The organism is Streptomyces sp. NPDC058000, assembly GCF_042886435.1.
Lineage (GTDB): Bacteria > Actinomycetota > Actinomycetes > Streptomycetales > Streptomycetaceae > Streptomyces.
The window spans coordinates 1-46,139 of record NZ_JBHVQS010000066.1 but is presented as its reverse complement, the minus strand read 5'-3'; the positions used below and the strand labels follow the sequence as shown (position 1 = coordinate 46,139).

At 71.4% G+C, this 46,139-nt stretch carries 48 protein-coding genes; 19 read left to right on the top strand and 29 right to left on the bottom strand.

Annotated elements, in window-relative coordinates:
* Window positions 1-2: 2 nt before the first annotated feature.
* Complete coding sequence (locus ACFVT2_RS37355) at window positions 3-1,334, bottom strand: D-alanyl-D-alanine carboxypeptidase family protein (protein ID WP_390025484.1); 1,332 nt, start codon at window positions 1,332-1,334, stop codon at window positions 3-5.
* 599 nt (window positions 1,335-1,933) lie between these two features.
* On the opposite strand from ACFVT2_RS37355, the gene ACFVT2_RS37350 reads away from it, so the two are divergent.
* The 5 genes from ACFVT2_RS37350 (at window position 1,934) to ACFVT2_RS37330 (ending at window position 4,686) form a co-directional block, all read left to right on the top strand.
* Window positions 1,934-2,155: a DUF6879 family protein gene (locus ACFVT2_RS37350; protein ID WP_390025482.1), complete on the top strand. Its 222-nt coding sequence runs from the start codon at window positions 1,934-1,936 to the stop codon at window positions 2,153-2,155.
* A 134-nt stretch (window positions 2,156-2,289) separates the two neighbouring features.
* Complete coding sequence (locus tag ACFVT2_RS37345; RefSeq protein ID WP_390025481.1) at window positions 2,290-2,496, top strand: hypothetical protein; 207 nt, start codon at window positions 2,290-2,292, stop codon at window positions 2,494-2,496.
* Window positions 2,480-3,004, top strand: coding sequence for a DUF6879 family protein (locus ACFVT2_RS37340; protein ID WP_390025479.1), 525 nt, complete (start codon window positions 2,480-2,482; stop codon window positions 3,002-3,004). The genes ACFVT2_RS37345 and ACFVT2_RS37340 overlap by 17 nt, the downstream gene beginning before the upstream one ends.
* On the top strand, window positions 2,988-3,824 hold the full coding sequence (locus ACFVT2_RS37335; RefSeq protein ID WP_390025477.1) for a Scr1 family TA system antitoxin-like transcriptional regulator: 837 nt from the start codon (window positions 2,988-2,990) through the stop codon (window positions 3,822-3,824). Before ACFVT2_RS37340 ends, ACFVT2_RS37335 begins: the two co-directional genes overlap by 17 nt.
* A 667-nt stretch (window positions 3,825-4,491) precedes the next feature.
* Complete coding sequence (locus tag ACFVT2_RS37330; RefSeq protein WP_390025475.1) at window positions 4,492-4,686, top strand: hypothetical protein; 195 nt, start codon at window positions 4,492-4,494, stop codon at window positions 4,684-4,686.
* A 102-nt stretch (window positions 4,687-4,788) separates the two neighbouring features.
* Here the strand turns inward: ACFVT2_RS37330 and ACFVT2_RS37325 are convergent, their stop codons facing one another.
* From ACFVT2_RS37325 to ACFVT2_RS37285, 9 genes are all read right to left on the bottom strand, one after another.
* Window positions 4,789-5,052, bottom strand: coding sequence for an SCO4848 family membrane protein (locus ACFVT2_RS37325; protein ID WP_390025473.1), 264 nt, complete (start codon window positions 5,050-5,052; stop codon window positions 4,789-4,791).
* 123 nt (window positions 5,053-5,175) lie between these two features.
* Window positions 5,176-5,691, bottom strand: coding sequence for a hypothetical protein (locus ACFVT2_RS37320; RefSeq protein ID WP_390025472.1), 516 nt, complete (start codon window positions 5,689-5,691; stop codon window positions 5,176-5,178).
* A 102-nt stretch (window positions 5,692-5,793) separates the two neighbouring features.
* Window positions 5,794-6,018 (bottom strand): DUF397 domain-containing protein, encoded by a 225-nt coding sequence (locus tag ACFVT2_RS37315; protein WP_390025470.1) that lies wholly within the window; start codon window positions 6,016-6,018, stop codon window positions 5,794-5,796.
* Between the two features lie 142 nt (window positions 6,019-6,160).
* A complete protein-coding gene (locus tag ACFVT2_RS37310; RefSeq protein WP_390025468.1) occupies window positions 6,161-6,994 on the bottom strand; it encodes a Scr1 family TA system antitoxin-like transcriptional regulator in 834 nt (277 codons plus the stop codon).
* Window positions 6,984-7,505: a DUF6879 family protein gene (locus ACFVT2_RS37305; protein ID WP_390025466.1), complete on the bottom strand. Its 522-nt coding sequence runs from the start codon at window positions 7,503-7,505 to the stop codon at window positions 6,984-6,986. The genes ACFVT2_RS37310 and ACFVT2_RS37305 overlap by 11 nt, the downstream gene beginning before the upstream one ends.
* Window positions 7,489-7,695 carry a hypothetical protein gene (locus ACFVT2_RS37300; RefSeq protein WP_390025464.1) on the bottom strand — a complete coding sequence of 69 codons (207 nt, stop codon included), beginning with the start codon at window positions 7,693-7,695 and terminating at the stop codon, window positions 7,489-7,491. Before ACFVT2_RS37300 ends, ACFVT2_RS37305 begins: the two co-directional genes overlap by 17 nt.
* 107 nt (window positions 7,696-7,802) lie before the next feature.
* Entirely contained in the window at window positions 7,803-8,180 is a 378-nt protein-coding gene (locus ACFVT2_RS37295; RefSeq protein WP_390025462.1) for a hypothetical protein, read from the bottom strand.
* Window positions 8,181-8,230: 50 nt separating this feature from the next.
* Window positions 8,231-8,605, bottom strand: coding sequence for a hypothetical protein (locus ACFVT2_RS37290; RefSeq protein WP_390025460.1), 375 nt, complete (start codon window positions 8,603-8,605; stop codon window positions 8,231-8,233).
* Window positions 8,602-9,057, bottom strand: a complete 456-nt coding sequence (locus tag ACFVT2_RS37285) for an ATP-binding protein (RefSeq protein WP_390025458.1) — start codon at window positions 9,055-9,057, stop codon at window positions 8,602-8,604. The genes ACFVT2_RS37290 and ACFVT2_RS37285 overlap by 4 nt, the downstream gene beginning before the upstream one ends.
* A 210-nt stretch (window positions 9,058-9,267) precedes the next feature.
* On the opposite strand from ACFVT2_RS37285, the gene ACFVT2_RS37280 reads away from it, so the two are divergent.
* Entirely contained in the window at window positions 9,268-10,146 is an 879-nt protein-coding gene (locus ACFVT2_RS37280) for a helix-turn-helix domain-containing protein (RefSeq protein ID WP_390025456.1), read from the top strand.
* Window positions 10,143-10,340: a DUF397 domain-containing protein gene (locus ACFVT2_RS37275; protein WP_390025454.1), complete on the top strand. Its 198-nt coding sequence runs from the start codon at window positions 10,143-10,145 to the stop codon at window positions 10,338-10,340. The genes ACFVT2_RS37280 and ACFVT2_RS37275 overlap by 4 nt, the downstream gene beginning before the upstream one ends.
* Window positions 10,341-10,423: 83 nt before the next feature.
* On the opposite strand, the gene ACFVT2_RS37270 is transcribed toward ACFVT2_RS37275, so the two are convergent.
* Window positions 10,424-11,614 carry a trypsin-like serine peptidase gene (locus ACFVT2_RS37270; RefSeq protein WP_390025453.1) on the bottom strand — a complete coding sequence of 397 codons (1,191 nt, stop codon included), beginning with the start codon at window positions 11,612-11,614 and terminating at the stop codon, window positions 10,424-10,426.
* A 274-nt stretch (window positions 11,615-11,888) separates the two neighbouring features.
* Between ACFVT2_RS37270 and fabV the strand changes: the two genes are divergently transcribed.
* Window positions 11,889-13,142 carry an enoyl-[acyl-carrier-protein] reductase FabV gene (fabV, locus tag ACFVT2_RS37265; RefSeq protein ID WP_390025451.1) on the top strand — a complete coding sequence of 418 codons (1,254 nt, stop codon included), beginning with the start codon at window positions 11,889-11,891 and terminating at the stop codon, window positions 13,140-13,142.
* Between the two features lie 84 nt (window positions 13,143-13,226).
* Here the strand turns inward: fabV and ACFVT2_RS37260 are convergent, their stop codons facing one another.
* Window positions 13,227-13,439: a hypothetical protein gene (locus tag ACFVT2_RS37260; protein WP_390025449.1), complete on the bottom strand. Its 213-nt coding sequence runs from the start codon at window positions 13,437-13,439 to the stop codon at window positions 13,227-13,229.
* A 239-nt stretch (window positions 13,440-13,678) separates the two neighbouring features.
* On the opposite strand from ACFVT2_RS37260, the gene ACFVT2_RS37255 reads away from it, so the two are divergent.
* Together ACFVT2_RS37255 and ACFVT2_RS37250 are read left to right on the top strand one after the other, a co-directional pair.
* On the top strand, window positions 13,679-17,890 hold the full coding sequence (locus ACFVT2_RS37255; RefSeq protein ID WP_390025447.1) for a Pls/PosA family non-ribosomal peptide synthetase: 4,212 nt from the start codon (window positions 13,679-13,681) through the stop codon (window positions 17,888-17,890).
* 6 nt (window positions 17,891-17,896) lie between these two features.
* Window positions 17,897-18,646 carry a BPL-N domain-containing protein gene (locus tag ACFVT2_RS37250; protein WP_390025445.1) on the top strand — a complete coding sequence of 250 codons (750 nt, stop codon included), beginning with the start codon at window positions 17,897-17,899 and terminating at the stop codon, window positions 18,644-18,646.
* A 174-nt stretch (window positions 18,647-18,820) separates the two neighbouring features.
* On the opposite strand, the gene ACFVT2_RS37245 is transcribed toward ACFVT2_RS37250, so the two are convergent.
* Complete coding sequence (locus ACFVT2_RS37245; RefSeq protein ID WP_390025443.1) at window positions 18,821-19,180, bottom strand: hypothetical protein; 360 nt, start codon at window positions 19,178-19,180, stop codon at window positions 18,821-18,823.
* Between the two features lie 120 nt (window positions 19,181-19,300).
* Between ACFVT2_RS37245 and ACFVT2_RS37240 the strand changes: the two genes are divergently transcribed.
* Both ACFVT2_RS37240 and ACFVT2_RS37235 read left to right on the top strand, forming a co-directional pair.
* Entirely contained in the window at window positions 19,301-20,473 is a 1,173-nt protein-coding gene (locus ACFVT2_RS37240) for a hypothetical protein (RefSeq protein WP_390025441.1), read from the top strand.
* The gene (locus tag ACFVT2_RS37235; RefSeq protein WP_390025440.1) at window positions 20,416-21,087 is read left to right on the top strand and encodes a YdcF family protein; all 672 of its coding nucleotides are present in this window, start codon (window positions 20,416-20,418) and stop codon (window positions 21,085-21,087) included. The genes ACFVT2_RS37240 and ACFVT2_RS37235 overlap by 58 nt, the downstream gene beginning before the upstream one ends.
* A 92-nt stretch (window positions 21,088-21,179) precedes the next feature.
* Here ACFVT2_RS37235 and ACFVT2_RS37230 read toward each other — a convergent pair whose 3' ends face one another.
* From ACFVT2_RS37230 to ACFVT2_RS37205, 6 genes are all read right to left on the bottom strand, one after another.
* Window positions 21,180-22,193, bottom strand: a complete 1,014-nt coding sequence (locus ACFVT2_RS37230; protein ID WP_390025438.1) for an ABC transporter substrate-binding protein — start codon at window positions 22,191-22,193, stop codon at window positions 21,180-21,182.
* 2 nt (window positions 22,194-22,195) lie between these two features.
* The gene (locus tag ACFVT2_RS37225) at window positions 22,196-24,190 is read right to left on the bottom strand and encodes an ABC transporter permease (RefSeq protein WP_390025437.1); all 1,995 of its coding nucleotides are present in this window, start codon (window positions 24,188-24,190) and stop codon (window positions 22,196-22,198) included.
* Between the two features lie 73 nt (window positions 24,191-24,263).
* Window positions 24,264-24,434, bottom strand: a complete 171-nt coding sequence (locus tag ACFVT2_RS37220; protein WP_390025435.1) for a hypothetical protein — start codon at window positions 24,432-24,434, stop codon at window positions 24,264-24,266.
* Window positions 24,434-25,576 (bottom strand): glycine betaine/L-proline ABC transporter ATP-binding protein, encoded by a 1,143-nt coding sequence (locus tag ACFVT2_RS37215; RefSeq protein ID WP_390025433.1) that lies wholly within the window; start codon window positions 25,574-25,576, stop codon window positions 24,434-24,436. The genes ACFVT2_RS37220 and ACFVT2_RS37215 overlap by 1 nt, the downstream gene beginning before the upstream one ends.
* On the bottom strand, window positions 25,576-27,126 hold the full coding sequence (locus ACFVT2_RS37210; protein WP_390025431.1) for a GMC family oxidoreductase: 1,551 nt from the start codon (window positions 27,124-27,126) through the stop codon (window positions 25,576-25,578). The genes ACFVT2_RS37215 and ACFVT2_RS37210 overlap by 1 nt, the downstream gene beginning before the upstream one ends.
* 72 nt (window positions 27,127-27,198) lie before the next feature.
* Window positions 27,199-28,674 (bottom strand): aldehyde dehydrogenase family protein, encoded by a 1,476-nt coding sequence (locus ACFVT2_RS37205; RefSeq protein WP_390025486.1) that lies wholly within the window; start codon window positions 28,672-28,674, stop codon window positions 27,199-27,201.
* A gap of 333 nt (window positions 28,675-29,007) precedes the next feature.
* Between ACFVT2_RS37205 and ACFVT2_RS37200 the strand changes: the two genes are divergently transcribed.
* The 3 genes from ACFVT2_RS37200 to ACFVT2_RS37190 all read left to right on the top strand — a co-directional run bounded on the left by ACFVT2_RS37200 (window position 29,008) and on the right by ACFVT2_RS37190 (window position 30,744).
* The gene (locus tag ACFVT2_RS37200; protein WP_390025429.1) at window positions 29,008-29,790 is read left to right on the top strand and encodes a hypothetical protein; all 783 of its coding nucleotides are present in this window, start codon (window positions 29,008-29,010) and stop codon (window positions 29,788-29,790) included.
* Between the two features lie 93 nt (window positions 29,791-29,883).
* Entirely contained in the window at window positions 29,884-30,477 is a 594-nt protein-coding gene (locus tag ACFVT2_RS37195) for a Uma2 family endonuclease (protein WP_390025427.1), read from the top strand.
* Between the two features lie 57 nt (window positions 30,478-30,534).
* On the top strand, window positions 30,535-30,744 hold the full coding sequence (locus ACFVT2_RS37190) for a DUF5988 family protein (RefSeq protein WP_390025425.1): 210 nt from the start codon (window positions 30,535-30,537) through the stop codon (window positions 30,742-30,744).
* Window positions 30,745-30,777: 33 nt separating this feature from the next.
* Here the strand turns inward: ACFVT2_RS37190 and ACFVT2_RS37185 are convergent, their stop codons facing one another.
* From ACFVT2_RS37185 to ACFVT2_RS37155, 7 genes are all read right to left on the bottom strand, one after another.
* Window positions 30,778-31,662 carry a hypothetical protein gene (locus tag ACFVT2_RS37185; protein ID WP_390025423.1) on the bottom strand — a complete coding sequence of 295 codons (885 nt, stop codon included), beginning with the start codon at window positions 31,660-31,662 and terminating at the stop codon, window positions 30,778-30,780.
* Between the two features lie 6 nt (window positions 31,663-31,668).
* Entirely contained in the window at window positions 31,669-32,052 is a 384-nt protein-coding gene (locus ACFVT2_RS37180; protein WP_390025421.1) for a hypothetical protein, read from the bottom strand.
* 1 nt (window position 32,053) lies between these two features.
* Window positions 32,054-33,865 (bottom strand): hypothetical protein, encoded by a 1,812-nt coding sequence (locus ACFVT2_RS37175; RefSeq protein WP_390025419.1) that lies wholly within the window; start codon window positions 33,863-33,865, stop codon window positions 32,054-32,056.
* Between the two features lie 235 nt (window positions 33,866-34,100).
* Window positions 34,101-35,090: a malate dehydrogenase gene (locus ACFVT2_RS37170; RefSeq protein ID WP_390025417.1), complete on the bottom strand. Its 990-nt coding sequence runs from the start codon at window positions 35,088-35,090 to the stop codon at window positions 34,101-34,103.
* Between the two features lie 415 nt (window positions 35,091-35,505).
* On the bottom strand, window positions 35,506-36,726 hold the full coding sequence (locus ACFVT2_RS37165) for an NADP-dependent isocitrate dehydrogenase (protein ID WP_390025415.1): 1,221 nt from the start codon (window positions 36,724-36,726) through the stop codon (window positions 35,506-35,508).
* Between the two features lie 150 nt (window positions 36,727-36,876).
* Window positions 36,877-37,305: a DUF3017 domain-containing protein gene (locus ACFVT2_RS37160; RefSeq protein WP_390025413.1), complete on the bottom strand. Its 429-nt coding sequence runs from the start codon at window positions 37,303-37,305 to the stop codon at window positions 36,877-36,879.
* A gap of 140 nt (window positions 37,306-37,445) precedes the next feature.
* Window positions 37,446-38,303, bottom strand: coding sequence for a bifunctional methylenetetrahydrofolate dehydrogenase/methenyltetrahydrofolate cyclohydrolase (locus tag ACFVT2_RS37155; RefSeq protein WP_390025411.1), 858 nt, complete (start codon window positions 38,301-38,303; stop codon window positions 37,446-37,448).
* A 245-nt stretch (window positions 38,304-38,548) separates the two neighbouring features.
* On the opposite strand from ACFVT2_RS37155, the gene ACFVT2_RS37150 reads away from it, so the two are divergent.
* Entirely contained in the window at window positions 38,549-39,307 is a 759-nt protein-coding gene (locus ACFVT2_RS37150) for an RDD family protein (protein WP_390025409.1), read from the top strand.
* Window positions 39,308-39,426: 119 nt separating this feature from the next.
* Entirely contained in the window at window positions 39,427-39,996 is a 570-nt protein-coding gene (locus ACFVT2_RS37145) for a hypothetical protein (protein ID WP_390025407.1), read from the top strand.
* 75 nt (window positions 39,997-40,071) lie between these two features.
* Here the strand turns inward: ACFVT2_RS37145 and purH are convergent, their stop codons facing one another.
* Entirely contained in the window at window positions 40,072-41,643 is a 1,572-nt protein-coding gene (purH, locus tag ACFVT2_RS37140; protein ID WP_390025405.1) for a bifunctional phosphoribosylaminoimidazolecarboxamide formyltransferase/IMP cyclohydrolase, read from the bottom strand.
* Window positions 41,640-42,284, bottom strand: coding sequence for a phosphoribosylglycinamide formyltransferase (gene purN, locus ACFVT2_RS37135; protein ID WP_390025403.1), 645 nt, complete (start codon window positions 42,282-42,284; stop codon window positions 41,640-41,642). The genes purH and purN overlap by 4 nt, the downstream gene beginning before the upstream one ends.
* A gap of 267 nt (window positions 42,285-42,551) precedes the next feature.
* Between purN and ACFVT2_RS37130 the strand changes: the two genes are divergently transcribed.
* Window positions 42,552-43,460: a hypothetical protein gene (locus ACFVT2_RS37130; RefSeq protein WP_390025402.1), complete on the top strand. Its 909-nt coding sequence runs from the start codon at window positions 42,552-42,554 to the stop codon at window positions 43,458-43,460.
* A 77-nt stretch (window positions 43,461-43,537) separates the two neighbouring features.
* Here the strand turns inward: ACFVT2_RS37130 and ACFVT2_RS37125 are convergent, their stop codons facing one another.
* Window positions 43,538-44,974 (bottom strand): DUF6350 family protein, encoded by a 1,437-nt coding sequence (locus tag ACFVT2_RS37125; RefSeq protein ID WP_390025400.1) that lies wholly within the window; start codon window positions 44,972-44,974, stop codon window positions 43,538-43,540.
* Between the two features lie 224 nt (window positions 44,975-45,198).
* On the opposite strand from ACFVT2_RS37125, the gene ACFVT2_RS37120 reads away from it, so the two are divergent.
* Complete coding sequence (locus ACFVT2_RS37120; protein WP_390025399.1) at window positions 45,199-45,999, top strand: hypothetical protein; 801 nt, start codon at window positions 45,199-45,201, stop codon at window positions 45,997-45,999.
* The last annotated feature ends 140 nt before the right edge of the window (window positions 46,000-46,139 follow it).

Below are 46,139 nucleotides of genomic sequence, written 5' to 3'. Positions count from 1 at the left end.
GGCTACGGCAAATGCCTGCTGTGCAACGACCGGCGCCGCCGGGCGGACGCGCAGCATCCGCACGTCCGCCCGCACGCCCGCCCGCGCCCCTGCACGGCCTCCGGCAGCGGCCGCCGCTTGCGGATGAACCACGCCACCGCGCCCAGCAGCACCACCACACCACCGCCGATGCCTGCGGCCGTCCACGGCCCGCCCCAGCCCCCGCCGGAGTCCAACCCGGCCTGGGCCTGATCACCGCTCTTCGCACCGCCGGCGCCGGACGCGTCGTCCGAGCCCTTCGGCCCGACCAGGTGGCCGACCGCCGTGACCTTGCCGTCCGCGGCGAAGCCCCAGTCGAAGAGCTTGGCGGCCTCCCGGTACGCCTCGTTGTGCTGCCTCTTCTCCGGGTTCATGACGGTGACGAGCAGCTTGCGGTCGCCGTGCTGGGCGACCCCGGTGAACGTGGACCCGGCGTTGGTCGTGGACCCGTTCTTCACGCCCGCGATGCCCGGGTACGGCTTGATGTCGTAGTCCCCGCTGAGCAGCCGGTTGGTGTTCTGGATGCCGAAGGTGGCCCGCTTGCCGTCCTTGCCCGTGTCGCCCGGGAACTGCGCACTCGCCGTGGAGCAGTACTCCCGGAAGTCCGCGTTCTGGAGCCCGGCCCGCGCGAACAGGCTCAGGTCGTAGGCGCTGGACACCTGCCCCGGCGCGTCGTAACCGTCCGGCGTGATCACGTGCGTGTCGGTGGCGTTGAGTTCCACCGCCCGCTTCTGCATCTCCTTGACGGTGGCCTCGGTGCCGCCGTTCATCGCCGAGAGCGTGTGCACCGCGTCGTTCCCGGACCGCAGGAAGACCCCCAGCCACAGGTCGTGCACGGTGTACGTGAGGTTCTCCTTTATCCCGACGAGGCTGCTGCCGGTGCCCATCCCCGCCAGGTCGGCCGGCTTGACCTTGTACGTCCGGGTCTTGGGGAACTTCGGCATCACGGTGTCGGCGAACAGCATCTTCAGCGTGCTGGCCGGCGCCAACTGCCAGTGCGGGTTCTTCGCCGCCAGCACCTCACCGGACTCCGCGTCCGAGACGATCCACGAACGGGCGGTCAACTCCTTGGCGTCCGGAAGCGCGGGCGCACCCGCCCGGGGCTGCACCTGGACGCCGGCCTGGCCCAGCCGCTCCCCGCCCACCTGCGACATCTTCGCGGGGGGTACGGGCGCCTTGGGCAGTTGCCCGCCGTCCGCGGGCGCGGCCTGCGCGGTGCCGGCCAGCAGCGGCGACACCAGCAGCACGGAGGACGCCAACGCGGCGACGGTTCGAACGGCGGACGGGGACGCGGAGGCATTCAAGGTCGTCGGCACGTTCGTGAACGTACCCGCCCGCGACCGCCTCCCGGAACGCGCCCCACGGAAGAGTGCCCCTCCGAACGGCCGGATGGAGCCGCTGTCGCCGTCCGGGCCGGGACCCTTGAAGCCCTCTCGCCCCGTGTCCCGGTTCCCGCTCGCCTTCGGGGGGAGCTGGTGCATCTGGTTCACCTTTCACGAACAACTAACTGTCACAACGTCAGGACTGGGCGAAAGAGCAGGTCAGAGCACCTGGCACCGTTCCCCGTCGGTGGGTCGCGAGGACCGGGAAACCGTGCGCGCCGCCGAGTGCGCCCGGTAGTCCACAGCACACCCCGACGCCGCCGAAGCGCCGCCCGCAACACAGGTCGCCGCCGGTGAGGCGCTGGCCAGCAGTCGGGGTTGGCAGGTAGTCCACAAGGTCAAAGACGGTGACCGGTCCCCCGGGGATCCACAAACCGCGCGTCCGGGATGTGAATCACTTACGAACGCCACACCCTCCGACGCGGCCCACTCTGCGGTGACCGACGCGCTGCCCCCGCCACCGCGCCTTCCTGGCCGGCCATGACCGGCCCGACGCCTACAACGCCGACTGGCTGGAGGAGGTCAAGGGGCTCGTGGATTCCGCACGACGGATATACCGCGTCCACGTCCTTATAGGGGACTTCTGGCTATTCGACTCCGTCACGGCCGCGCCGATGAGCTACGGCCACGAGGGAAAGTTCCTCGGGGCTGACGTGCTGCCCGACGACCGCGGCCCCGAGTACGTCACTCACCGGGACACAGCACTCACCCATGCGGTGCCCTTCGCGGACTGGTCGGCAGAACACGGCACGTGAAGTCTCTGTTCCGCCCGCCTCCTGGGTTTATGCCAAGACGCGCATAAGGAGGGTGGCCGCATGGACGCTCGGGGCTGGTCCCCTTACCGTCATTGCCAGTTGGCCCGACCGGGGCCAGAAGTTAGGGGTTCGCCATGCCACGCGAGGAACTGACCCGGCTTACCGGCAACGGCAACGGCACCTGCGGCGACGAGGACTGCCCGAACATCTACCGGACGGCAAGCGGCTCCCTCGTCGTCCAGGGAAGCGTTTCGGAGGCGTTCACGCCGCCGTCCCATGAGGCCCTGGTAGAGATTCCGGAAGAAGTCCTGAGGGAGGCCGTACGTGCTCTTGGATGGTGACGAGTGGCGTCGCCGGTTCGTGGAGATCAATCGAGAGGCGTGGCGGCTGGAGACGCTGCCGCAGTACCTCGTACCCCACGAGGCGGAAGAGTTCGCGGCCTTTCGTGAGGGACGGCCGCCGGCCCCGCACACAGCCTCCTCATACACCGAACGCGTCTCACGTCAGCGAGTGGAGGGGAAGCGCAACGGCCGGGTGCACATCGTGACGCAGCCTCTCTCCGAGTATCTGCAATTCGAGTTCGCGCGCTACTACACGGCGCATACCCAGGCAGGGGACGACATTCGCATCCTCGACGTGACCAATCGACCCAACCCCCTGGAGCGGGTCCAAGACTTCTGGATGTTCGACCGCACAGAAGTCGTACTCATGAACTACGAGGCGGATGGCAGGCAGATCAATCGCAAGGTCTTCGAAGGAGACGTGTCTCCGTTCATCGAATATCAGCGGATCGCGGTGACCGAGTCGATCCCCTTCGAGGAATACGTGAACGGTGGCCATAGAGCCTGACCGGCTTGACCAGTCCGGCCTGGAACTGGCAGCCATGCTCAAGCATCTGCGTAAACAAGCTGGACTCTCCGGAGTCCGGCTTGCTGCGCGTTGCCATATGTCGCAATCCAAGATCAGTCGACTCGAAGGGAACAAGCTCCGCCCTTCCTTGGTGGATGTTGAGCAGATCTTGAGGGGAGTCGACGCCTCCCCCGCCGTCTCGGCCGAAGTAATGGCCATGGCTCGGATAGCTCAGACGGAATGGCAGGACCGTAAGGCCCTGCACCGAAAGGGACTGGACAAGAAGCAGCTAGAGCTAGCCGGACTGGAGGCGGTCACCACAGACTTCCGGTACTTTCTGCTATCCATGGCCACGGGCCTGCTGGCAACTCCGGATTACGTCAGGGAAAGCATCGCGCATGCTCCGCCGGCACAGCAGGCCAAGGCTGTTGGTCTAAAGCTTGAACGGCAGGCCGTCCTGCTCGACCACTCCAAGCACTTTACGTTCCTGCTCACCGAGCAAGCCGTCAGGTACCCGCTGGTGTCACCAGACGCCATGGCCATGCAGATTGACCGGATAGCCTCACTCGCCCTTCAGGTGAACATCCGGATTGGCGTGCTGCCGATGGGCGTGAAGTTCGGCAACACGCCATTGAGCACGTTCACCGTTTACGACGACCGCCTGGCAACGATTGAGACTGATCTCGGCGCAGCCATCTTCCGAGACCCCAAAGACGTTCGCGCACTTCTCGACCGGTTCACCAACTACGAGGAACATGCCGTATTCGGCGACGATGCACGGGAGCTGCTGACCGAGTGGGCGTGGTCATTCCGGCGGTGATCTTTACTCGGCAACGTGAATAAACGAGCAGAGCACTCCCTGGATGCGGGACCATCGATGCGTCATAGAAATAGCCGGGGAGGTACGCGGAATGGCGAGCAACACGGAGACATTCGAGGGGAATTGGGAGTATCAAACCTACGCACCCAATGGCCAGCGGTGCTCCGCTTGCCTGGAGCCGATCCAGACGTTTGAGCTGACTCGCCGAGGTCGGATCGAACGCGCCTCCGGCCCGTCCATGGTGATCTACCGGCATGCCGGTACGTGCCCGACGTAGCAGCGTGGAAAGCGTGCAGACCTGGCGGGATGGCCAGCGGCGGGGGCCCGATCCGGACCCGGACGCATCGACGGCCGACCCACCGGCCGCAGAGGCGGGAGAGGCGCGCGCGGACGCCCCGAGAGAGTGGACGGAGTACGGCGAACGGCTGGACGTGGCTTCCGGAGTCGTGTCCGTCCCCCAGGGAGCGAAGGTGCCACCGTGCCCCTTCCCCTGCCGCACCTGCCAGGCCAAAGGGCGTCAGTAGGAACGAGAACTCCCGCCCCGGCGGCGGAAACCCGGACAGTCGAGCAGCCGGGGCAGGTCACCCACCGCGGGAAACCCTGCGGGCCTTCGGGCCGTGCCATCGACGGTACGGGGCACGGCCCCTCACGAGAGTGGAGTTGATCGATGAGCGCTGTGGCGGTCGAAACGATGGACACGCGCCCGCGCGACGCCGAGGGCTGGCCCGGCGTCCCGTTCCGGCACCCCCGGGACCTGGAGGTCGTCGCCGAGGGCGACGGTGGGAAACACGACGGCGGTCCCATGCCCCCTGAGGCGCCCCGCGATCCCGCTCCGCAGCCCAGCGGCGGAGAGAGCGGGTAAGCCGTTGACGGCCGGGGCGGCGTTCCCCTACCGGTGATCGCTCGCTCGCACGCGGCAGCCCCGTCGTACACCGGGGCTGCCGGACGGAACGGAACCCGACCGTCAGCCCTCCGCCACCGCGCCCGCCGCTGCCTCGCGGCGCAGCGCGCGGAGGCCCCGGAACCCGAGCACGCCGATAGCGGTGCCCAGGAGGAACGACACGATGGCCAGGGTGAGGTGGATCCAGAAATACGCGGTGGGGTTCCCGTGATCGAAAGCCAGCCCGCTGGCGTCCTTGATCAAGTTCTTGACGAAGGTGACCCAGACCACCCACGACCACGCGCCGAAGGCGAGGAGGAACCAGGAGACCGGGCGGCTGAGCTTCATGGGGTGTGTCCTCTGCTGCGGGGGAGCCTGCCTTGCCAGTATCCGTGATCCGATTCCGGGGCAGCCACCGTGCCCTGCGCTTGCCGTACGCCGGGAGGAAGCGGAAGGGCCGGCCGCCGAGGGCTAAGCGGTCGGCGGCCCTTCCGTGTCGCTCGGATTCCCGAGCGGACATGCCAGTTCGGGCCGGGTGCGGTTCGGGGAGCAGCACACCAGGGCCAAGGACAGGTACGCCGGACGTTCGAGGTAGAAGCCGTGAGACACGTCACCGCCCCCGCCCAGCCGCTCGGCGGCGGAGGCCACCAGCAGAGCCAGGTGGTCGGAGTCCTGGTACACGACGGCCTGGAAACGGGGCGCGTAGGCGGTGAGCTGTTCTCCGAGCCAGTACGCCGCCGCCTCCGGCTCCTGCCAAGTTCCCCGCACCAGAGTCCGGGGCTTGATCAGCCAGTACGCCGTCTCGATCGGCGGCAGGTCCGTCGCGCGGAACTCCGCCACCACTTCCCTGTAACGGGCGATACTGCGGTGGGCTGTTGTGTCCCCCGGAGCTGCGGCCGGAGGCGGTTCCGGGTATGGAGGCCGCCGCAGAGCCTCCTCGTCGAACCGGTGTTTCGGGCCGGTCCAGAGATACGCGTGCTGGTGCAAATGTCGTCCCGTTGGATGGAGAACAAGGCGGCGAAGGGGAGGTGCGCAACCGGCGCCGCCCCAAGGAGGACGGGACGGAGCCGATTGGCACCATGCACGCCGTCAGGCCAACAGCCCGAACCGCGCCGGGTCGATGCCTGCCGCGTCGAGTTCGTCTGTAGTGAACCGCAGCGGCGGCAACTCGGGCCGCTTGCTGTCCCCCAGCGCCCAGGCGTCTTCGCCGATCCGGGCCAGGGTCACGCACCCCTCGGTGCACGGGCCTCCGCACGCTCGTGAGAACTCCGCCTCTCCGAGGGAGAGTTGGTACAGATTCGTTCCGTTCTGCATCAGTCCACCTTCCTGATCGTCCAGCGCCTGCAGGCGCGGCCGGCGTCATGCCCGGCACTTCGGCCGTGGCAGTGATGACGGAGAAAATGCTCAGCCCTTCAGAGCGAGGGCGCCAGCTTTATGTGCGTTGTCGGGTAAGCGATCACAAACGGCACTCATGCGCCCATTCGGAAAGACGTTCCCTCGCCTCGTCCCCGAACAATGCGTATCCCTCGTACACGGCGTACTCATTGAGGTAGGCCGACACGTCTCGGTGATCTCGGAAAACCATGGCTCCGGTGGAGGTTTCCACCGTGGCTATCCGCGCGTCATACACCGTGAACGTGTTCAGCGGAGCCACGGGCAGGTAGCCGCGCAGCGGAATCACCCCGAGGCGCACATTGGGCAGGAGGCTCACGGAGTTCAGTCGGTCAATCTGAAAAGCCATCGCCGCAGCCGACAGCAGGGGCCACCTGACGGCCTGCTCGGTCAAGATGAAGGTGAAGCGCTTCGACCTGTCGTACAGAACCGCCTGCCGCTCCAGCTTCCTCGCAATGGTCTTTCCGTGGTCGCCGGGGATTCCCGCGAGGCTCGCCCGCACATATTCCGGCGTAGCCAGCAGACCCGTAACCATGGACACCAGGAGGTACCGCAAGTCGGTGGATGACCGCTCGAAACCGGCGAGCTCGTTCTGCTTCTTGTCCAGACCCGTGCGGCGCTGCGACCACACGTCTTGCCATACGGTGTTGGCGGTACGGGCCAGTGCCGCCACTCGCGCGACCTGGTCGGGTGGTGCGTCCAGCGCACGGAGGATCAGTTCCACGTCGACCAGGCTGGGGGAGAGCTTTCCGCCCTCGATATTGCTGATTTTGGTCTGGGAAACGTTGATGCGTTTGGCGAGCCAGACCTGCGTACGACCGGCTCGCCTGCGCAGTTCCCTCAGCGTCTCCGCCAGGTCAGCCTTCGACTGCCCCAGCTCACCCGGCTCAAAAGTCAAGACCCTTCACATACTCTTCGAAGGGCACTGACACGGCCAAGGCGATCCGCTGGTATTCGAGGTAGGCACGCACGTCCCCCTCATACACCTCGCGGCCGGTCTGCGTTCCGTCCGGCTCGTAGTGCATGAGAACGACTTCCGATTTGTCGAACATCCAGAAATCCTGGACGCCGGACAGTGGGTTGGGAGCGTCGGTGACATCCATGATGCGGATATCTTCACCGGCCCACGCATGCGGTCGGTAGTACATGAACTCGTACCGCAGATAGTCCGACAGTGGCCGGGTGACGATGTGCACCCGCCCCTTGCTCTTGCCTTCCCGTCGCACCCGCTTGAGATCCTCGACGTAGTCATTCGAATGCATACGAGGGTCGATGCGCTTCCCAGCCCGAAATGCCCGGATCTCTTCTGCTTCTTGTGGAACATTATAAGAAGGCAGTGTCTCAAGTCGCCATGCTTCCGATTGAAATCCGCGGAACCTGGCCTGCCATTCCTCACCATCCAAGAGCATGAAAAGCCTCCCGCAGAACGCGCTCGGGAATCTCCACCAGCCCTTCACCGTCCGGCGGGGCGAACGCGGTGGACACGGCGCCCTGGACGACGATGGAGCCGCCAGCGGTCCGATACATGTTCGGGCAATCGTTCTGATTGCACTCGCCATTTCCCTCGCCGGTCAAGCGGGTCAGTTCCTCGCGTGCCATACGGAAACCCCCTGATCTGTGCACCTGTTGCGTTGACCATGACGGTACGGAGCCAGGTAAGGGCCGTCCATCCAGGAACGCCGATATTTGCGTTGTCGGGTAGACGATCACGACAGTACGGCGGTCCCGAAGCCTTCCGTCCGGCCGTCTCCCCGGCAGCACCGCGGCCCGGTCCGGCTGACGACCGGCAGGAAGAGCACCGGGTGGGCCGACCATTCCACCCACGTGCCGGCGCAGTTGAGCGCCAGCCCGCAGGGCTCCCCGCGGTGCAGCGCGGACACCGCCCCCAGGCGTCCGTCGCCGTCCACCTCGCGCAATGCCCGCTCGTGCGCCCGTCCGGACAGGCCGGCGGCCAGCCGGCGGGCGTCCGCGGCGATCTCCCGTACGGCCCGCAGTGGGGTGCCGACCGCGAGGGACGTCCAGGACGCCACCTCGTCCGCGTACACGGAGCGGTACACCGTCCGCTCGCACCAGATCCCGGGCACGGCCAGCCCCGTCCCTGCCCGCGTCCCCGTCTCAGTCCGGCCCGGCCACGTCACGCCGCCAGCCATGTCGCCCCCTGACTCTGCGGGGCGCCGTTCCCGTACGTGCCGACGGCCCCGCCGCCGGGTCGGGCCACGAGGGCGTACGCGCACCCCTCGGCGTCAACGACGGTCAGGGTGACGGCATTTCCGGACATCAGCCCGCCCACCGCCCGGCCGAAATCGACCTGGTCGCGGAGCCAGCCCCACTCCCCCGCCCCGTGCGGCATCCCTAACTGCTGCGCGACCTGTTCCGCCCGCGTCCGCACCCATCGCACCGCCCGGCGCGGCGAGTACGTCACCACGCCTCCGAGGTCGATCGACGGCCCGGACGGGCGGTGTACGACCAGTTCCGCCCGGTAGACCGCCACGTCCCCCTCGACGGTCACGGCATCTCCGTTACGGACAGCGGGAGTTCGGCCCACACCACTTTTCCGGTGTCGCCCCGGACCACACCCCAACCACTTGCCAAGGCGTCCACGAGCACTAAGCCACGACCACATTCCGATTCCTCCTCGACCCCCGTCAACTCGTTGACCACTGGTTCCTCGTCGCTCACGTCGTGCACCTCCAGCCGCAAGCGGTCGCCCGACCGCACGAACCGGACTCCGATCGCGGGCACGGGGGCGGGCAACCCGGCGTGCGCCCGCACGGCGTTGGTGACGAGTTCGGACGTCAACAGCTCGGCGGATGCGGCGAGTTCACCCCCGGCGCGCCATGCACGGAGTTGCCGCCGGAGCTCCCTGCGGGCCCACCCGACGCTGCGCACGTCGGACGGCAGCCGGTAGGCGACTGCGGGAGCGACAAGCGAAGTTGCTACGAACCGGGCGCGTGCGGACATGGCTATCCCCTTGGTGCGCATGACGGAGCGAAGTCACTACGCAGCGTGGCGGCGCACACGCGTTGAGTGACGAGCCCTCACGCTAGGGGGCACGCCTGCAAGTTTGCAAGCTTTGACCATGCAAGCTTGCCATCGCTGTGTGTGAGCGCGCAGACTGGTTCCGTTACGAATCAACGGGGCACAGCGAGGCGGTCGTTGAAAGGAGGGCTCATGCCCGCAGGTGGGAGGCCGACGGTTCGCAGCCGCAGGCTAGGGAACGCACTGAGGCGGTATCGCGAGACCGCCGGCTTGGATCAACCGGACGCCGCCGAGGCGATCACGAAGTCCGTATCCAAGATCAGTCGCATGGAGAGCGGGCACACTTCCGCCTCGGGACTTGAGGTCCGCACGCTCCTCGAACTGTACGGCGTGGAGGATGCGGACGAGCGGGCCAGGCTGCTCGAATGGGCAAGGAAGAGCAACGAGCGGGGTTGGTGGATCGAATACCAAGCCACGGCCTCGTCCGGCCATGTGGATCACGTCGCCCTGGAAAGCGAGGCCACTCACATCAGAGCCTGGGAACCCGTGCTTATCCCCGGCCTGTTGCAGACACCCGAGTACACCGAAGCCGTTATCGCCACAGGGCCCAGGTGCTTCCCGTCCGAAAAGGTCGTCGAGCTGGTCAAACTCCGCCAGGAACGGCAACAGCGGATCGAGGAGGGTGGAGCCCACTTCACAGCGATCATCTGGGAACCGGCCCTCACCGCGCTGGCCTCCGAACCAGGCTTGAGCGCTGGCCAGTTGACGCACCTCCTGGAGGTGGGGAAGCAGCAGAACGTCACGATTCAGCTGCTCCCGGCATCAGCGAGCCTGACCGCGGGGATGTCGAGCGCCTTCTGGGCCTTCTCGTTCGGTGCGGAAGCCAACGTGGAAGCCGTAACGCTCGACAGCGCCGCGCACACCAACGTCGTGGAAGCGCCTGAGGCCCTTGCGCACTATGTCATTGTCTTCGACCAGCTACGCTCGGCGGCACTGCCGCCGGACGGAAGTGCCGAGCGCATCCGGAATCTCCTTGAAGACGGAACGCCGCACAAGGAAGTGAAAACATGAAGCCAGAGGTCATAGGCGTGTTTCGGAAGTCCTCGTACTCGAACCAGGATGGAGCCTGCGTAGAGATCGCCCCCACCTCCACGGGTGGCCATGCCGTACGCGACAGCAAGACCCCCGCCGGCCCCCGCCTCGTCTTCCCCGCCGGTGCCTGGAGCGCGTTCACCGACGTGCTGAAGGGCGGCGACCGCAGCTGACGCGAACGGGCCCCGGGCCGCGCCGCGCGGTGCGGCGGGGGCCGGGGCCCGTCGTACAGCGGCCGGGCGGCCGGGGGCCCGGCCTACTGCCCCGCGAACTTCCGGCTCACCGTGTCGAAGACGCGTTGCGCCTCCGGGCCCAGGTACGGGCCGGCGAGCCAGGTGTGGGCGTTGGAGCTGATCGAGGTGTTGGAGATCAGCGTGAGCTTGTTGTTGCGGCCGACGAACCAGCCGCCGCCGGACGTACCGCCGGTCATGGTGCAGCCGATCCGGTCCATGGCGGGCGTGCCCTGCTGCATGGTGAGGCGACCGGGCCGGTCGAAGCAGGACATCATGCGGGCGCCGTCGTAGGGCGGCGCGGCCGGGTAGCCGAACGCCTTGACCGAGCTGATGCCGTCGGCGTGCGGGGCGTTGAACCAGACCTGGGCGGCCGCACCGACGGTCTCCTGGAGGGACTTGCCGCCGCCGTTCTCCGGCCGGACGTGCAGCACCGCGAAGTCGTACGCGGAACCGCCGTTGCCGGACTCGGTGCTGCCCATGTTGATCCACTCGCCGGACGTACTGATCCAGTCAGCCCAGAAGCGGCCGTAGGGGGTGACCTGCTGGGTCGGGGTGGTGCCGACCTGGCTCATCGGGACACCGGTGTCGTTGTACGACGGGACGAAGACGATGTTGCGCATCCAGCCGCCCTGCCGGCCGGAGTGGACGCAGTGGCCGGCGGTCCACACCAGGTTGGACTTTCCGGGGTGCGCCGGGTCCTCGACGATGGTGCCGGAGCAGACCATCGGGCCCTTGGGGCTGTCGAAGAAGATCTTCCCGACCGGGGCCATGTTGCGGTGGTAGGGGCGAGTGACCTCTTGGGCGTTGATCGGCCGGGGTTCGGGGTCGCTGGCACCGTAGCCGCCGACCGCCTCGCCGGCCCGGACGCCGACGTCGGGGGCCGCCTGGGCCTGCGCCAGCCGGTCCGGCTTCCAGTGGTCCTTGATGACCGGGTTGGCGAAGTCCTGGGCCTTGTGGGCCCACTTGTCCCAGTTCTTCCAGCCGCCGTCCTTCCACTTCTTCAGGTCGTCGAGGCTGGTCGGCGCCCCATCGGGCAGGTGCGGGCCGCCGGCCTTCTGGTTCCCGGCCGCCGAACTCCCGCCCGTGGCCGCGGTGTTGTCGGGGCCGCAGGCGGTCGCGGTGGTGGCGAGCAGCACGGCGGCGGCCGCGGCGGCCAGCCCGGCCCGGCGGCGCCGCGAGCGGCACCGGGGTCCCCGGAACGGCGCGGGCGGCAAGGACGGTATGGACGACGCGGAAGATGCGGAAGATGCGGAAGATGCGGAAGATGCGGAAGAAGTAGACGGCGTGGGCGACGTGGACGGCATGGTGTCGTTCCCCCCTGGTGCGTATGAACGTGCCGGTGCGGCGCGGCACGGTGGTGGCGCCGGCACCGGTTGGTACTCCCCTGCTGACTGTCATGCCCCTGCTGGGGCCGCGCTCTACTATGCCGGTCCGCCGCTCCGGGCGGGGCGGGGGGCCGCGACCTGCGGAAGATCGAGACAATCACTGATGTCCTGTCCGAACCGTCCCAAGGACCCCACCGTGACCGATCGCGTCATCGACCGTCCCCGCAGCCGCGGGTTCCTCTTCCTCGACTCCCACCCCGCCGGGTGCCGGCAGCTGGTCTCCGACATGTGGGACGCCGTACCCGCGCCCGCCGCGGCGCCGCCGGCCGACGGCCCGGTGGCCCTCGTCATCGGCTCGTCCGCCGGCTACGGCCTGGCCGCCACCCTGGCCGGCCTCAAGCGCGCCGGGATCCGCGGCATCGGCATCTGCTTCGAGAAGCCGGGCAGTGCCCGGCGCACCGCCACCGCCGGCTGGTACCGCACCGCCGCGACCGCCGAGCTCGCCCGCGAGGCCGGCCGGGACATGGTCTTCGTCAACGGGGACGCGTTCTCCGACGAGATCAAGGACCAGGTCGCCGACCTGTTGGAGGAGCGGTTCGGCGGGCAGCTGAACCACCTGATCTACTCGGTCGCCGCGCCCCGCCGCACCGACCCGGAGACCGGCACCACCTACGCCTCGGTCCTCCAGCCGATCGGCGCGCCGTCCCGCACCAGGACCCTGGTCTTCGGCGACGCGGGCGCGCCCGAGGTCAAGGAGGTGGAGACCGCGCCGGCCGCCGAGGAGGACATCGCACAGACCGTGGCGGTGATGGGCGGCGCCGACTGGGAGCGGTGGATCGACCACCTGGCCGGCCGTGGTCTGCTCGCCGACGGCTTCTCCACCGCGGCGCTCTCCTACATCGGCTCGTCGCTGACCGAGGCGATCTACCGCCAGGGCACCATCGGCGCCGCCAAGGCCCATCTGGAGGGCACCGCCCGGGTCCTCGACAAGCGGCTGTCCGAGCTGGTCGGCGGGCGTGCGGTGACCTCCGTCAACGGCGCCGCGGTCACCCAGTCCTCCACCGCCATCCCGGGGATCGCGCTCTACGTCGGGCTGCTGCGCGGCGTCCTCGGCGAGCGGCTGGTGCCGCCGACCGCCCAGCTGAGCGACCTGTGGGACCGGCTCACCGGGGCCCGTCCGCTCGACCTGGACGAGGAGGGCCGGGTCCGCCTGGACACCTGGGAGCTGAACCCGGAGGTGCAGGCCGCGGTCGCCGAGCGGTGGCAGGCGGCCACGACGGAGAACATCGCGGAACTCGCCGACCTGAGCTGGTTCCACGGCGAGGTGCAGCGCCTCTACGGCTTCGCGGTGCCCGGCGTCGACTACGGCGCGCCGGTGCCCACCGAGGTGCCGTGGCCGGGGCAGCAGCCGGCCTGACGGTCGGCGCCCCGCGGCACCGGGCGCGTCAGCACGAGCGTTTCAGCGCGGACGTTTCAGCGCGGACGTTTCAGCGCGTGCGCTTCAGCACGGGCGGACCGGTACGCGGGGGTCCCGGTGGCCCGCCCCGACTCCGTGTCGGTACTGCTCGATCTGGTCACGGGTCGGGTACCACTTCTTGTCGCAACGGTGGCACCACCAGCGCCAGTTGTCCCAGTGGACCTCGGTGGTGGTGGTGTCCTTCCACAGGCGGTCGTGGCATTCGGGGATCGGGCAGTGCGGCGGCGGCAGGGGCATGACGGGCCGGGCCTTTCGTGCGCCGGGGTGGGTCCCCGGGCGGATGTGGGGCGCCTCCCAGCCTGGAGCGCCGCGGGGCGCACGAGGGCCCGGCGGGTCCGCGGCCATACGATCGGGTGACCACCGGCACCGCGGCTGACACGCCCGAGCCGCCCCGCACTTCCCATGAAAAGCGCAGGTCAGCCGGGATTCCCGAGATCGGACATGCGATCACGGGTGATCGGCGATGCGATGGAGTCATGGGCACGACCGGGCGGATCGCAACGCGGCTCCACCGCCTCTTCGAATCCACCTGTGCCCGGATGCCCTCGGCAACGGCGCTGGAGTGCGGGCCGCACGTCCTGACCTACGCCGAACTCGACGCCCGCGCCAACCAACTCGCCCATCACCTCCGTGGCCTGGGCATCGGAGCGGGGTCCCGGGTCGCGATCCTGGTGCCGCGGTCGGTGGACATGTACGCCGCGCTGCTGGCCGTGGGCAAAGCGGGCGCGGCGTTCGTCCCGATCGACCCGGCGGCGCCCGCGGACCGGGTCGCGTTCATCGCGGCGGACGCCGAGGTGGACGCGGTACTGACGGTGTCGGAGCTGGCCGCGGCGGTGACCGGCCGCGGGGCGAACGTGGTGCGACTCGACGCGCGGGCGGCCGAACTGGCCGCCGCCCCGGTCACCCGGCCGGAACCGGCCCCCGTCCCGGACCCGGCCCCCGTCCGGCTGGCGGCACCGCCGGGCGACCCTGGGGCCGACGACCCCGACGGCCCCGCCGACCCCGACGACCCGCTCGCGTACATCATGTACACCTCAGGCTCCAGCGGCCGCCCCAAGGGCGTGGCCATCGCGCACTCCAGCATCTGCAACTTCCTCGCCGTCGTCCCCGACGTCTACGACGTGCGCCCGGACGACCGGGTCTACCAGGGCATGACCATCTCCTTCGACTTCTCCATCGAGGAGATCTGGCCCACCTGGGCGGTCGGCGGGACCCTCGTCGCGGGGCCGATCGGCGCCGGCTCGCGACTCGGCGCCGAACTCGCCGACGTCCTGGAGGAGTCCGGGATCACGCTCTTCTACTGCGTGCCGACGCTGCTGGCGACGATCCCCCGGGACCTGCCGGCGGTGCGCAGCATCGTGGTGGGCGGCGAGGCATGCCCGCCCCGGCTCGTCGAGCGGTGGAGCCGGCCGGGGCGTCGGATCCTCAACACGTACGGGCCGACCGAGACCACCGTCACCGCCACCGTCGCGGAACTCCGGCCGGGCCGACCGGTGACGATCGGCCGCCCGTTGCCCACCTACACGGCGGTACTCCTCGACGACCTGCGCCGGCCGGTCCCGGACGGGGCGGTCGGGGAGATCTGCGTGGGCGGCCCGGGCGTCGCCCGCGGCTACGTGCGGCGCCCGGAACTGACCGCGGACCGCTTCATCGCGCACCCGTTGGCTCCTGGGGGCGGCCGGCTCTACCGCACCGGCGACCTCGGCCGGATCACCGCGAACGGGGAGATCGAGTTCCTGGGGCGGGCCGACGACGAGGTGAAGGTCCGCGGCTACCGGGTCGACCTCGGCGAGATCGACAACGTCCTGCTGGAGGACCCCGGGGTGGCCGAGGCAGCCACCGCCCTGGTGGCGCTGCCGGACCGGGACGGCGCGGACGACAACCGGGAGCTGTCCGCGTACGTGGTGCCGGCCCCGGACGGTGCCGGGCAGACCGGTACCGCGGACGGGGACGCCCTGGTCGCCCGGCTGCACCAGCGGCTGCGGCACCGGCTCCCCGCGTACATGGTGCCGCCGTTCCTCGACATCCTTCCCCGGCTGCCGGCCCTGCCGAGCGGCAAGGTGGACCGCCGGCGGCTGCCCGCGCCGACCGGCCGGCGGTTGGGCGGCGGCGGCCAGGTGGCGCCGCCGCGGGACACCCGCGAGACCCGGGTGCGGGACGTCTGGGCCGAGGTGTTCGGCATGGGCCCCGAGGCGCTGTCCACCGAGGCGGACTTCTTCGGCGACCTCGGCGGGCACTCGTTGCTCGCCGCCCAGGTCGTCTCGTTGCTCCGCAGCCGCGGCATCGACGGCGGCGCCACGCTGCGCGACGTCTACGCCCATCCGACGGTGCGCGGGCTCGCGGCCCACCTGGGTGCGTTGCGCGGCGCGGAGACCGGAGCCGCGGTCGGGGCGGGCGGCGCGGGGCCGGGGAGCGGTGACAGTACGGGGAGCCCCGACAGCGCTGCCGGCGGTGCCGGCGCCGCGAGCGACGTGCCGGTCCGGCCCCGCCCGCTCCGGCACGGCAGCCCCCGGATAGCCGCCGCCGGCCTGGTCCAGGCCGGGCTGATCTACCTCCTGCTGTTCGTCCTGACCCTGCCGCTGGCCACCGTCTTCAGCTGGGAGAACGGCGAGTTCACCAGCCGGACCCCGGTCCCGGTGCGGCCCGTACTCGCCGTACTGGTCAGCTACTTCGGCGTCCGCTGGCTCCTGCCGTTGGTCCTCGCCCGCCCCCTGTCGGCCGGCATCCGACCGGGCCGCTACCCCTTGTGGGGCGCGACCTTCCTCCGCCTGTGGGCGCTCAGCCTGCTGCTGAGCGTCAGCCCGCTCCCCGCACTGAGCGGCTCCCCCCTGATGGGCCGCTATCTGCGGCTGCTCGGCGCCCGGATCGGGCCGCGGACGACCATCGCCACCGGCGTCATCCCGCTGCCGTCGCTGCTCCGGATCGGCGCGGACGCCTCGATCGGCTACGGCGTCACCCTGCGCGCCTGGCGGGTGGCGGACGGCTGGGTGACCATCGCCCCGATAGACATCGGCGCCCGCGCCTACGTAGGAGCCCACGCAGTGCTGGAACCGGGCGCCCGGATGGCGGCGGGTGCCGGACTGGGCGAGCAGTCGGTGATCGGCGAGGGCGAGGTGGTGCCGCCCAGGGCCCGGTGGGCCGGCTCGCCACCCGCCCCGGTGCCGGCGCTGGCCCCCCACATCGAGGACATGCTGCGGGCCGGTGCCACGACCGATGCCGGTGGCACGACCGAACACGGCCCGCCGTGGCACGTCGCCGCCGCGGTGCTGGGCGTCGCCATGCTCGAACTCCTCACCCTGACCGTCCTGGCGCCGGGCGCCGCCCTGGTGTGGTGCGTCTGGCTGGCCTGGGGCAGTGGCCCCGCCATCGCGGCCACCGTGGTCCTGGGCGCCCCGCTCTACGTGCTCTCCGTGTGCACCGCGATCGGCTGCGCCAAGCGACTGGTCCTGCACCGCACCCCGGTCGGCACCCACCCGGTCCGCTCCGCCCTGGGCGTCCGCAAGTGGCTCTCCGACAAGCTGCTGGAGTCCAGCCTCGCCTTCACCAACTCCCTCTACGCCACCCTCTACACCGTCCCCTGGCTGCGGCTGCTGGGCGCCCGGATCGGCCCCGGCGCCGAGGTCTCCACCGCCGCCCACCTCGACCCGGACCTGCTCACCCTCGGCGAGGGCAGTTTCGTCGCGGACATGGCGGGGGTCGGTGGCGCGGCGTTCGCGGGCGGCCGGGTCGTCTGTCGGCGTACCGAGGTCGGCCGCCGCGCGTTCATCGGCAACGCGGCGTACCTACCTGCCGGGACGCGCACCGGGCCGGGCTCCCTGGTCGGCGTCGGCACCGTCCCGCCCGGCGAAGAGGTGCCCCCCGGCACCTCCTGGCTGGGCTCCCCCGCGATCCACCTCCCGCAACGCCAGAGCAGCGGCACCTTCCCCGAGGAACTGACCTTCCGCCCCACCCGCAAGGCGGTCCGCCGCCGCCTGGCCATCGAGTACTTCCGCGCCACGATGCCGGCGTCCCTCCTGGGCACCGCCGCGTTCCTGTTCCTCCTCGCCCTCTCCGGCGTCGCCCACAGCCCCTCCCCGGCCCTCCCGCTCCTCCTCGCCCCGCTCCTCCTCATGGCCACCGGCCTCGCCGTCGTCGCCGCCTGCGCCCTGCTCAAACTCCTGGTCATCGGCCACTATCGGCCGCGCGTCGAGCCCCTGTGGAGCTGGTTCGTCCGCCGCACCGAGTTCATCACCGGCCTCTACGAGGCGGCCGCCGTGCCGGCCGGGCTCGCCACCCTCACCGGCACCCCGTTCCTGCCGCCGGCGCTACGGCTGTTCGGCGCCCGGATCGGCCGCCGGACGTGGCTCAGCACCACCTTCCTCACCGAGTTCGACCTGGTCGACATCGGCGACGACGCGGCGATCGACGCCGGCGTAAGCTTGCAGACGCACCTGTTCGAGGACCGGGTCATGAAGATGTCGAAGGTCACCGTCCGGGCCGGCGCCACCGTCGGCAACCGCTCGGTCGTGCTCTACGACGGAATCGTCGGCGAAGGGGTCTGGCTCGACGCGCTCTCCCTGGTCATGAAGGGCGAGTACCTCACCCCCGGCACCGCTTGGCGCGGCATCCCCGCCCAGGGCCTGGCCCGCCGGTCCGCCGACCACCCGTCCTCCGCCCTGACCCCACACCCCACCAGCCCTTCACGGTGACCGCCCATGTCTCCCCCCATCGGCTTCCTCGACTCCCTCCGCCGGGCCTTCGGCGCCCGCGACGAATCGGAAACCCCGCCGCTCCCCGCCCCGGACGGCCGCCGCCTGGCCCTCGTCTACCGCGGCCCGGCCGCCCGCCCCGCCGGCTGCTCCGAGGCGGTCGCCGCACTGCTCGCCGCCGGCCCCTGGAACCTCGACGTCCGCTACACCGGCCCGGCCGAGGACATCCCCCTCTCCGCCACGTCACTGGCGCATGCCCACCTCTACGCCCAGCCCGGCGGCGGCTCCCTCGCCCCCGCCTACCGCCGACTGCGGAAGCACGGCGACGAGATCCGCGCCTACGTCCAGGGCGGCGGCCGCTACCTGGGCTTCTGCCTCGGCGGCTACCTCGCCGGCGACGACCCGGGCTTTGACCTGCTCCCCGGCGACACCGACCAGTACATCGCCACGCCGGGCACCACCGTCCACCACGACGGCGACACCGTCGTCGAAACCCGGTGGCGCGGCCTCCCCCGCACCGTCTACTTCCAGGACGGCCCGCACTTCATCCTCGACCCGGGCGCCAACGCCACCGTCCTGGCCACCTACCCCAACGGCACCGTCGCCGCCGTCGTCGCCCCCTGCGGCGCCGGCAAGGTCGCCGTGGTCGGCCCCCACCCCGAGGCCACCGACGACTGGTTCCTCGACGAGGGCCTCCCGGTCCACCAAACCCACGACCTGGCGGTGGACCTGGTGGACGAGCTGCTGGCGGACTGACGACGCCCCGTCACCCTCCGGGCAAGTCCCCACCCGGGGCCCGCACTTGGACCGGCACGTCGTCGTGGAGCGGATGACGCCGCAGCAATACCCGGCAGTCGGTCGCCTTGGACCTGTCGCCGACCACTTCAGCGCCCCGCAATTCCGATGCGAGCCGTTCACATTCCGGGCAGTTCACGAGCGCCCCCGCTCCCGATCCCGCTGAAGCCTGGCCAACGCCACCAGCTGCTTCCGCTCCCATTCCGTACCCGGTCGCAGCCTGGTGTACGGCGTTTCCCAGGTGAGGTGAGTGGGGCGCTCCAAATGCGCCAGAAGAGCCCCGACGCCGCGCACCATGCCAACCATGCCGGAATCGCGGTCGTAGACCACTGTGCCGACGGCGACCTCGGCCGGGGAGAGAAAGAACTGCCGGTGGTTCACGATCTCGGTGTTACGGCTCTGTACGGTGGCCGTACGGCCGGTCAGGCGGGCCGCATCCCGCTGGCGGGCGAGTGCTGTGCAGACGTCGCAGTCGGCGGACGTGATGGATTCCATGGGTCAAGCGTCGTTGCGGGCCAACGTCCTCGAAATGAGCGGTCGTTGTACTTCCGTTGCACTTTCGGGCCACCGCCCTCATGGAGCGTGCTTCGATACGTGACCAGAGGGAGGCGGCCTGTGATCAGCGTGCAGCAGTGGACCGGTCGCGAAGCGAGCGCTCTGCGAGCTGCGCTCCGGATGAGTACGCGTGCTTTCGCCGAGCACCTGGGCGTCGCTCTGCGCACGGTGGCGAAGTGGGAGAAGCTCGGCGCGGACACCGTTCCACGCCCAGACACGCAGGCCATCCTCGATACCGCGCTCGCCCGCGGCGACACGTTGGCGCACGTGCGTTTCGAGGCTCTGCTCTCGCGTTCGGGGGATGGCCACGCGGGGCGAAGGCCGGTACGCGCGGCGGACTACGAGACGTGGACGGAGGACATGGATCGCGCCCTTGTATGCCTGAGCCGTCAGAATTTTTCGTTCGCCTCGGACTTGTTGAACCGATGGCTCGGCCGCCTCGACCCGCGTGTCCTGGACGGCGAGGGGCTGTACCTCTACGGACGATCGCTCGCCCTCCTCGGCGACCTTCAACGCGACCAAGGCGTGATCGTTGGCCCGCTATCGGCGCACCGCTCGTACAACACCGCGCGCAGCCTCTTCGCTGAACTCCACATCCCACGTCGAGTAGCGCAGACGGATCTGTCACTCGCGCTCGTGGACGAGATGTCCGGAAAACTCGACGCTTCCGCTCGGCAGTACGAACGGCTCGTCGCCGACGAGCGACTCAGCATGCGCGACCGTGCCCGGGCCCGCATGTGGGTGGGCAGGGCGCACAGCAAGATAGGGGCCAATACCCGCGCGATCGAGTTGCTGGAGGCGGCAACGCGCGAATTCGAGGACCTTGCGGAGCCCGAGGATTGGTGTGTCACCCACCAGAAAGTCGCTCTTGCCCACCGTGGGAACGGTGACCTGGCTCAGGCACTTGAACATATCGACATCGCGCGTTCCACCCGCATCTTCGACTCTCCCTTACAGCGTGTGCGGCTGGACACCGCGCACGGGCACATCCTGCTGTCTGACCCGGCCACCCGGGACGACGGACTATCCGTACTAGCCGACGCGACGCAGGTAGCGAGGCGCTACAGCCTCGGACACCAGCTGCGCAGCATCGAGGACATCCTGCGGCCGTACGACGGCCCGTCGGGCTCACCCACGCACGTAAGGTGGCCGACAGGGCGACCCAGGGAGTTCGAGTGGCGGACCGTGACCGACCCACGATCAGCGATGAGCAGTGGAACGACGCCAAACTGATCTGGGACTTCCACCTGATGGGACACGCGCCGCGCCCCTGCTCGGCGGCGATCGGGTTCGGCAGTCACGATCTCGGCGTCGCCACACGCGCCGCCGAGCTCTACCGCGCCGGGCTCTTCCCCGTGGTGGTGTTCAGCGGCGGCAACAGCCCGACCACCGTGGCTCGCTTCCCGCGCGGCGAAGCGGTCCACTACCGCGAGCACGCGAGAGGGCTGGGTGTGCCGGACGAGGCGATCCTTGTCGAGCCCCGCGCGGGCAACACGGGCCAGAACGTCACGTTGTCGCGCGAGGTGCTGCACGAGGCCGGTATCGCCGTCGCGTCACTGCTTCTGATCTGCAAGCCGTACATGGAGCGCCGCGTCTACGCGACATGCCGCAGGCTGTGGCCCGAGGTCGAGGTTGTCTGCGCCTCCGAACCGCTGGCGTTCGATGACTACGTCAAGTCCATCGGCGACGAAAGGCTCGTCATCGACATGGTGGTGGGCGATCTGCAACGCGTGATCCGGTATCCGGACCTGGGCTTCGCCATCGGGCAGGACGTGCCCGACGACGTCCACGCCGCCTACGAACGCCTCCTGCGTGCGGGCTTCGACAGCCGGCTCCTCACGTCCTGAGTAGACGCCTCCCCCGGCCATAGCCGCCCTCGCACGCACCCGGGCGGAGCCGTCCATGACGGCCCCGCCCGGGTGCGGATCGTGCGATGCGGCTACTTCTTCGAACCGTTAGGCAGCCAGCGCTTCCATACGTCGGGGTGTTCGTCGACCCACTTCTTGGCGGCCTCGTCGGCGGGGAGGCCGTTGGAGGCGATTAGTTGGGAGACCTCGTTCTGGTCCTTCTTGTCCCACTGGAAGTTCTTCAGGAACTGCGCCGCGGAGCCGCCGCTCTTGGCGAAGTCGGTGTTGAAGTACTTCTGGAGCGGGGTGGTGGGGTACGCGCAGTCGATGGACTGCGGGTCCTTGGTCCCCTTCGCCGCGCAGGCGTCGGTGTACGGAGGGAGTTTGACCTCCACCATCGGCACCTGGTTGAAGAGCCACTGGGGCTCGTACCAGTAGGTGAGGAAGGGCTTGTGCTGCTTGGCGAACTGTTGGATCTGGGTGATCTGGGCGGCCTCGGAGCCGGCGAAGACGACCTGGTAGTTCAGGCCGAGGTTCGCAACCAGCGCCTTGTCGTTGGTGACGTAGGACGGTGACCCGTCCATCAACTGGCCCTTGTCGCCGCTCTCCGAGGTGCGGAGTTCCTTGGCGTACTTGTTGAGGTTCTTCCAGTTGGTGACGTCGGGGTGCGCGTCGGCCCAGTACTTGGGGACCCACCAGCCGATGTGGCCGGTGACGCCGTTGCCGCCGCCCGCCGTGATCGTCTTCTTGTCCTGGACGTAGCGCTTCTCCTGGTCGGGGTGGCCCCAGTCCTCCAGGATGGCGTCGACCCGGCCCTGGCTGAGCGCGTCCCAGGCGGGGATCTCGTCGACCTGGACGGTGTCGACGTGGTAGCCCAGCTCGTGTTCCAGCAGGTACTTCGCGACCGCGACGTTCGCCTGGGCGCCGACCCAGGTCTGCACCGAGAGGGTGACGGACTTGGAGCCCTTGGCGGCGGCGAACGGCGACGCCTGCTTGGTCATGTCGGCCTTGCCGCAGGCGGAGAGGGACACCAGCAGGGCGCCGGTCGCGGCCGTCGCGGCCAGGGCCTTGGTGAGCGTGCGGGCGCTTATCGGTGTGCGGGACATGGTCAGGCTCCCTTCCCGGTCGTGCGCCGTTCCGTGGGCTGGGTGACCCGGTCGAGCATCAGGCCCAGGCAGACGATGGCGACGCCGGCGACCAGGCCGATGGCGAGGTTGCCGGTGGCCAGGCCGGTGACCACGTCGTAGCCGAGGGCACCGCCGCCGACCAGGCCGCCGATGATGACGACGGCGAGGACGAGTACCACGCCCTGATTGACGGCCAGCAGCAACGCCGGCCGGGCGAGCGGGAGTTGGACCTGCCGGAGGGTCTGCCAGCGGGTGGCGCCCAGCGAATGGGCGGACTCCATGGCGCCGGGGTCGACCTGGCGCAGGCCCTGGGTGGTGATCCGGATGACCGCCGGCAGGGCGTAGACCACGGCCGCGGCGGCGGCCGGCGCGCGGCCCACCGCGAACAGCGCCACGACCGGGATCAGGTAGACGAACTGCGGCATGGTCTGCATGACGTCCAGGATCGGACGCAGTACGGCCTCGAAGCGCTTGCTGCCCGCCGCGAGGATGCCGACGCCGATGCCCAGCACCAGGGTGACGACCAGGGCGGCGAGGACCTGGGAGAGGGTGTCCATGGACGGCTTCCAGACGCCCAGCACGCCGATGGCGGCCATCGCCAGGACGGCGGTGAGCGCCGTGCGCCAGGTGCCGATGAGCCAGGCGAGTGCGGCGACGACGAGCAGGACGCCGTACCAGGGGAGGGCGGTCAGGCCGTCGCGCAGCGGGTTGAGCACCCAGTTGGTGAAGTGCGCGGCCCAGTCGGCGGTGCCGCCGATGACCGGGACGCCGGAGTAGAGGTGGTTGACCATCCACTCCTTGACGTCGTTGACGGGGCGGGCGATGGCGAACGTGGCGCCCGCGGGCCAGATCGCGGAGCCGGCCAGCCGGCCGACGAGCGCGACCACCGCGGTGATCGCGGCGATCCCGGCCCAGGCGGGCCAGCCGCGCAGCAGCCGCGGGCCGGCGGCGGACGGGTCCGCGCCCAGCTTCTCGCCGGCCGCGGCGGTGGTGCGGTCCATGACGATGGCCAGCAGCACGATCGGGATGGCGGCGGCCAGCGCGGCGCCGACGTCGACCGAGGCGAGTGCCTGGTAGACGCGGTCACCGAGGCCGGCGGCGCCGATCATCGAGGCGATCACGGCCATGGACAGCGCCATCATGATCGTCTGGTTGACGCCGAGGAGGAGTTCCTTGCGGGCCAGCGGGAGCCGGGCGGTGACCAGGCGCTGGCGGCCGGTGGCGCCGAGCGAGGAGACCGCCTCCAGGACGCCGGCGTCGGCGCCGCGCAGTCCGAGCGCGGTGAGCCGGGCCATCGGCGGTGCCGCGTAGATCACGGTGGCCAGCAGTGCGGCGGGGACACCGATGCCGAAGATCATGACGACCGGCAGGAGGTAGGCGAAGGCCGGGAGCACCTGCATGGTGTCCAGGACCGGCCGCAGGATCTTGAAGAGCCGGGGGGAGAGGCCGGCGGCGAGCCCGAGCAGCGCGCCGACGACGACCGAGGCGAGCACCGCCACGATCATCAGCGCCAGCGTCTGCATGGTCGGGATCCACATCCCCAGGGCCCCGCTGACCAGGAACGACACCAGCGCGACGGCGGCGATCCGAAGGCCGGCGACGCGCCAGGCCAGCAGCGTCACACCGGCCGTCACGCCGGCCCAGCCGAGCGCGAGCAGCAGCAGGTAGACGCCGCGGACGGAGAGCACCACGGCGTTGCTGAGGTGGCCCAGGACGTAGACGAACAGCCAGTGGCTGTCGCGGTTGTCGATGATCCAGTTGCTGGCGTGGTCGAGCGGGCCGGAGAGGTCCACGGTCAGGCCGGTGGGCCAGGCGGCGCCGGGCCAGGTGGTCGCGGCGAGCGGGATCAGTACGGCCGCGGCGACGGCGAGCAGCAGGAGCTTGGTAAGGCCGCGGCGGCGCAGGAGGCCCTGGAACGGGCGGAGCTTCCCGGCGCCGAGCGCGCCGGGAGTGGTGGGGGGTGCGGCGGTGCTCATGCTGACACCTCGCTTCGCGAGGCCCTGCATTCGCACGGCACGCACCTTTCGATGATTCGCTCGCTGTGCTCGCTCATGCGCGGCCCCGCTTCACCGTGCCGACCGGCACGTTCAGCGCGGCGGCCCGCTGGGCCTGGCGCCACTGGCGGAGCAGGGTGGCGCGCAGCCGGGCCCGGGGGCTCGCGGCGGGCGCGCGGGGGACGACGGCGCGGGCGGCGCCGCGGTGCGGAGCTGCGGCGTACATCACGCGGCCATCTCCCCCGACGCGTCGTGGTGCGGCTGGGATATCCGGGCCACCACGTTCAGCAGGCAGGCGCTGTCGACGACGCCCAGGCAGCGGCCGTCGTCGACGATCCGGGCGGGGCCGCCGGAGCGGGCGACCGCCTCGATGGCGTCGCAGATCAGGGTGTCGGGGGTGAGCGCGGGACCCTCCTCGGCCTCCCCGGCCTCGGCGGGGCGCATCGCGCGGCGGACGGTCAGCACCTGCTCGCGCGGGACGTCCCGGACGAAGTCGCGGACGTAGTCGTCGGCGGGCGCGCCGACGATCTCCTCGGGGGTGCCGAGCTGGACGATCTGCCCGTCGCGCATCAGGGCGATCCGGTCGCCGATCCGCAGCGCCTCGGCGAGGTCGTGGGTGATGAAGACCATGGTCCGCCCCTCCTCGCGGTGCAGGCGGACGACCTCTTCCTGCATATCGCGCCGGATGAGCGGGTCGAGCGCGCTGAACGGCTCGTCGAACAGCAGGACTTCGGGGTCCACGGCGAGCGCGCGGGCCAGGCCGACGCGCTGCTGCTGGCCGCCGGAGAGCTGGCCGGGCCGGCGCTTCTCCAGGCCGGCCAGGCCGACCTTGTCGACCATCTCGGCGGCCTTCTCGCGGCGTTCGGCCTTGCTCATGCCCTGGATCTCCAGGCCGTAGGCGACGTTGTCGACGACGGTGCGGTGCGGCAGCAGGCCGAAGTGCTGGAAGACCATGGCGGCCCGGCGGCGGCGCAGTTCGCGCAGCGTGGTGCGGTCCATGGCGCGGACGTCCTCGCCGTCCATCTCCAGTGCGCCGCTGGTCGGCTCGATCAGCCGGGTCAGGCAGCGGACGAGGGTGGACTTGCCGGAGCCGGAGAGCCCCATGACCACGAAGACCTCGCCCTTGCGGACGTCGAAGGAGACGTCGCGGACGGCGGCGGTGCAGCCGGTCTGCTCGCGCAGTTCCCGGGCGCTGAGCCCGGTGACCGAGGTGTCCTCGGGGATCCGCTCGGCCTTGGGTCCGAAGACCTTCCACAGGTTGCGCACGGAGAACACCACGGGCTGCTCGCCCGTGCCGTCCGCTGCGGAACCCGCACCGTTCTTACGGGGGTTGGGGACAGCCGTGGTGTCGGCAGAAGTACCGGTCATCACGCATCACCTCCTTGGGTCGAAGCTTCACGGAGCAGTTCGGCGCACTTCTCCCCCACCATCAGCACGCCGAGCATCGGGTTCACCGCGGGCATCGTCGGGAAGACGGAGGCGTCGGCGATCCGGATGCCACTGAGGCCGCGGACCTTCAACTCCGGGTCCACGACGGCGAGTCGATCGCCGGCGGCGCCCATCTTGCAGGTGCCGGCCGGGTGGTAGACGGTGTGCGCGGCCTTGCGGACCAGCTCGCTGATCTCCGCGTCGTCGGTGACGTCCGGGCCGGGGAACACCTCCCGCTTGAGCCACTTCTTGAACGGCTCGGCCTGGGCGACCTTGCGGGCCAGCTTGATGCCGTCGACGAGGGTCTGCCCGTCGTAGTCGACCCCGTTCTCGTCGTACTCGAAGTACTTGAAGTCGAGGGCGGGCTTGACCTCGGGGTCGGCGGAGGTGAGGTAGAGCCGGCCGCGGGCACGGGACTTGGGGATGTTGGGGGTCATCGACACGCCGTGCTCGGGGCGCTCGTAGCCCAGTCGCTCCGGGTTGTCGGTGAACGGGATCTGGTAGAAGTGGAACATCAGGTCGGGGCCCTTGTGGTTCGGGTCCCGCTTGACGAACAGACCGGCATCCGAGTCCATCGCGGAGTTGCCGGGGATCGGCCCGTTGGTCTCCCAGACGATGACCGACTCGGGGTGGTCGAGCAGGTTCTCACCGACGCCCGGCAGGTCGAGTACGCAGGGGATGCCCAGCGCCTCCAGGTCCTTCTTGGGGCCGATACCGGAGTGCATCAGCAGCCGCGGGGTGTCCACCGCGCCGGCGCACACCAGCACCTCGCGGGCGGCCTCGACGTACACCTCTTCGCCGTCCTTGGTGCGGACGTGGACGCCCTTGGCGGTGGTGCCGTCCAGCTCCAGCTTGTGCGCCCAGGTCTCCAGCATCAGCGTGAGGTTGGGCCGGTCGCCGGCCTCCATGTGGGGGTGGAGGTAGGCGACGGAGGCGGAGGACCGCTTGTTGTTCTCCGGGTGGTAGGAGAGGTCGAAGAAGCCGACGCCCTCGTCGAAGGGCCGGTCGTTGAAGCCGACGACCTCCGGGACGCCGAGCGCCGTCTTCGTGGCCTCGATCCAGTCCGTCGCGATCTGGTTCTGGTCCTTCTTGGCCACCCGCACGATGTTGTTGCGGAGCTTGCCGAAGTAGGGCTCCATGTCGTCGGCGCCCCAGCCGGTGGCGCCGGCCGCCGCCCACTCGTCCCAGTCGGACGGCAGCGGCTTGAAGGAGATGAGGGTGTTGTGCGACGAGCAGCCGCCGAGGACCTTGGCGCGGCTGTGCAGGATGTGCGAGTTGCCGCGGGGCTGCTCGGTGGTCGTGTACTCGTAGTCCAGGTCACCACCGAGCAGACCGAGCCACTTGCGCAGCGTCAGGACGTCCTCGCGGTCGATGTCAGAGGGGCCGCCCTCGATCACGGCCACGGTGGTGTCCGGATCCTCGGCGAGGCGGGAGGCAATGACGGAACCGGCGGTACCACCACCGACGACGACGTAGTCGTACACGGGCATGGGGGGTGCTCCTTTACTGCGAAGTGCGCGCGGGGCCCGGGCGGTGGCCGCCCGGGCCGGGGGACGGGCCGGTCAGCCGGCGAACCAGCGGACGGGCTGGGGCCGCAGGTTCTCGTAGATGTGCTTGCTCTCCCGGTACTCGTCGAGTCCGGACGGGCCGAGCTCGCGCCCGATGCCGGACTTCCCGAAGCCGCCCCATTCCGCCTGCGGCAGGTAGGGGTGGTAGTCGTTGATCCACACGGTGCCGTGCCGCAGCCGGCCGGCGACCCGGCGGGCGCGGGCGGTGTCCGCGGAGAAGACCGCCCCGGCCAGCCCGTACTCGGTGTCGTTGGCGAGCGCGACGGCCTCGTCCTCGGTGGCGAAGGTCTCGACGGTGAGGATCGGCCCGAAGGTCTCCTCCCGGACGACCTTCATCCCGCGGTGGCAGCCGTCCAGCACGGTCGGCAGGTAGAAGTAGCCGCCGGCCGGCCGGACGTCGTCGGGCTCGGGGCGGGCACCGCCGCAGCGCAGGTCGGCACCCTCGGCCAGCGCGGAGGCGACGTACGCCTCGACCTTGTCCAGCTGCTGCTGGGAGACCAGCGGGCCGCACTCCACGCCCTGCTCGGTCCCCCGGCCCAGCTTGATCTTCTCGGCGCGGCGGGCGAGTTCGGCGACGAAGCGGTCCCGCACCGACTCCTCGATGATCAGCCGGGCGCCGGCCGAGCACACCTGCCCGCTGTGGATGAACGCCGCGTTCAGCGCCTGGTCGACGGCGGTGTCGAAGCCCTCGTCGGTCGCGCAGGCGTCGGCGAAGACCACGTTGGGGTTCTTGCCGCCCAGTTCCAGGGCGATCTTCTTGGCGCCGGAGACCGCCGCCGCGCCCGCCTTCGTGCCGCTGGCCAGCCCACCGGTGAACGAGAAGAGGTCCACGTCCGGGTGCTCGGCCAGCCGCTGGCCGACGGGCAGCCCGGTGCCGGTGACGATGTTGGCGACGCCCTCCGGCAGACCCGCCTCGACCAGCAGCCGGATCAGGTACACCGTCGAGAGCGGGGTGACCTCACTCGGCTTGATCACGAAGGTGTTGCCGGTCGCCAGCGCCGGGGCGACCTTCCAACTCGCCTGGAGCAGCGGGTAGTTCCACGGGGTGATCAGCGCGCACACGCCGACCGGCTCGTGCACCACGATGCTGTGCACGTCCGCCGAGCCGGCATCCACCACCCGGCCGCCGGTCTCGTTCACCACGAGGTCGGCGAAGTACCGGAAGGCGTTGGTGACGTCGTCGACGTCGACCCGGCCCTCCTCCAGGGTCTTGCCGGTGTCCCGGCTCTCGATCAGCGCGATCTGCTCGCGGTCGCGCTGGAGCAGGTCGGCGACCCGGCGCAGCAGCGCCGCCCGCTCGGCCGCCGGCGTACGGGGCCACACCCCGGCGCCGCCGTCGAAGGCCCCCTTGGCGGCCGCGACCGCCGCGTCGGCGTCCTCGGCGCCGCCCTCGGCGACCACCTGGAGGGTCGTGGCGTCGGCGGGGTCCAGGACCTCGCGCGTGGCACCGGATGCAGCCGCCCGCCACACCCCGCCTACGTGAATGGTCTCGCTTGTCTCGGTTGCCGACACGACGTCCTTCTGCCTTCCGCTTACCGGTGTCTTCCGTGGCCGGCCGGGCCGTCCCGGTGTTCCTCATGGGTTCGATTTCTGGCCAGCCAGCAACGGGGACCCCTAACCCAAAGCCGCGGTCCTATGCCCAAACATTCATCGAAAGTGACCCGAGTCACCCAAAGGCGCCCGACAGCTCCACATGCGCCCGAATAGACCGGAAAGTACGCTGAATAGCCGTATGACCACCGGGAGCCTTCCGGAGGGCCCGCCGCGGTCCCCGGGGAGCCCCTCCCGACCGGAGGTGCCGAGATGCTCCGCAGACGCCGCTCCCTCACCGCGCTGACCTGCGGCGCGGCCGGTGTGGTCCTGGCCGCCACCTGCGCCGCCGTCGCCCCGGCCGACGACCCGGGCGACGAGGGCGACCTCGCCGGCAAGTCGGCCCAGCAGATCTCCGACGACGCCCTGCACGCCCTCCTCGGCGCGAAATCGCTGCGGCTGCGCACCGAGACCTCCACCGACGCCACCAAGCTCGACCTCACCTTCGACCAGGCGGGGAACTGCACCGGCAACATCAGCAAGGGCGAGCTCGGCCGGGTCGACCTGATCAAACGCGGCAAGGACGTCTGGCTGAAGCCCGACGCCGCCTTCTGGAAGAGCCAGCTACCCGGCGACGAGGGCAGCACCGCGGCCCGGAACTACCAGAACCGCTACCTCCACGGCACCACCGACGACACCTTCCTCCAGAGCCTCGCCACCGCCTGCGACCTCACCGCCTTCCAGAAGTCGGTGGCGCCGCCGTCCCCCGCCCCCCAGGAACCGTCGCCCCCCACCGTCACCCTCACCAAGGGCAGCCCCACCACCCACGAGGGCACCCGGGTCCTGCCGATCATCAAGAAGGCCCGGGACGCCACCCAGACCGTCTACGTCGCCATCAAGGGCAAGCACTACCCGCTGAAGCTCACCACCCAGGTCGACGACGAGACCAGCACCGTCCTGCTCAGCGACTACGACCGCCCGGTCGCCACGCACACCCCGCCCCCCGGCCAGACCTCCGACATCTCCGTCCTGGAAAGCGGCGTCCAGGCCGCCTGAACAAACGTCCGGACCCACGTGACGCTCGTACATACGTATCGTTGAACCGTGCGGCTCCCCGCATCCCGCGGCGGAGCGGGGAGGAGCGGCACGATGACCATCAGCCTTGAGCGGACCGAATGGATCGAGATGGCCGAGCCGGGTGAGCTGACGTTGAACCAGTTGTTCGATCGGCTGGAGCGGATGCCCGTCCCCGAGGGATACAAGGTCGAGATCGTCGAGGGGACCGTTTTCATGACGCCGCAGCGGGACGTCCACTGGCAGACCATTCGCAGGCTTCTGTGGGCGCTCGAAGACCACTTCGGTCGCGACGCCGAGGTGGTGTCGGATGTGAGGATCGACTTCCCGGGCAAAAGCAACGGCTTCTGCCCGGACGTCGCCAAGCTCTCCGACGGCGCCAAGAGGAAGAACGGCTGCTGGCGATATCAGGACGTCGAGTTCGTGGCGGAGGTCATCTCCCGGGGGACCGCCATGAACGACTACGGCCCCAAAGAGACGGTCTACGCAATCGCCGAAATTCCCGTCTACCTCATCGCCGACCCCTACCTCGGCCGCTGCCGCGTCTTCACCCATCCCCAGGACGGCGCGTACAAGCGCGACCTCACCCTTGCCTACGGCGAACCGATCGACCTCACCGACACCGTCCTCGACATGACCATCCCCACCGACGAATTCCCCCGCGACTGACCTCGCCGCCCGGCGAGCCGTCCCCGGCCGCCGCGCGGCGCGCGAGACACTGCCGCCATGGCGAGCAAGGCACCCAAGGCAGTTCTCCAGGGCGGTCCCGAGGGGATCACCGAGCGGATCGTCGAGGTGGATCCCGGCGGGGGCGACCTGAAGGTCCCGTACCGCGGCGGCTACGAGCACTTCCGGCCCACCCCGCGGGAGTGGGACACCGCCGGCGGCCGGCTGCCGGTGTACGAGTGGTGGGAGCGCACCGAACTGCCCGGATAGCGGCGGCGCGGCCCGGGGCGACCGGACCGCACCTCAGGCGCTGGGGTCGAACGCCTCCAGGGCGACCCGCTGGATCGCCTCCTGCTGGGGCCAGTCGGATTCCGGACCCAGGACGAGGACCGCGAACTGCCGGCCGTCGGGGACGGTGAAGGCGCAGTCGACGGCCTGGACGCGGATGCCCAGCCGGTCACTGTCGTAGGCGTAGGTGAGTTGGGCGCCGCTCGGGCCGGGCGGGCCCTGGCGCGGGGCGATACCGAGTTCCTTGTAACCGGGGTTGCCGGCCAGTCCCTTGGACGCCTGCTCCAGGGCCTGCTGCGGGGTGAGGTCGGGCTCGGTGATCTGGAAGATCTGGAGCAGGCTGCGGGTGTCCGGCGAGGTGTAGAAGACCCCGGTGGAGCGGAGTTCGCGCTGCCAGCCGTCGGGGACGGCGAGGGTGAAGCCCTTCTCGTCGTGCACGAGGTGGTAGCCGCTGGGGACGGTCGTGGCGGAGGCGCCGGTGGTGGGCGTCGCGGAGGACGGGCCGGAGCCGGTCGGGGCGGTGGTCGGGGCGCTGCTCACCGAGGCCGTCGGGCGGACGGCGGGCGGGGTGTCCGGGCCGCGGCCCCACAGGAGGTAGGCCCCGCCGGCGCCGGCCGCGACGACGGCGGTCACCGCGGCGGCGATCAGGATCCGGGTCCGACGGCCGGCGTCCGTGGCGGGCACCGGCGCCCCCGCGGTGTCGGCTTCCGGGGGGTACGGCGGCCCGGGAGCGTACTCGGGCACCGAGGGACCGGCCGGGGCCGGGTCGGCGGCACCCGACGACGGGGGCGCGGCCGGGCGGGGCGGCATCGGGCCGGTGTACGGGCGGGTGGGACGCGGGGGGCCGGTCTCCCAGGACTGGGTGTCCGGGTTCCAGCGCGGTTCGGGGCCTTGGGGCACGGCCGGTCAGCCTCCCAGGAGGGCGGCGACCGCCTGGACCACCGCCGCACCGGACGCCAGCAGCCCCACCACGGAACCGGCGTCGGACAGCGCACCGCGCAGCCGGGCCAGCCGGCCGGGGGCCGCGGCGCCGGTGCCGGTGATCTCCTCCTCGGTGTCGGTGAGTTCGGTGCTCAGCGCCCGGACCTCGGGGCTCTCGACGGCCCGGCGGAGGTCCTCGCGCAGGGTGCGGACGGCCTGGAGGAGCTCCTCGTGGGCCGGGTCGACGGCGGGCGCGCCCTGGACGGCGGCGTTGTGGGTGACGGTGTTGTGGTCGCCGATGGCGAAGGCGCCCTGGACGCTGCCGATGTGGATGCCGTTTCCGGTGCCGGGTGCGTCAGCTGATGCCACGTCAGGACCTGCCCTTCGGGGATGCGGAGTCGCTCGGGGAAGTGGAATCGCCGTTGTGGGTGATCGTGTTGTGGTCGCCGATGCCGATGGCGCCCTGGGCGGACTCGACGTAGACCCCGCCGTCGGCGACGTGCACGATCCGCTGCTCGAACTCGGCGGTCTGGTACCCCGCGTCGTGCAGGGCGCTCTTCACCCCGGCCGCCACCCGCTGCTGAACGGTCTTCAGATAGCGGGCCACGTCCATGTACTGGAAGAGCGACGCCTCGTCGTCCGAGCCCAGCTCCCGGACGGACGTGGCGGGACCCTCCGGGAGGGCGGCGCCGTGCCCCTCGGTGGCCAGGCCCCACCCGCCGCCCAGCCCGCGCAGCAGGGTGAGCAGCGCCTCGCCGGCGGAGCGGGGGCTGCGGGTCAGCGCCCAGACCGCCTTGCCGAAGTGGTGGTGGTGACGGTACTGGTGGGCGATCCGGTCGGCGTCCTGGAAGAGCGGGCGCAGCGGCCACAGCACGTGCGGGGCCACCTCCATCATCAGCATGCCGCCCTGGGTGTGGACCCGGACGAACACGGTGGTGACCACGCCCTCGCGCCATCCGCCGACCCGGATCCGCAGGAAGTGCCGGCGGGTCTCCCCGCCCTCCTCCAGGGCGGCGGCGCGGTGCGCCTCGAAGGCGGCGGGGTCGTACGGCGCGGCGGCGCGGGTCGGCAGACCGTCCACGGGCAGGAAGACACACTGGTCGATTTCGAGGGCGCGCAGCCGGTCGCGGACCGCGTCCGCCGTCGCCGGTGAGCCGGACGGCACCCGCAGCGCCTCGACCAGCGGGACGATCCGGGCGAGGATCTCGCCGTTGTCCAACGGCACCGCGGGGCGGTCGTCCCGCGGGACCAGCTCCACCGACAGCGACCAGGGCTTGAACGGCTCCCCCGCGCCGCAGAACGGATCGCCGGGGCGGTACATCACCAGCGGCCCGTGCTGCTCGATCCGCACCCGGTCGCGCAGCCGTTGGAAGCGGATGCCCTCGGCCCGCTCGGCCGGATCGGACATCACGTCGGGGAACCGCTCCCGGGACAGCTCGCCGGCCAGTACCCGGGCGAACTGGCCCCGCTGGAGCGCGACCAGCACGGCCACCAGCACCGGCAGCAGCAGCGCCACCCAGACCGCGAACAGCATGGCGAAGCCCAGGTCCGGGGTGCCGAGGGAGCCGCCCACACCGCTGCCGTAGGACGAGTCCGTGAGGCCGGCGTCCGCGAGGAGCGACTCGATCAGGGCGATCGGCGACAACGCCGGCAGGATCTTCGGCAGGGTCGCGGAGAAGGCCGTCAGCGCCAGCCCCGCCACGAAGACCGTCAGCGAGATCCGGGCGTACCAGCGCAGGAGGAACGAGAAGAACCGGGCCGGCCAGGCGGTCGCCGACAGCCCGCGGACGAAACGGCCCAGGCCCAGCAGGACGACCGGGAAGAGGTAGCCCCACGCCAGCCCTCGGGACAGCAGGACGGCCACCAGCCACGTCAGCAGGATCGCCGACGACCAGGCGAGTTCGAGCCGGCGGGCGCGCAGGGCGTGGGCGAGCACCCGGGCCGCGTCGATGCCCAGGGACGGCGCGGCGAACCGCTCCTCGTGGACGTACAGCTCGTCGATGACGGCGTCGCGGAAGGTGTCGTCGAGGTAGGTCCCGGCGCACAGCAGACGGGTGGCGTCGCTGGCCCCAGGCGGGGTCGAGGGGAGCCGTCCGGGCGCCGGTGGGCCCGCTGGGTCCTTGCGCAGCCGTGGCCGTGCGGCCTGCTCCCCCGGCTGTGCGGGCACCTCGTTACCGCTCATCGGCCTCCCCCGTAGCTGCCGTCCATGCCAACGCGTACCCGTCACAACGCGCCGGCGCGGTGGTGCGATTCCGCCGGCACGCACCCTCACCCGGACGTGTGAAGGGTCCGCAGCATAGAGGAGCGGAGGTCGCGCTGTCAGCGCGTTATCGGAGCCGGTCGGGCCCTCAACGGGCCGAGCCCGCACGGCCGTTGAGGCCGTACGGGCTCGGTGGGGTGGTGCGGCTGGCGCCGGCTCAGATCAGGCCGAGCGCACGGACCGCCTCGCGCTCCTCCGACAGCTCCTTGACGGAGGCGTCGATGCGCGTGCGGGAGAACTCGTTGATCTCCAGGCCCTGGACGATCTCGTACGTGCCGTCCTTGGTGGTGACGGGGAAGGAGGAGATCAGGCCCTCCGGGACGCCGTAGGAGCCGTCCGAGGGGATGCCCATGGAGGTCCAGTTGCCCTCGGCGGTGCCGTTGACCCAGGTGTGGACGTGGTCGATGGCGGCGTTGGCGGCCGAGGCGGCGGAGGACGCGCCACGGGCCTCGATGATCGCCGCGCCGCGCTTGGCGACGGTCGGGATGAAGGTGTCGGCCAGCCACTTCTCGTCGTTCACGACCTCGGCGGCGTTCTTGCCGGCGACCGTGGCGTGGAAGATGTCCGGGTACTGGGTGGCGGAGTGGTTGCCCCAGATGGTCAGACGGTGGATCTCGGACACCGGGGTGCCGGTCTTCTGGGCGAGCTGGGTGATCGCGCGGTTGTGGTCCAGGCGGGTCATCGCGGTGAAACGCTCCCGCGGGACGTCCGGGGCGGCGCCCTGGGCGATCAGCGCGTTGGTGTTGGCGGGGTTGCCGACGACCAGGACCTTGATGTCGTCCGCGGCGTGGTCGTTGATGGCCTTGCCCTGCGGCTTGAAGATGCCACCGTTGGCCTCCAGCAGGTCGCCGCGCTCCATGCCCTTGGTGCGGGGGCGGGCGCCTACGAGCAGGGCGACGTTGGCGCCGTCGAAGGCCACGTTCGGGTCGTCGGTGATGTCGATGCCCTGGAGCAGCGGGAAGGCGCAGTCGTCCAGCTCCATCGCGGTGCCCTCGGCGGCCTTGAGGCCCTGCGGGATCTCCAGGAGGCGCAGCTTGACCGGCACGTCCGCGCCGAGCAGCTGACCGGAGGCGATGCGGAAGAGGAGGGCGTAACCGATCTGGCCGGCGGCGCCGGTGACGGTGACGTTGACGGGAGTGCGGGTCATGGCGATCTCCTGCGCGGTATTCCGGGGGCAAGCCCCTGGACCACCTTGGGTGGCGGTGGGTGTCCCTGCCCATCTATCGAGGTCTCTTGGTATCGAGAGACCCGGCCGTCAGGCTATCGGACCCCCGCCCGGCCCACGTGACGGGCTGGTGTGGGACACCTCACCGGCCGTCACGCCGTCCCCGGCCGGACCACCTCGGCGGCCGCCGGGCGGGCCACCGCCGGGGCGGTCCGGTCGGGGGGCGACGGCCGCCCGCTCTTGGGGGGATGCGCGGGCGGCCGGCTGTTGTGCCACACCCGTGGGGGGGTGTGGTGCGCATTCCCGGGATCCGGGAGGGCAATCCCCTCTTTTCCGCGCCGACTTTCCGCGGAGGGCGAATCCCGGCCAGGCGCGGGGCCGCCCGGCCCGCGCCCACTCAGGCGGGCGCCATCGCCTTCTGGAGCCCGGCGTCCAGGGCCTCCAGGAACTGGTCGGTGGTGAGCCAGGGCTGCGCCGGGCCGATGAGCAGGGCCAGGTCCTTGGTCATCTGGCCGCCCTCGACGGTCTCCACGCAGACCCGCTCCAGGGTCCGGGCGAAGCGGGTCACCTCGGGGGTGTCGTCGAGCTTGCCGCGGTGCGCCAGGCCGCGGGTCCAGGCGAAGACCGAGGCGATGGGGTTGGTGGAGGTGGCCTTGCCCTGCTGGTGCTGCCGGTAGTGGCGGGTGACCGTGCCGTGCGCCGCCTCGGCCTCGATGGTCCGGCCGTCGGGCGTCATCAGCACCGACGTCATCAGGCCGAGCGAGCCGAAGCCCTGGGCGACGATGTCGGACTGGACGTCGCCGTCGTAGTTCTTGCAGGCCCAGACGTAGCCGCCGGGCGACTTCAGGGCGGCCGCCACCATGTCGTCGATCAGCCGGTGCTCGTAGGTCAGCCCGCGGTCCTCGAAAGCGGTCCGGAACTCGCTGTCGAAGACCTCCTGGAAGAGGTCCTTGAAGCGACCGTCGTACTTCTTCAGGATCGTGTTCTTCGTGGACAGGTAGACCGGATAGCCGCGGTCCAGCCCGTACCGGAACGACGCCCGCGCGAAGTCGCGGATCGAGTCGTCGTGGTTGTACATCGCCAGCGCCACGCCGGCGCCCGGGAATTCGTGCACCTCCAACTCGGTCGGCTCGCTGCCGTCCGCCGGGGTGAAGGTCAGGGTGAGGGTGCCGGGGCCGGGGACCTTCAGGTCGGTGGCGCGGTACTGGTCGCCGAAGGCGTGGCGGCCGACGACGACGGGCTTGGTCCAGCCGGGGACCAGCCGGGGCACGTTCTCCATGATGATCGGCTCGCGGAAGATCACGCCGCCGAGGATGTCGCGGATGGTGCCGTTCGGCGAGCGGTACATCGCCTTGAGGTCGAACTCCTCGACCCGGGCCTCGTCCGGGGTGATGGTGGCGCACTTCACTCCGACGCCGTACCGCTGGATGGCGTGCGCCGCGTCGACGGTCACCTGGTCATGGGTGGCGTCCCGGTGCTCGATGCCGAGGTCGAAGTACTTCAACTCGACGTCGAGGTACGGGAGGATCAGCCGGTCCCTGATGGACGACCAGATGATGCGGGTCATCTCGTCGCCGTCGATCTCGACGACGGGGTTGGCAACCTTGATCTTGGCCATGAGATGGACGTACCTCTCGCGGTTGGGACACCCCCCGGACGTCGCCAAGTTACCCGCGTCACACATGCGCGCGGCGCTACGGCACGAGGTGTGCCGCAGCGCCGCGGGACGCTCCCGGGGCCGGCCCGGTGGAGCAGGGTCGGACCGGCCCTAGCGGACCGTGAAGTGGACGATGTCGTCCAGGAGCGGGAGGTGGATCCACGGCTTGGGCTGCACCATCATCGCCAGCATCACGATCACGAAGCCCAGTCCGCCGTACGTGATCATGTCGGTGAAGCGGGACCGGACGGCCAGCATCCCCACCGACGGCAGCGCCCACCGCAGCACCGCGCCGCCCAGCAGGGACAGCCCGATCAGCATCGTGCCGATCCGGAACGCGTCGAACGTGACCAGCAGCAGCCCGAGGGCGACCCCGCCCAGCACGGTCAGCAGCGGCCACTGCCGGGCCGGCGCCGGATGGTCGCCCGAAGCGGCCCGGCCGCCGCCTTCGGGGCGGGCGGTGTCGCGGGTCAGCTGCGGAAAGCGGCGCGAGGTCCGTTGCGGCTCGGACGCACCTTCCGAGTGCGCTTCGGCAGCCATGTCTGGCGGTCAGCCCCTTCCGGTGTCCAGGTCGGTGTCGGGTTTCGTCGGGTGTGCGGGGCCGCGGACGGCGAACCCCTTCCAGGCTTCCAGGCTCGCACGCCCCGGCCGGTCGGGCACCGACCGGCCGGCGCGGGCGCTCAGCCCTCGGCCGCGCGCTCCGCCGCCTCGACGACGTTGACCAGCAGCTGGGCGCGGGTCATCGGGCCGACGCCGCCCGGGTTGGGGGCGACCCAGCCGGCGACCTCGGCGACACCGGGGTGCACATCGCCGACGATCTTGCCGTGCTCGTCCCGGCTGACGCCGACGTCCAGGACGGCCGCGCCGGGCTTGACGTCCTCGGGCTTGATGATGTGCGGCACACCGGCCGCGGCGACGATGATGTCGGCCTGCTTCAGGTGCGCGGACAGGTCGCGGGTGCCGGTGTGGCACTGGGTGACCGTGGCGTTCTCCGACTTGCGGGTCAGCACCAGCGGCATCGGGCGGCCGATGGTGATGCCGCGGCCGACGACCACCACGTGCGCGCCCTTGATCTCCACGTCGTGCCGGCGCAGCAACTGGACGATGCCGTAGGGGGTGCAGGGCAGCGGCCCGTCGATGCCGAGGACCAGACGGCCCAGGCTCATCGGGTGCAGCCCGTCGGCGTCCTTGGCCGGATCCATCAGCTCCAGGACGCGGTTGGCGTCGATGCCCTTGGGGAGCGGGAGTTGGACGATGTAGCCGGTGCAGTCCGGGTTCTCGTTGAGCTCCCGTACGACGGCCTCGATCTCCTCCTGGGTGGCGGTCGCGGGCAGTTCGCGCTGGATGGACGCGATGCCGACCTGGGCGCAGTCCCGGTGCTTGCCGTTGACGTACCAGCGGCTGCCGGGGTCGTCGCCGACCAGGAGGGTGCCCAGGCCGGGGGTGACACCCTTGGCCTTCAGCGCCTCCACGCGGGTGGTGAGCTCGGACTTGATCGCGGCGGCGGTGGCCTTGCCATCCAGAATCTGGGCAGTCATACCCCCATCCTCCCGGATGGAGGCTCCCGTGTTCCAATCAGGGCGCGCGGACGGCAGTTGTCCGGAAATGATCATTGCGGTTGCACAAAGGCTTACCGCCTTGACTGGACAGACGGAATCCTCACCTAGAAGGATTGACGCGCAGTGCCGCAGGCATCGTCGGGGGCGGGCCATGAAACAACCTGTTTTTCCTCCGAGTCACGCCGCGTCGTCCCCCACTGACACCAACGGAGGAAAGCAGAAACATGAGCTTCGGTGACCCGAACAACCCGTACGGCCAGCAGCCGCCGCAGGCCCCCCAGGGCCCGTACGGCCAGCAGCCGCCGGTCCCGCCGCAGGGCGGCCAGCCGGGCTACGGCTACCCGCAGCAGGGCGCCCCGCAGCAGCCCCAGCAGCCGTACGGCTACCCCCAGCAGGGCCAGGTCCCGCCGCAGGGGCAGCCGGGCTACGGCGGCTACCCGCAGCAGCCGGCGGCCCCGTACGGCCAGCCGGGGATGCCGGGCATGCCGCAGGGGTACGCGAGCTGGGGTGCGCGCGTCGGAGCGGCCCTGATCGACGGTCTGATCGTGGGCGTGCTGCCGGGCATCCTGTACGTCATCGCGGCCATCATGGCGGCCGGCTCGGTGACCACGCCGGACTACTCCAGCTGCCAGCCCGGTGACTACTCCTGCGTCCAGAACGCGGCCAACACCGCGCTGTCCTCCAGCACGCCGGTCGGTGCCATCGTGCTCACGGGGCTCGCGTGGCTGATCGGCCTGGCGGGCATCATCTTCGTCCTCGTCAAGGAGGGCCAGGGCCAGAGCCCGGGCAAGAAGGTCGTGGGCATCCGCCTGGTCAAGGAGGCCACCGGTCAGCCGCTCGGCTTCGGCATGGCGCTGGTCCGCAGGATCTGCCACTTCCTCGACAACTTCTGCCTCCTCGGCTACCTCTGGCCGCTGTGGGACGAGAAGTCGCAGACGTTCGCGGACAAGATCGTCGGCACCGTGGTCGTGCGCAGCCAGTAAGGACGCACCGGGCCCTACTGACGCCCTGAACAGCCCAGCGAAGGCCCCCGCGCAGCAGCGACCGGGGGCCTTCGTGGCGCTCGCCGTTACCGCCTCAAGTCGCCTGAAGGACACCGCTCGTGAGCTATCCCAACCAGAACCCCTACGGTCCTCCCCCGGGCCAGCAGCCCGGCTACGGCTATCCCCAGCAGCCCCCGCAACCACAGCAGCCCATGGCCCCGTACGGCGCGTACCCGGGCGGTGCGATGCCCGGGATGCAGGCGCCGTACCCGACGGTGATGCCCGGCGGCGTCAAGGCGGCCCGGGCGATGCTGTTCGTCCTCGCCGGCCTGAACCTCATCGGCCTGGTCCTGGCGGTGGTCGGGCTGGGCGGTGTCAGCAAGGCGTCGCACGACGCCGCGTCCTCGCCCTACGCGGACATGTCGGCGTTCAACCTCGGCAAGGGCCTGCTGATCGTGGCGATCGTGATCATCGTGGTGTTCACCGCGGCCGCGATCACGCTCGCCGCGCAGTTCGGCAACGGCGGCAAGGGCGTCCGCGTCGGCACCATCGTCTTCGGCGTCGGCAACATCCTGGTGAGCCTCGCCATCTTCCCGCTCGGCCTGGTCCACACGGTGCTGGGCATTCTGGTGCTGGTCTTCGTCTCCAAGGACGAGGGCAACGCCTGGTTCAGCCGGCCGCGTTACTGAGGCCGGCCGGAACCGCGCGCGACGGAGGGCCGCACCCCGGGCAAGGGGTGCGGCCCTCCGTGCGTACCGGTCCGCTCAGTGGAAGAAGTGCCGGGTGCCGGTGAGGTACATCGTCACGCCGGCCTTCTCGGCGGCCTCGACGACGAGTTCGTCACGGATCGAACCGCCGGGCTGGACGATCGCCTTGACGCCGGCGGCGATCAGGATCTCCGGGCCGTCGGGGAACGGGAAGAAGGCGTCCGACGCCGCGTAGGAGCCGCGCGCCCGCTCCTCGCCGGCGCGCTCCACGGCGAGCTTGCAGGAGTCGACGCGGTTGACCTGGCCCATGCCGACGCCCACCGACGCACCGTCCTTGGCGAGCAGGATCGCGTTGGACTTCACCGCGCGGCACGCCTTCCAGGCGAAGGCGAGCTCGGCCAACTCGTCCGCGGACAGCGCCTGTCCGGTGGCGAGGGTCCAGGTGGCCGGGTCGTCGCCCTCGGCCTGGAAGACGTCGGTGTGCTGGAGCACCGCGCCGCCCGAGAGCAGTTTGAGGTCACCGGGCTGGTGCGGGGTGCCGTCGACCTTCAGGACCCGGATGTTCTTCTTGCGGGCGAGCACCTCGACGGCGCCGTCCTCGTACGCCGGGGCGGCGATGACCTCGGTGAAGATCTCCGCGACCTGCTCGGCGAGCGCGACGGTCACCGGGCGGTTGACCGCGATCACGCCGCCGTACGCGGACACCGGGTCGCAGGCGTGCGCCTTGCGGTGCGCCTCGGCGACGTCCGCGCCGACGGCGATGCCGCAGGGGTTGGCGTGCTTGATGATCGCGACGCAGGGCTGCTCGTGGTCGTAGGCGGCGCGGCGGGCGGCCTCGGTGTCCACGTAGTTGTTGAAGGACATCTCCTTGCCGTGCAGCTGCTCGGCGTTGGCGATGCCGCCCGGCTGGCCGTCGACGTAGAGGGCGGCGGCCTGGTGCGGGTTCTCGCCGTAGCGCAGGGTGCTGCGGCGCTCCCAGGTCCCGCCGAGGAACTCGGGCAGCGCGGCCCCGTCCTCTTCCGGCGCGTAGACGTTGGTCATCCAGGAGGAGACGGCCACGTCGTAGGCGGCGGTGTGCTGGAACGCCTCGGCGGCCAGCCGCTTGCGGGCGGTCAGGTCGAAGCCGCCGCCCTGCGCGGCCGCGAGGACGTCGGCGTACCGCTCGGGGCTGGTGACCACGGCGACCGAGGGGTGGTTCTTGGCGGCGGCGCGGACCATCGAGGGGCCGCCGATGTCGATCTGCTCGACGCACTCGTCGGGGGTGGCGCCGGAGGCGACGGTCTCCCGGAACGGGTAGAGGTTGACGACCACCAGGTCGAACGGCTCGACGCCGAGGTCGGCCAGCTGTCGCCGGTGGTCTTCCAGGCGCAGGTCGGCGAGGATGCCGGCGTGGACCTTGGGGTGCAGGGTCTTGACCCGGCCGTCGAGGCATTCCGGGAAACCGGTGAGCCCCTCGACCTTGGTGACCGGCACCCCGGCGGCGGCGATCTTCCCGGCCGTCGACCCGGTCGAGACCAGCTGGACGCCCGCCGCGTGCAGCCCCTGGGCCAGCTCCTCCAGCCCGGACTTGTCGTAGACGCTGACCAGCGCGCGGCGGATGGGCCGCTGCGTACCTTCGGTGGCGGTCACGAGATACGTACCTTTCGTCCCTCTATGCGGTAGCCGTGACGGGCCAGACGCCCCACGACCTCGACGAGCAGCGATCGCTCGACTTCCTTGATGCGCTCATGCAGCGCGGATTCGTCGTCCTCCTCCCGGACCTCGACCACGCCCTGGGCGATGATCGGGCCGGTGTCGACGCCGTCGTCGACGAAGTGGACGGTGCAGCCGGTGACCTTCGCGCCGTACGCGAGCGCGTCGCGCACGCCGTGGGCACCGGGAAAGCTGGGCAGTAGCGCCGGGTGGGTGTTGAGCGTCCGGCCGCCGAAGCGGGCCAGGAACTCCTTGCCCAGGATCTTCATGAAGCCGGCCGAGACCACCAGGTCGGGGGCGTGCGCGGCGGTCGCCTCGGTGAGCGCCGCGTCCCAGGCCGCCCGGTCCTCGTAGTCCTTGACCCGGCAGACGAACGTCGGCAGACCGGCCCGCTCGGCGCGCTCCAGGCCGACGATCCCGGTCCGGTCGGCGCCCACGGCCACGATCTCCGCGCCGTACGCCGCGGCGCCCTCCTCGGCGATGGCATCGAGGAGGGCCTGGAGGTTGGTGCCCGATCCGGAGACGAGTACCACGATCCGGGCCGGCGCGGAGCGGGCGGGAAGAGAAGGGGAGGCCACGATGGGGTCTTTCTCGACAGATCTTGCGGGTCTGAGATGCGGTGTGAGGTTTGTGCGGTCGCACAAAGCGAAGGGTTTCGTGAATACGGGGAACCCTACGAAGGCGCCGACCGTCAGCAACGATACCGGCACACCGAGCGGCCCCCGCGGGACGGGGGCGAGCACGGGAGGTAGCGTCGGGCGGGAGAACGCATGCAGTTCACGGTGACCGCCCGCCCGGCCCACCGGCCGGACGGACGCCCACGACAAGGGGAAGACTCACTCCAGATGCCGGACCGACGCCGCCGCGCGGCTCTCCTCCTCCCTCCCCTCGCTGCCGCTGGGAGGGTCCCCCACGCCACCGCCCCCGGGGCGGTCTTCCTGCCGCGCGAGCGCAAGTCGTCATCCGCCCCGGATTCACCGCCCGCCGGGACCCCGGGCCGGTCCGCTGCCGACGGCCGGGACGACAACCCGTTCGCGCCGCCGCCGGCCGGCACCCCAGACCAGGAGTGGCGCCCGCGCCCCCAGTCCAACGGGCAGGCGCACGGCGACGACGACGGCAACGGCGGGGACGGGCGTCCGCAGGACCAGCCCCCGGCCTGGGGCAGTCAGTGGAGCGACCGCCAGCCGGGCCGGCAGGGCGGCGACTTCGGCACCCGGCCGGGCCGGGGCGGCGGCCAGGGCGGTTCCGGCGGCCCCGGCGGACCGGGCGGCGGCCCCGGTGGGCTGCGCTGGGACCCCACCGACCCGCTCCAACGGCGGGCCCGCTACGCGCTCCTGGCCGGGATGTGGGCGTTCTTCTTCGTGCTCTTCAGCCTGCCGGAGGTGGCGCTGCTGTTGGGCTCGCTCTCCCTCTACTGGGGCATCAGCGCGCTGCGCGGCAAGTCCGACCCGAAGAAGGCGGCCGCCGCGACGCTGGAAGGGCGCCCTGCCGCCGGTGGCACCCCGCCCCCGCCGGGCCGGCCCGGCGGCACCCCCGGCCAGGCGGGCCGGCCGCAGACCACCGCCGCTATCGCCGGTCTGGTGACCGCCTCGTTGGCGCTGATGATGGTGGCCGCGACCTTCACCGTCCAGATCGTCTACCGCGACTACTTCACCTGCGTGAACGACGCGCTGACCCAGTCGGCGAGCAAGTCCTGCGAGAACCTCCTCCCGGCGCAGCTCCGGCCGCTGCTCAGCCAGCAGGAGCAGCAGTAACGGAGCAGTCGCGGCAGCGGTGGCGGTCAGGGGTGCGGGGCGGCCGGAGGGCATGCCCCGCACCCCTGATCGCGCCCTCAGGCGGCGGGTTCGCGGTTCGACTCCCGGCCGGCCCCCGGGCTCGGCTCCCGGCGGCCGGCTCGGCGGCGGAACGGGAGGTCGGGCAGGTAGCGGCGGCGGCCGGGTGGCCGTCCGTCCGCCACCCACCGCGCGGACAGTCGCCGCCAGGTGCGCAGCACCAGCGTCCCGGGCACCCCGGCCAGCCCCGTCCAGCCCGCCGCCGCCAGGCCGGTCCGCCACCAGCAGGGGCCGAACGAGGCGAGCGCCCCCGACCCCAGCGCACCGCCGGCCAGACCGGCGAGCACCGCCATCGCCACCCCGCACAGGACCGCCGCCAGGGCCGCCGTCCCGGCGGTCCGGCGCCACGACCGGTGGCCGTCACCGGCCGCGTACCGCGCCAGCAGCACCGCCGCGGTCACCGGTACCACCAACGCCAGCACCACGTCCGGCCAGGACCTGGGACCCGGCTCCGGCAGGCCGCTGAGCAGCGGGAAGTACGGCAGTGGGGGGCGGGGTGAGGTGGCCAGCGGGCCGACCGTGGTGCCCACGCCGACGGTGAAGCCGGGCCCCAGGCCGTAGGCGGCGCCCCAGACGGCCGCGTTGGGGAGCAGGGCGAGGCAGAGCAGCAGCACCGTGCAGCCGCCGGCCCAGTCGGCGGCGAGCCGGCCCAGGTCGTCGCCGAACCGGCCGGCGTGCAGGGCCAGCCCGAGGAGGGTGAGCGCGGTGCCGGAGGCGAGCAGGGCGAGGGTGGCGGCGGCCGCGGCCTTGCCGGCGGTGGCGAGGCGGGGGCCGGTGAGGGCGGTGCGGAGGACGGCCGGCAGCGCCGCGAAGGTGCGCACGAACCGGTCCGGCAGCAGGGCCGCGGCGTCCGATCCGAGGGTGTGCCAGGCGGTGGCGGCGAAGGTGGCGACCGCGGTGCCGGGGACGGCGAGCAGGGCGGAGAGCGGTGCGGCGGTCAGCCGGCCGGTCGAGGTGTAGAGCAGCGCACCGAGGGCGACCAGCAGGTATCCGGCCAGCAGGGCGCCGAGCAGGGTGCGCGGGGCGACCGGCCGGCCGGCGCCCGACGCCGCGGGGTCGCCGCCCGCGTCGGCGAGGGCGGCCGTGGCCAGGGTGTCCCGGGCGGCGCGGTGCAGCAGCCAGATCGGCAGGGCGGCGAGCAGCAGCGGGACCACTCCGACCGGTGCCGGGGTGCCGGACGGCGTCGCCTCGCGGACCAGACCCCCGCCGTGCGCCGTGAACCAGAGTCCGGCGGCCAGGTGCAGGGCCCGGGAGGGGCCGCTGTCCGGGTACGGGGAGGCGACCCAGAGCAGCAGGACGGCGACCGCGAGCGCCCCGAGGCCGAGGCCGGCGGCGGTCACGCCGCTGACGACGGCGGTGCCGATCGCGGAGGAGCGCCGCGCGGCGGTCCGGCCGTGCGAGGACAACGTGGTGCCGCGTTCGGTCAACTGGCTCACGCGGCCATGCTGCCAATAACGCACGATTCCGCCACGTACCGGGCATCCGTCCGACGTGTCGCGCGAGATCCGCCGCCCGGCGTTTCCAGACTTCCGGTATGAGCGAGCGCGACCGGCGGCAGCCCGACCAGAGTTCCGACACCACATCAGAACGTCGCGGAGCACGCCTATTTGACTGTCCGTCAGCTGAGTTCGATGCGCTGTACGGCGCGCACGCCGGGCCGTTGACCCAGCAGGCGCTGGTGCTCACCGGGCGGGCCCGGCTCGCCCGGCGGGCCGTCGAGCGGGCGTTCCGGACGGCCTGGCAGCGGTGGCCGGAGGTGGCGGCGGCGCCGGATCCGGTGGGGTGGGTACGGGCGGCCGCCCACGACTACGCGCTGGCGCCGTGGCGGCGGCCGTTCCCCGGGCTGCGGACCGCCGAGCGCCCCGGGCCGGGGACGCCCGCGCCGGCGCCGGCCGCGCCGGGGGACCATGCGCTGCTGGAGGCGGTGTTGGCGCTGCCCGCCCCGTACCGCCGCGCGCTGCTGCTGCACGACGGGCTCGGGCTGGGGCTGCACGAGACCGCGGTGGAGGTGGAGGCCAGTACGCCGGCGGCGACCGGACGGCTGGCCCACGCCCGGGAGTGCCTGGCCGAGCGGCTGCCGGAGCTGGGGCTGGCGGGGCTGCCGCCGGACCGGCAGGGCGCGGTGCTGCACGCCCGGCTGGGCGCGCTGACGGCGTCCCGCCCGGTGGTGCCACCGCCCGCCCGCGACGTCCGGGCGGGCGCGCAGCGGTGGACCCGGCTGACCACCCGCGCGGGGTTCGGGGCGCCCGGGCTGCTGGCGGTGATGGCGCTGGCGGTGTCGCTCACCGCGCCGGACGGCCACCACCCGCCGCCGCGGCCGGCCGTGGCGATCCCGTCCGCACCGTCCGCGCGGGCGGCGGCAGCGCCGGCGGTCCGGCCGGCGCATCGGACCCGGCGCCACCGGGCGGCGGTGCGCCGGACGCCGCCGCCCGGTGCCCGGCTCGCCCCCGACGTCCGGTGAGCCCGGCGCGCGTCGGGGTGCGCACGAACGGCCGTGGGGGGGCGCCCCCCCCCGCGGGGGGGGCCCCCCCGCGCGGGGGGGGGGGGGCCGCCCCGGCGCCGCCCGGCCGCCGGGCGCCGGGGGGGGGCCGGGGGGGTGAG

Coding starts and splice junctions, on each gene's coding strand:
- ACFVT2_RS37345 (WP_390025481.1), top strand. CDS start 2,290: ATGCCACGCGAGGAACTGACCCGGCTTACCGGCAACGGCAACGGCACC.
- ACFVT2_RS37330 (WP_390025475.1), top strand. CDS start 4,492: ATGAGCGCTGTGGCGGTCGAAACGATGGACACGCGCCCGCGCGACGCC.
- ACFVT2_RS37325 (WP_390025473.1), bottom strand. CDS start 5,052: ATGAAGCTCAGCCGCCCGGTCTCCTGGTTCCTCCTCGCCTTCGGCGCG.
- ACFVT2_RS37315 (WP_390025470.1), bottom strand. CDS start 6,018: ATGCAGAACGGAACGAATCTGTACCAACTCTCCCTCGGAGAGGCGGAG.
- ACFVT2_RS37305 (WP_390025466.1), bottom strand. CDS start 7,505: ATGCTCTTGGATGGTGAGGAATGGCAGGCCAGGTTCCGCGGATTTCAA.
- ACFVT2_RS37300 (WP_390025464.1), bottom strand. CDS start 7,695: ATGGCACGCGAGGAACTGACCCGCTTGACCGGCGAGGGAAATGGCGAG.
- ACFVT2_RS37285 (WP_390025458.1), bottom strand. CDS start 9,057: ATGTCCGCACGCGCCCGGTTCGTAGCAACTTCGCTTGTCGCTCCCGCA.
- ACFVT2_RS37280 (WP_390025456.1), top strand. CDS start 9,268: ATGCCCGCAGGTGGGAGGCCGACGGTTCGCAGCCGCAGGCTAGGGAAC.
- ACFVT2_RS37275 (WP_390025454.1), top strand. CDS start 10,143: ATGAAGCCAGAGGTCATAGGCGTGTTTCGGAAGTCCTCGTACTCGAAC.
- fabV (WP_390025451.1), top strand. CDS start 11,889: ATGTCCTGTCCGAACCGTCCCAAGGACCCCACCGTGACCGATCGCGTC.
- ACFVT2_RS37260 (WP_390025449.1), bottom strand. CDS start 13,439: ATGCCCCTGCCGCCGCCGCACTGCCCGATCCCCGAATGCCACGACCGC.
- ACFVT2_RS37255 (WP_390025447.1), top strand. CDS start 13,679: ATGGGCACGACCGGGCGGATCGCAACGCGGCTCCACCGCCTCTTCGAA.
- ACFVT2_RS37250 (WP_390025445.1), top strand. CDS start 17,897: ATGTCTCCCCCCATCGGCTTCCTCGACTCCCTCCGCCGGGCCTTCGGC.
- ACFVT2_RS37245 (WP_390025443.1), bottom strand. CDS start 19,180: ATGGAATCCATCACGTCCGCCGACTGCGACGTCTGCACAGCACTCGCC.
- ACFVT2_RS37230 (WP_390025438.1), bottom strand. CDS start 22,193: ATGTCCCGCACACCGATAAGCGCCCGCACGCTCACCAAGGCCCTGGCC.
- ACFVT2_RS37225 (WP_390025437.1), bottom strand. CDS start 24,190: ATGAGCACCGCCGCACCCCCCACCACTCCCGGCGCGCTCGGCGCCGGG.
- ACFVT2_RS37220 (WP_390025435.1), bottom strand. CDS start 24,434: ATGTACGCCGCAGCTCCGCACCGCGGCGCCGCCCGCGCCGTCGTCCCC.
- ACFVT2_RS37215 (WP_390025433.1), bottom strand. CDS start 25,576: ATGACCGGTACTTCTGCCGACACCACGGCTGTCCCCAACCCCCGTAAG.
- ACFVT2_RS37210 (WP_390025431.1), bottom strand. CDS start 27,126: ATGCCCGTGTACGACTACGTCGTCGTCGGTGGTGGTACCGCCGGTTCC.
- ACFVT2_RS37200 (WP_390025429.1), top strand. CDS start 29,008: ATGCTCCGCAGACGCCGCTCCCTCACCGCGCTGACCTGCGGCGCGGCC.
- ACFVT2_RS37195 (WP_390025427.1), top strand. CDS start 29,884: ATGACCATCAGCCTTGAGCGGACCGAATGGATCGAGATGGCCGAGCCG.
- ACFVT2_RS37190 (WP_390025425.1), top strand. CDS start 30,535: ATGGCGAGCAAGGCACCCAAGGCAGTTCTCCAGGGCGGTCCCGAGGGG.
- ACFVT2_RS37175 (WP_390025419.1), bottom strand. CDS start 33,865: ATGAGCGGTAACGAGGTGCCCGCACAGCCGGGGGAGCAGGCCGCACGG.
- ACFVT2_RS37170 (WP_390025417.1), bottom strand. CDS start 35,090: ATGACCCGCACTCCCGTCAACGTCACCGTCACCGGCGCCGCCGGCCAG.
- ACFVT2_RS37165 (WP_390025415.1), bottom strand. CDS start 36,726: ATGGCCAAGATCAAGGTTGCCAACCCCGTCGTCGAGATCGACGGCGAC.
- ACFVT2_RS37160 (WP_390025413.1), bottom strand. CDS start 37,305: ATGGCTGCCGAAGCGCACTCGGAAGGTGCGTCCGAGCCGCAACGGACC.
- ACFVT2_RS37155 (WP_390025411.1), bottom strand. CDS start 38,303: ATGACTGCCCAGATTCTGGATGGCAAGGCCACCGCCGCCGCGATCAAG.
- ACFVT2_RS37150 (WP_390025409.1), top strand. CDS start 38,549: ATGAGCTTCGGTGACCCGAACAACCCGTACGGCCAGCAGCCGCCGCAG.
- ACFVT2_RS37130 (WP_390025402.1), top strand. CDS start 42,552: ATGCCGGACCGACGCCGCCGCGCGGCTCTCCTCCTCCCTCCCCTCGCT.